This window comes from Cellulomonas telluris (assembly GCF_004886325.1).
In the GTDB taxonomy this organism is placed as follows: Bacteria; Actinomycetota; Actinomycetes; order Actinomycetales; family Cellulomonadaceae; genus Cellulomonas; species Cellulomonas telluris.
Window position 1 is genome coordinate 456147 of sequence record NZ_QXFN01000003.1, and the last position, 56649, is coordinate 512795.

A 56649-nucleotide genomic window follows, 5' to 3' on the forward strand; every position below is an offset into this window, starting at 1 on the left:
GCGGGCGTCGGTCACGCACAGCGCCCCCAGCACGCGGCCACCCCGCCCGAGCAGCGGGACGCCCAGGTACGCGCCGACGGTGCCGTCGAGGACGGACGCCGACGACGCCAGCCGCGGGTCGAGCGTCGCGTCGGGCGCGACCACCGCGGCACCGGCCTCGGCCGTCGCCGCGCACAGGTCGTCCGGGCCCGCGAGGGACTCGACGCCCGCGACGTGGTCGGCCGCGTCCAGGAGCGCGAGGTGCGCAGCGGGCGCGCCGAGCAGACGGGCGGCCAGCTGGGTGAGCCGCGTCAGCGCGACGTCCGCGACCGCCGCCGGGGTCGGCGCGGTCGCGTCGCGTCGCGACGCGCGGGGACCGGACACGGGACCGCCCTTCAGGAGGACCGCGGGCAGGACCGTGTGCTCGGCCCCGACACCGCGAAGCCCAAGGATAGGGGTCAGTCCTCGCGGACGACCGCATCCGGGTGCTTGTCCGGGCGCAGGCCGCGCCAGGACGGGTGACGCAGCCGCCCGTCGGACGTCCAGCCCGCGTGGACGACCTCGCCCACGAGCCGCGGCTCGACCCAGTGCACGTCGCGCACGTCGGCCGGCGGGAACCGGCCCTCGACGGGCTGCGTGCGGCGCTCGAGCGGCCGCAGCAGCGCGCCCAGGTGGTCGAGCGCGCGTCCCGTGAACCCGGTGCCCACGCCGCCCGCAGGCCGCAGCACGCCGCCCCGGTCGTGCACGCCCAGCACCAGCGACCCGACCGTGCCCGCGCGGCGGCCCTGACCCGGGCGCCACCCGACCAGCACCACCTCCTGGGTGTGCACGTGCTTGACCTTGCGCCAGTCGGGGGAGCGTGCGCCGGGACGGTACGTGGCGGTGCGCCGCTTCGCGAGGACGCCCTCGAGGCCGTTCTCGCGGCTCGCGGCGAGCACGTCCGCGCCCGGGCCGTCGAACGACGGCGGCACCTGCCACGACGGACCGGCCAGGCCCAGCCCCGCGAGGACCTCGCGGCGCGCGTCGTACGGCAGGGACAGGGTGGAGGCGTCGTCGACGTGCAGGACGTCGAAGACGAGGTAGACGACCGGGACGGTGCGCGCGAGGCGGCGCGCGGTCGCCGGGTCGGCCACGTGCATGCGCTGCTGCAGCCGCCCGAAGTCCGGGGCGCCACGGGTGTCGAAGGTCACCAGCTCGCCGTCCAGCACGGCCGCCGTGGACCCGAGCGCCTCGCCCAGCCCCAGGACCTCCGGGTACGAGCGCGTCACGTCGCGGTCGTTGCGCGACAGCAGGCGCACCCCGCCGCCCTGCACGTACGCCACCGCGCGCACGCCGTCCCACTTCATCTCGTACGCCCAGCCGGAGTCGTCGCCGGTGGGCAGCTCGCCGGGCACGGCGAGCATCGGTCGGACCAGGTCGGGCAGCGGCGGCACGCCTCGAGTCTCGCCCGCGACGGCACCGACGGCGACGCGAGTCGCCCGGGTGGGCGACCCGCCGCCCTGCCAGGATCGGGGCGTGACCCGCGACGACGTCCCGCCGCTGACCGCCGACCGCCCCGGTACGGGCTCGTCCCGCACGCGCCGCGCGGAGGCGTCACGGCGCCCCGTGGCGGGCGCGTGGCTCGTCCTGGTGGTGCTCGCCGTCGGGGTCGCCGCGCTCGCGGGCATCGCGCTGACGTGGCCCACCGGCCCGCGCGTCCAGGAGGACCCGACCCAGGCCGGCGCGGTCGACTTCGTCACCGCCACCGTGGTCGGCGCGCAGTGGCGCACGTGCGACGGGACGGTCGAGGACGTCGAGCCCGACGGGACGGTGCCCGCGGAGGTGCGCTGCCTCGCGGTCACCGCGCAGCTGCCCGAGGGCGTCGCCGACGGCGGCACGGTCGAGGTGGTCGCCACCGCGGGCCTCGCACCGGCCGACGTCCCGCCGGGGACCCGCGTCGTGCTCGAGCGGTACCCGGAGGCCGACGGGCAGCCGGAGGTGTGGGCGTGGGGCGACTTCGCCCGGGGCGTGCCGCTGACCGCGCTGGCGGTCGTGTTCGCGCTGCTCACGGTCGTCGTGGCCGGCGTGCGGGGCCTGCGGGCGCTGCTGGGTCTCGCGCTCGCGTTCGGCGTGCTCGGCGCCTACCTGCTGCCGGCGGTCGTGGCGGGGGAGAACCCGCTGGTCGTGGCGCTGTGCGCGTCCGCGGCGATCGTCGTGACGGTGCTGTACCTGGCGCACGGGGTGTCGCTGCGGACGACCACGGCGCTCGTCGGGACGCTCGCCGGTCTCGCGCTCGTCACGGGCCTCGGCGTCGTCGGCGCAGCCCTCGCGCACCTGGAGCCCGTGACGAGCGAGGACACGTTCCAGCTCTCGCGGCTGCTCGGCGACGACGGCGTCGACGTGCTGCGCGGGGTGTTCCTGTGCGGCGTCGTGCTCGCGGGCCTCGGCGTGCTCAACGACGTGACGATCACGCAGGCCTCCGCGGTGTGGGAGCTGCGGGCGGCGGACCCCGGGGCCGGGGTGCGCGAGCTGTTCACGCGCGGCATGCGGATCGGGCGGGACCACATCGCGTCGACCGTCTACACGATCGCGTTCGCCTACGCGGGGGCGTCGCTGCCCGTCCTGCTGCTGCTCGAGGTGTACAGCCAGCCGCTGGCCCGCACCCTGACGAGCGGGGCGTTCGCGGAGGAGATCGTGCGCACCCTGGCCGGGTCGATCGGCCTCGTGCTGGCGATCCCGCTGACGACGCTGATCGCCGCCGTCGTGGCGGGCGGCACCCCGCACGCCGAGGTCGCGGCCGACCGGGGGCACGTGCACTGACGCCCCGGCGGGGGCGGGTGGGTCAGCGCGCGGCGGCCTGCTCCGCGCAGGTGGCGCAGACCCCGACGAAGTCGACGGAGTGCTCCAGCTCGGTGAACCCGTGCCGGGACGCGAGCGCGGCCGCGAGCTCCTCCAGCTCGGGGGCGTCCACGTCGACCGTCCGGCCGCACGTGCGGCACACGAGGTGGTGGTGGTGCTCGGCGGTCGGTGCGCACCGCAGGTACGTGTGCTCGCCGGAGGGGCTCAGGAGCACCTCGACGTCGCCCTGCTCGGCCATCGCGTTGAGCGTCCGGTAGACGGTGGCGAGCGCGATGTCGTCGCCGCGCTGCTGCAGCGCCAGGTGGATCTGCTTCGCGCTGCGGAACTCGCCGAGGTCGTCCAGCAGCCCGGCGATCGCCGTCCGCTGACGCGTGACGCGCTGACCGATCATGTCCCTGCCCTCCGCACCGGCCGGCGGGGCGGTCCCGCGGCCCAGTTCTCAACGTCACCACCGTAGTTGAGAATTCCTCGCGCGTCGGCCGGGGTGCGGGAGGGGCCCTCGCGCCGGCGGTACGCTCGCACGCGGTGCCCGCCGGCCGGTGCGCGGGCCCGTTCGCCAGGCGCGGGTCCACGCGCGCGAGTCCCCGGGAGGACGCACGGATGACGGTCGCCGACGAGGTCCCGCAGGAGCAGCCGACGTACCGCAGCGACGTGACCGTCGAGCTCGTGCGGCACGCCGCCCGGGACGCCGACGTGCTGTTCGCGGCCCGCGTCTCGACGGCGGGGGAGGCGACCCTGGAGAACATCGACGCGGACGCGTCGCGCTCCAAGGGCCTCATCAACTACCTCATGCGGGACCGGCACGGCACGCCGTTCGAGCACAACTCCATGACGTTCTTCGTCAGCGCGCCGATCTTCGTGTTCCGCGAGTTCCACCGGCACCGCGTGGGCTTCTCCTACAACGAGGAGAGCGGCCGCTACCGCGAGCTCAAGCCCGTGTTCTACGTGCCGGGCACCGAGCGCAAGCTCGTCCAGCGCGGCAAGCCGGGCCGGTACGAGTTCTTCGAGGGCAGCGACGAGCAGCACGCGGTCGTCGACGCCGCGATGCGGGGCGCGTACGAGCACGCGTACACGGCCTACCAGGACATGCTCGCCGCGGGTGTCGCCCGCGAGGTCGCCCGCGCCGTCCTGCCCGTCGGGCTGTTCTCGTCCATGTACGCGACGTGCAACGCGCGCTCGCTCATGCACTTCCTGTCGCTGCGCACCAAGAGCGAGGACGCGAAGGTCCCGTCGTTCCCGCAGCGCGAGATCGAGATGGTCGCCGAGCAGATGGAGGCGGCCTGGGCGCAGCTCATGCCGCTCACGCACGCGGCGTTCGTCGAGCACGGGCGCGTCGCCCCCTGACGGACCGACGGCCGGCCGCGCGCGGGTGCGCGCGGCCGGCCGTCGGTGCGGGGTCGGTGATCGGGCCGTCAGTCGCCCAGCTCGGAGCGCTCCGCCTTCTCACCCGTGGGCTTCGTGAACGCGCTGTGCACCTTGGCCTTCGCGGCGTCGGGCAGCACCGCGGCCATCGCCGACTGCATCCGCGCCTTGACGGTGTGCACCTCGACCTTGTCCTTGCCGTCGAGCAGGCCCTCGACGCCCTGGCGCGCGATGTCCGCGGGGTCGTCCTTGCTGCTCTGGCCGACGACGGTCTCGACCATGTCGGCGCGCTCGAAGAAGTCGGTGTCGGTGGGCCCGGGCATCAGCGCTGTCACCGTGACGCCGGTGTCCTTGAGCTCGTGCCGGATCGCCTCCGCGAACGAGGTGAGGAACGACTTGCTCGCGGCGTAGGTGGCGTAGCCGGGGCCGGGCATGAGGCCCGCCACGGACGACGTGATGAGGACGCGGCCGGCGCCGCGCTGCACCATCGCCGGCAGGATGCCCTTGGCCAGGCGCAGGTTCGCGACGATGTTGAGCTGCACGGTCGCGAGGTCGTTCTCGATCGGGATCTCGACGAACGCGCCGCCGTCGCCGCGGCCCGCGTTGAGCGCCGCCACGTCGAGCGGGCGCCCGACGGCCGTGACCTCGTCGAGGAGCGTCTGCACGCCCTCCACCGTCGTCAGGTCGGCCTGCACCGCGCGGACGGCGGTGCCGATCTGGGCCAGGCCGTCCGCGGCGAGCGTCAGCTCGGGGTTCTCGGCCGTGACGAGCAGGTCGAAGCCGCGCTCGGCGAGCTCGCGGGCCAGCTCGAGGCCGATGCCGCTCGACGCCCCGGTGACGAGCGCGAGCGGGCGGACGGACAGGTCGTTCTCCATGGCAGCACCTCCCGGTCGACTGCCCACGACGCTACGGGCGCCCCCGCCGCCCGGCATCCCGGGAGGCCATCCGCCGGGCGTGCCGAGTTCGCCACTCCGGCGCGAGTTCGCCAGGGAGGACTGGCGATCTCGAGCACGAGTGGCGAACTCGGCGGGGAGGGAGAGGGAGGGGGTCAGCGGGGGCGGGTCGGTTCGGCCGTGGAGGCGCGGACGACGAGGTGCGTCGTCAGGGTGACCTCGGCGTCCTCCGGGAGCGGGGCGCCGGGCGTGCGCGCGGCGGCGACGAGGCGCAGGAGGAGGTCCACCGCGGCGGCGCCCGCGCGGCGCTGCGGCACGGCGACGGTCGTCAGCGACGGGTGCGCCATCGTGGCGACGGTGTCGTCGTGGCCGACGACGCTGAGGTCCTCCGGGACGCGGACGCCGCGGGCGGTCGCGCGGCCCAGCAGACCGACCGCGACGAGGTCGTTGTAGGCGAGCACGGCCGTCGCGCCGTCGGCCAGCACGAGGTCCGCCGCCTGGACGCCACCGGCCACGGTCGGGGCGACCGGCGGGAAGCGGACCACCTCGACCCCGCCGTCCGCGGTCGCCGCGGCCAGGCCCACGTCGCGCTGCTCGCCCGCCCACGACCCCGGTGAGCCCGGCACGTACGCGATGCGGCGGTGCCCCAGGGCCCGCAGGTGCTCGACGGCCTGGCGCGTGCCGTCGGCGAGGTCGGCGACGACCGACGCGAGCCCCGGGACGCGGCGGTGCAGCAGCACGGTCGCCCGGGCGTCGGCGACGTCGAGCAGCTGCGCGTCGGCGGCCCGCGGGGAGCACAGCAGGAGCCCGTCGGTGCTGCGCGCGAGCGAGCGCACCGCCTCGACCTCCAGGCCCGCCTCCTCGTCGGCGTCCGCGACGAACACGGGCAGGTCCGCCGCGCGTGCCCGCGCGGCCACCCCCTTGGCCACGTCGGCGAAGAACGGGTTGGTCAGGTCGGGCACGACGAGCCCGAGCGCACCGGCACGTCCCGTGATGAGCCCGCGGGCGGCGCGGTTCGGCCGGTACCCGAGGCGCTCCGCGGCGGCGCGGACGCTGGCCCGCGTGCCGGCGCTGACGGTGCCGCCCGTCAGGGCCCGGGACGCGGTCGCGGCCGAGACGCCGGCCTCGCGGGCGACGTCGTGCAGGGTGGTCGGCACGCCGGCCCTCAGGTGACGGCGCCGAGCTGCCAGGGCACGAACTCGTCGCGCCCGAGGTCGAGCTCCTCGCTGACCGTCGGCCGGCCCGAGGCCACCGCGAGCACGAGGTCGAGGATCTCCTCGCCGACGTCGTCGATCGTCGCGGTACCGGTCACGATGCGGCCCGCGTCGAGGTCCATGTCCTCGCGCATCCGCTCGTACATCTCGGTGTTCGTCGCGATCTTCACGCAGGGCGCGGGCTTGGTGCCGAGCACCGACCCGCGTCCCGTCGTGAAGCACACGACGGTCGCGCCGCCCGCGACGAGGCCGGTGACGGACACGGGGTCGTAGCCGGGGGTGTCCATGAACGTGAACCCGCGGTCGGTGATCGGCTCGGCGTACTCGTACACCGCCGACAGCTCCGCCGTGCCGCCCTTCGCCACGGCGCCGAGCGACTTCTCGAGGATCGTCGTCAGGCCGCCCGCCTTGTTGCCCGGGGACGGGTTGTTGTCCAGCGTGCCGCCGCCGCGCGTCATGTAGTCCTGCCACCAGTCGATGCGGTCCAGCAGGCGACGGCCGACGGCCTCGCTGACCGCGCGGCGCGTGAGCAGGTGCTCCGCGCCGAAGACCTCGGGAGTCTCGGCGAGCACCGTGGTGCCGCCCTGCGCGACGAGCAGGTCGGACGCGCGCCCGAGGGCCGGGTTCGCGGTGATGCCGGAGTAGCCGTCCGAGCCGCCGCAGTTGAGCCCGAGGACGAGCTCCGACGCCGGGACGGTCTCCCGACGGCGCTGCTCGAGCTCGTCGAGCATGCCGCGGACGACCGCCGCCCCGGCGCGCACGGTGGCGCGCACGCCGCCCTCGTCCTGGATCGTCATGTGCTCGACCAGGGTGTCGGGCGAGGCCGGTAGGTCCGCGAGCAGCCCCTGCACGGCGAGCATCTCGCAGCCCAGGCCCAGCACGAGCAGGCCCGTCACGTTGGGGTGGGCGGCGTACCCGCGCAGCGTGCGGCGCAGCACCTGCCCGCCCTCGGACGTGGGGACGAGCCCGCAGCCGGAGTCGTGCGTCAGGGCGACGACCCCGTCGACGTGCGGCCAGGCGTCCATGACGGGCCCGCGGAACTGGTCGGCGATCATGCGGGCCGTGGACGCCGAGCAGTTCACGGAGGTGACGATGCCGACGTAGCTGCGGGTGCCGACGCGGCCGTCCGCGCGGCGGAACCCCTCGAACGTGCGGGTCGTCGTCGCGGGCGGCACCTGGACGCGCGCGGTGCCGAACTCGTACGCGTGCGCCACGTCGTCCATGCCGAGGTTGTGCGCGTGCACGTGCTCGCCGGCGCGGACGGCCGCGGTCGTGCGGCCGATGACCTGGCCGTACTTGTGCACGCGCGTGCCGGCGGGCAGGTCGCGGACCGCCACCTTGTGCCCCCGCGGCACGTCGGCGGGCACGGCGACGGGCGCGCCCGGCGCGGCCGGCAGCGCGAGGGCGGTCCCCGCGGGGACGTCCTGCGTCGTGACGGCGACGTCGTCGTCGGCGGCGAGCAGGAGCGCGACGCGGTCGAGCGGCAGCGCGGTGGCGGGGCTGCCGGTGGGGGTGGTGGTCACGACGCTCCATCGGGTCGGGGGACCGCCATCGTCGGTGGAAGGACGATGGAAGACTGCAAACGTTTGCAACGATCCTCGCACCCCGCGGCGTCGATGTCGAGACGCCCGGCACCGGCCGGCGTCCGCGCCGACGCCGGCGTGCGCGGCACACTGGCCGGATGCCGACCGACACCCCCGCCACCCCCGCACCGCGCCGCGCGCTCGTCCTCGTCGGCCGCGGACGGTACGAGGACCCGTGGCACGACGGCGCCGCCACCGCCGGCGTCCTGCAGCCCCTGCTCGCGACCGACGGCTGGGACGTGCGCGTGCACGGCACGTTCCCGGGCCTCCTCGCCGAGGACGGCCTCGTCGCCACGACCCTCGGACGCCCGGACCTGCTCGTCGTCGCCGCCGGGAGCGGTCGGGTCGACCCGGCGTTCGACGGGGACGACGCCGCGTGGGCCGGCTTCCACGCGGCGCTCGCCGGCCTCGTCGCGGACGGGGTGCCGCTCCTCGTGCTGCACGCCGGCGCCAACACGTTCCACGACGCGCCGGGGTGGTCCGGCCTCGTGGGCGGGCGCTGGGTCGACGGCACGTCCTGGCACCCGCCCATCGGGCCGGCGCGCTTCGACGTCGCGGACGGCGACCACCCGGTGACGGCGGGGCTCGACGCGATCGAGGCCTTCGACGAGCGCTACTGCGACCTCGTCGTCGATCCGGGCAGCCGGGTGCTCCTCACCACGCGGCACGAGGGCCGCGACCACCCCGTCGTGTGGGTCGCGCCGGGTCCCGGCCGCGTGCTGTACGACGCGCTCGGCCACGACGTCCGCTCCTGGGAGAGCCCGTCGCGGCGGGCGCTGGTGCGCCGCGAGGTCGCCTGGCTGGCGGGCGCCGGGGCCTGAGCCGTCGGCGCGGGCGCGGCCGGGCCGCGCGAGGGCCCGGCCCGCGGTGCCCGCGCCGCGCTGCCGATACGTCTCACCCGAGCCCCCCTGGGCGCGCGATCAGGTCATGCGTCATGATCGACCCGGAATCGGTACGAAGACCCCCACAGGGGTGCACACTGGTCCCGCTTGCCGTGCAGAGCAGGGGAGATGCATGCCCGACCGTCGCGTGACCTCCAAGGACGTCGCCCGCGAGGCGGGCGTCTCGCAGAGCACGGTGAGCTACGTGCTGAACGACACGCCGAACCAGTCGATCAGCCAGGCGACGCGCGAGCGCGTGCGCGACGCCGCCGCGAGCCTCGGGTACGCCCCGTCGGCCGCCGCCCGCGCGCTGCGCCGCGGGTCGACCGACACGGTGCTCGCGATCCTCCCGGACGTGCCCGTCGGGGACGCGCTCATCTCGCTCGTGCGGGGCCTGACCGAGGTGCTGGAGCCGCACGGGCACAACGTGGTGTCGCGGCGGCAGCGCGACAGCGGGAGCCTGCGCGCCCTCTGGCGGGAGCTGATGCCGGCGGCCATCGCGAACCTCGCCGCGTTCCCGGCCCAGGAGGAGGAGGCGATCGAGGCGGCGGGCATCCCCGTCATCGGCGTCTCGCTCGACGGGGAGCCGGGGCGGACCGTGCGCGTCCCGCAGGACGTGATCGGGCGGATGCAGGCCGAGCACCTGGTGCGCCGCGGGCACCGCCACCTCGCGTTCGCGGCGCCCACCGACACCCACCTGCTCGGCTTCGCCCGGGGACGCCTGGCGGGCGTGAGGCAGGCGTGCGAGGCGCACGCCCTGCCCGCACCGGTCGTGGTGGACGTGCCGCTGCACGTCGACGCCGCCGCGCGCGCCGTGCGACGGATGCGGGAGCGGGACGAGCCGGTCACCGGGGTGTGCGCGTACAACGACGAGGTCGCGCTCGCGGTGCTCGCCGGGCTGCGCACGTCCGGGCTGGCCGTCCCCGAGGACGTCGCCGTGGTCGGCGTCGACAACCTCGTCGCGGGTCGGCTCGCCGCGCCCCCGCTGACCTCCGTCGACATCCGCCCGGACGACGTCGGCGCCACGATCGCGCGGCACGTCCTGCGACGCCTGCGGCCCGACCTGGGGCTGCCCGAGCCCGACGACGAGCCGTCGGTGGAGCTGGTGGTGCGCGCGAGCAGCTGAGCGGGACCGCCCCGCGCAGCCACGGGGCGGGCGGCAGGCACGAAGGAGGACGGCGATGTCGGAACGACGTGTGACCTCGAGGGACGTGGCCCAGCGGGCGGGCGTCTCGCAGAGCACGGTGAGCTACGTCCTCAACCACACTCCGGGCCAGAGCATCAGCGCGGCCACGCAGGCGCGGGTCCTGCAGGCGGCGGAGGAGCTCGGGTACACGCCCTCGGCCGCGGCGCGCGCCCTGCGCAGCGGGAGCACCGGCGTGGTCGTCGGCGTGCTGGCGGACGCGCCGCTCGGCCCCGTGGTGGTGCAGGTGCTCGAGGCGTTCGGGCAGGTGCTGGAGTCGCAGGGGTACAGCGTGGTGTTCCAGCGGCGCCGGGGACGCTCCCTCGACGAGATGCTGCGGGCGCTGGCCCCCGTGGCGCTGGCGCAGTTCGCCGCGTTCGCCCCCGACGAGCTCGGCGCGGCGCGGCAGCGGGGCATCCCCGTCGTGGGGGTCTCCGTCGACGGCACCGGGGGCAACGTGGTCCGCATCCCGCAGGAGCGCGTGGGCGAGATCCAGGCCGCGCACCTCCTCGACCGCGGGCACACGCGGCTGGGCTACGCGGCGTCGGCGCACCCGCTCGCGGTCGTGCTGATGCGCGGACGGCTCGCCGGGGTCCGGTCGCTGTGCGCGGCGCGGGGCCTGCCGGCCCCCGTGGTGGTCGACGTGCCGCTCTACCCGGACGCCGCCACCCGGGCCGTGCGCCGCCTGCGGGACCGCGAGGAGCCGGTGACCGCCGCGGTCGCCTACGACGACGAGGTCGCGCTGGCCCTGCTCGCGGGGGCGCACGGGGCGGGCGTCCGCGTGCCCGAGGACCTGGCGGTCGTCGGTGTCGACGACGTGCCCCTCGCCCGGCTGGCGCTTCCGCCGATCACCACGGTCCGCGTCCACACCGGCGACACGGGGACCGGGCTGGCGCGCCACCTGCTGCGGCTGCTCCAGCCGGAGCTGGGCCTGCCGGAGCCCGACGACGAGCCCTCCATCGACCTGGTGACGCGCGCGAGCACCTGACGGCGCGACCCGGCGCGCCACCGGGCGCGGGCGCCGCGCCTCGGCTCAGCGCGCGAAACGCAGCCCGCTGGCGCGGCGCACGGGACGGGTGACCGCCGCGAGGACGGCGTCGGCGGTGCCCACGACCGTGACGGCGTCCCGGGCGCGGGTGACCGCCGTGTAGAGGAGCTCGCGGGTGAGCAGCGGGGACGCGGCGGGCGGCAGGAGCACCGACACCCGCCCGTACTGGCTGCCCTGCGCGCGGTGCACGGTCATGGCGTGCACCGGCTCGACGGCGGGCAGCCGGTGCGGGCGCACGAGCCGCGGTGCCGACGGTGTGCCGAACGCGACCACGGCCCCGCCCGCGCCGTCGCCGACCACGACACCGGTGTCGCCGTTGGCGAGCCCGGTGGTTCGGTCGTTCACCGCCACGAGCAGCGGCGTGCCGACCTCCCACGGCCCGCGGGGGCCGTCGCCCGGCCCGGCCGCGGCGTCCACCCACTCCTGCGCGACCGTGGCCCAGTGCGACACCCCGAGGAGACCGCGCCGGTGCGCCAGCAGGAGCCGGTGCCGGCCGAGCGCGTCGAGCGCCCCCGCGGCGTCCCCCGCGCGCGCGGCCCGGACCACCGCGGCCCCGGACGTCGCGACGTCGTCGCGCACGCCTGCGAGCTCCGCCTCGTCCGGCACGGCGCCCGCCGTCTCGACGAACGACACGTGCGGCCCGCCGGCCCGCAGGAGGGCGAGCACGTCGTCCCCGCGGCCCCGCCGGACCGCGTCGGCGAGCGCGGCGAGGTCGGTGCCGAAGCGGTGCGGCACGGTCAGCCGGACGACGCCGCCGCGCAGCGCCGCCGGGTCGGCGTCGCGCGCCTCGGCCGGCACGAGCGCGGCGAGCCGGGCCGGCAGCGCGTCCGCGGTCGGGACGCGCGCGACGAGGTCGCCCAGCACGGCGCCGACCTCGACCGACGCGAGCTGGTCCGGGTCGCCCACGAGCACGAGCCGCGCGTCCGGCCGCAGGGCGTCCAGGAGCCGGGCGAGCAGCGGCAGCGAGACCATCGAGGCCTCGTCGACGACCACCACCTCGTGCGGCAGCCGGTGGGTGCGGTCGTGGCGGAAGCGGGTGCCGCCGCCGGGGCGCGGTCCGAGCAGGCGGTGCAGCGTCGACGCGCGCAGGGTCGGCGGGCGCGCGCCCCCGCCCGCGACCGCGAGGGCGGTGAGCTGGGCGTCGACCGCCTCCTGCAGGCGGGCCGCCGCCCGCCCCGTCGGCGCGGCGAGGGCGATCCGCAGGTCCGCGCCGTGCAGGTCACGCAGCACCGCCACCAGCCGCGCGACGGTCGTCGTCTTGCCCGTGCCCGGCCCCCCGGTCAGCACGGTGAGCCGGGAGACGGCCGCGGTGGCGGCGGCGAGACGCTGGCGGGCGTCGTCCGCCTCGGGGAACCGGGCGGCGAGCGCGGTGCGGACCGCGTCGTCGTCGGCGGGCAGGACGGCGGCGAGGCGCTCGTCGGCGACGTGCCGCACCACCTGCTCGTCGCGCCAGTACCGGTCCAGGTAGACGCGGCCGTCGACCCAGCGCACCGGTCGGTCCCGCGGACCGTCGGGCCCGTCCGCGACCATCGGGGACCGGCGCACGGCGTCCTCCCACGCGACCGCGTCCGGCCAGGGGAGCGCGGCGACGAGGTCCGCCCCGGGCAGGTCCTCGGTGCCGTCGGGCACCGGACCGTGGGCGGCTCCGCCGGCGTCCGGGTCCGCGACGTCGACGAGGGCGTGCGCCTCGGCCAGCGGCAGGCAGACCGAGCCGGCGCGGACCGCCCGCACGGCGAGCGCCGCCGCGAGCAGCACGCGACCGTCCGCCTCACCGGTGAGGGTGCCGAGCCGTTCGGCGACGCGCACGTCCGCGGCCGTCAGCACGCCCGCGGACGCGAACGCGGCGAGCAGCGGCGGCGCACGCCACGGCAGCCGGGGGTCGCCGGCGTCGCCGCGCTCGGTCCCGCGCGCCGTGGTCCCGTCCGCCGTGGTCGCGTCGACCAAGGTCGCGTCCGCCGTGGTCGCGTCCGCCGCGGGTCCGTCCGCCGGGGCCGAGCGCCCCCCGGTCACGTCCCGCTCCCGTCGGACGTGCCGCCCAGCAGCGCGGACAGGGCGACGACGAGCGGTGCGGGCGGCCGCCACGACACCACCCCGCACGGGTCGTCCCCGACGAGCGGGGTCGCCGGTCCGCACATGCCGCGCACGAACAGGTAGGCGCCGCCGCCCAGGTGCCGCTCGGGGTCGTACGCGGGGAGCCGCCACCGCAGGTACCGGTGCAGCGCAACCGCGTACAGCAGCAGCTGCAGCGGGTAGTGGGCGTCGGTCATGGCGGCGACGAGCGCCGCCGGACGGTAGTGCCACGCGGTCAGCGGCTCGTCGGGCGGGGCGAGCCGGTTCGTCTTGTAGTCGACGACGACGAACCGCGGGCCGTCCGGCCCGGGCACGCGCAGGACGGCGTCGATGCTGCCCGTCAGGTAGCCGCGCAGGGCGCCGGGGCCGTGCCCGTCGCCGCCCGGCCGGTCCAGGTCGGCGAGGCGGTGAGCCCACGGCCGGAAGGGGTCGTCCGGGGCGAGGTGGGCGGCGACGAGCCGCGCGACGTCGCGCAGGCGCGCCGGGCGCCGCCCCCCGGTGCCGCCCGGGCCGGCAGCAGGCTCGTCGCCGCCGGCCAGCGGCAGCTCGAAGTCGAGCTCCGCGAGGCGGTCCCGCGGGTGGATCTCGGCGAGCGCGCGGCCGCCCAGCAGGGGGCCGCCGGGCGTGCGCAGCACGGGCAGCAGCGCGGCCGCCAGGCGGTCCGGGTCGACCCCAGAGCCGAGAGCGGCGCGCCGGCACCGGGCGACCACCTCCGCGGCGAGGTCGTCCGCGCCCGTGTCGACCTGCTCGAGCACCTCGTGCACGAGCGTGCCGAACGCGGTGCCGCCCGGCAGGTCCGCGAGGGGGGAGCGCACGGACCGCAGCCGCGCGTCCCCGTCGCCACGCGTCGCGGTGGGCGGGGGCGCGGCGTCCTCCGGCTCGTCCACGAGGCCCGGCGTCTCCGGCTCGTCCGCGACCCCGGGGGCGTCGTCGGCCGGGACCGGGGTGCCCGGTCGAGGCGGCGCCGCGTGGGCGGCGGCCGTGAGGCCCGAGTAGGACGTGCGGCGCCACGCCGTGTCCACGTCCCGTCCCAGGTGCGCGACGTCGAGCGGAGCCTGCTCGCCCGCCGCCGGCCGCCAGCGCACCGGCGGCGGCGGCGCGTCGACCACCTCGTGCACCACGGTGCCGCCGCTGCGCGCCGCGAGTGCGTCGAAGGCGGCGGCCGCCTGGTCGTCGCGCGGCACCGGGACCGTCGCCGGCGGGCTGCCGTCGGCGTCGCGGGCCCCCAGGACCAGCCGACCGACGGCGCCGCCCGCGGACACCGTGCTCGGCGCCCACCACACCACCACCTGGCTGCTCGCGCGCGTGAGGGCCACGTACGCCAGGCGCAGGTCCTCGCCCGCCTCCTCCGCCTGGTGCAGCGCGCGCGCCTCCTCGTACCCCGGGCTGCCGCGCCCGCCGACGTGCAGCCGCCGGGCGCCGTCGGCGTCGTGGTACCGCAGGACCGGCGGGTCGCGCGGCACGAACCGGTCCCACGCGAACGGCACGAGCACCACCGGGAACTCCAGCCCCTTCGCCGCGTGGACCGTCACGACCTGCACCGCGGCGGCGTCCGTCTCCAGGCGCCGGCTGCGCTCCTCGGCGTAGTCGACGGCCGCCTCGTCGATCCGCGCACGCAGCCACTCCGTCAGGGCGGCCGCGCCGAGCGCGCGCTCGCGGGCCACGGCGTGCAGCACCTCGCCCACGTGCCGCGCGTCGGTCAGCGCGCGCTCGCCGTCGTCCTGGCGCAGCAGCCGCTCGTGCAGGCCTGCGGCCGCCGTCGCCTCGACGAGCGCCGCCACGCCCTGCCGGGCGAGCACGTGCGACCACCCGCGCAGCCGGTCGGCGAGGTCCTCGCGCGCGGCGTCGTCCGCGCCCGCGAGCCGGCGGGCGTCCCACCCGACGAACGGCGTCAGCGACGCCGCGGCGACGCGTGCCGGGTCGCCGGTGCTCGCGAGCGCCGAGAGGAGCACCAGCCAGTCGCGGGCGGCCGAGGTGGCGAACACGCTGGACAACCCGGAGACGACGGCCGGCACACCGGCCGACACGAGCGCCTCGCGCACCGCGAGGGCGTCCGCGTTGCGCCGGGCGAGCACGGCGACGTCGCCCGGTCGCAGCGCCCGCCAGTCGTCCCCGTCGCGCAGCCGCGTGCGCCCCAGGGCCCGGACCACCTCCGCGGCGACGTCCCGGTGGACGAGCGTGCGCACGGCGTCGACGCGGGGCGCCGCGCTGCCCGCTCCGACCGCGCGACGCGTCACGCGACGCAGGACGACCGGGGGACCCCCGTCCAGACGCCGGCCCGTGCGGCCCGCCTCCACCGGGTGCACGACGATCCGCGGGTCGCCGAGCGCCGCGCCGCCGAGGACGTGCCCGAGGCCCTCGAGCACCTCCGGGTCGGCGCGCCAGCTGCGGCCGAGCGTCGCGGTGGTCGCGACCGACCGGGCCGCGAGGTAGGTGTGCACGTCCGCGCCGCGGAAGGCGTAGATGGCCTGCTTCGGGTCGCCGATGAGCACGAGCGTCCGGTGCCCGTGGAACGCCGTGCGCAGCACGTCCCACTGCACGGGGTCGGTGTCCTGGAACTCGTCGACCAGCACGACCCGGTACGGCGCCCGCACGCGTGCGGCGGCGTCCCGGCCCGTGGCCGGGTCGGTGAGGGCGTCGCGCAGCAGCACGAGCAGGTCGTCGTAGTCGACGAGCCGGCCCGCGCGCTTGCGACGCAGGAGGGTGCGGCGCACCGCCCGGGCGAGGCGCACGCGGTGGTCCGGCGGCGTGCCCGGCTCGGCGTCGTCCGGGGCGAGGGCGGCGGCGTGGTCGCTGACGGCGGCCCGCGCGACCTGCCGCGCGTCCTCGACGGTCAGCGGCGGGGCGGCGGTGCCCGCGTACGCGGCGAGGTAGAGGTCCTCGACCACCTCCGCCTCGAGGTCGGCCACGTCCGGCAGGAGCGCCGCGTCGGGGTCGACGTCCCCGGTGGTCGTCGCCGTGCCGAGCAACCGCAGCACCTGGCGGCAGAAGCCGTGCGTGGTGGTGATCGTCGCGGCGTCCACCTGCGAGAGCGCGACCGTCAGGCGCTCGCGCCGCCGTCGGACCTCGGCGTCGTCCACGTCGGCGAGGTGCCGCACGACCGCGTCGGGGTGCACCCGGGCGGACGCCGGGTCGCGCAGTGCGCGCTCCGTGCCGACCAGGCGCTCGCGCACCCGGTCGCGCAGCTCGCTCGTCGCGGCGCGCCCGAACGTCACGACCAGCAGCTCGGGCAGCTCGGCGTGCCCCTCGGCCACCCAGCGCGCGGCGAGCGCGGCGATCGTGAACGTCTTGCCGGTGCCGGCGCTCGCCTCGAGCACGGTCGTCCCGGTCGGCAGGGCGCCGCACACGTCGAACACGGCGGCGGCCGCGGGTGCCGAGGCGGTCACGACGCGCCCGCCGTCTCGTGCACGAGGAGGTCCTCCCAGAGGGTGCGGGCGAGGGCGCCGAGCAGGGTCGGCTCCTCGGGCCAGGCCGAGCGGTCCTCGGGGCCGGGCTCGCCGGCCACCGCACCGAGCCGGAACCCGTCACCCCACGCCAGCCGGTGGTACTCGTCCTCGTCCTCGTGGCGGGCGCGCAGCGTCTGCTCCGCGTCGACGAGCGCGCTCACCGGGTCGTCGTGACCGTGCCGGCGCTGCGCGTACGTCGCGGCCGCCGCGGTCGGCAGCGGCAGCGGCGCGCACAGTGCCCGGTCCCGCAGCACGACGAGCCGCCCGAGCACCGCCCGGGCCGTGCCCGGGTCGGGGGAGCGCAGCCAGGACGTGGCGGCGGACGGCCGGGTGCCGTGCCCGCGGCCCACCGTGGCGGCCGCGCGCACGCTCAACACGGGCCCGGCCGAGGCCGTGAGCGCGAGCAGCCGGACCCACGCGCGCAGCCGGTGCCGGGCGCCCAGCCGCGCGTACACGGCGCGCACCAGCACGTCCCCGTGCACGCCGGGGACCGTGCCGGTGAGCGTCCGCCCGTCGGGCAGGGCCACCGTCACGTCGACGGTGGTCGACGGGACCTGCGTGAGGGGACGGGCGGCGGCCGCGACCGCCTCGACGCGGGCGCCCACGTCGCCGAGCTCGGCCGAGCCGAGCGCGCCCGGCGGCACGTCGCCCCGTCGGCGCTCGGCCGCCGCGGCGCGCCCGAGGTCCTCGCCGTCGAGGACGGCGGTGAGCAGCCGGTCGCCGATCGCCCAGGCGTCGAGGGGGTCGAGCCGCAGGGGCAGGCGGTCGTCGAGGTCGTCGGCGTCCCGGGGCACGACAGCGCGCAGCCGCTGCCGCACGAAGGCGCGCACGGGGTGCTCGAGGACGCCGGCCAGGTCGTCCAGGTCCACCACCTCCGCGCTCGCGTCGCCCTCGCCCGCGCCGACCGACTCGGGCTCCGACGGGGGCAGGGTGCCGACGAGCAGCGGCGGGCGGGGTGCGCGCGGACCCCGCGCCGCGGCGGCGGCACGCCGGTCGACCTCGTCGAAGCTGAACGGACCGGGCCGGCCGAGCGCACCCGCGACGAAGTTGCGCTCGTCCACCGTCTGCAGCGGGTGGTGCACGACGAGGGAGGGGCGCAGCGGCCGGCCGTCCGCGCGCTGCACCGTCTCGTCGAGCGCGTCGAGCAGCTCACCGACCGGGACCGCCGGCGGCCGCGGTGCGCCGGTGCGCTCGTCGGCTCCGCTGTGCACGACGACGAGGTGGTCGCCGGCGGCCAGGACGGCGTCGAGGAACAGCTGACGGTCCTCCGCCCGGCGGTCCCGCTCCCCGACGAGGGGGTCCCGTGCGAGCACGTCGTCGCCAGCGCCGTGGGGCGGCCGGGGGAACGCGCCGTCGTCCATGCCGAGCAGCGCGACGACCCGGTGCGGCACGGCGCGCATCGGCTCGAGCGAGCACACCGTCAGCGCGCCGGTGCGGAAGCCGGCGCGCGTCGGGCGTGCGGCGAGCCGGGGCTCGAGCAGCGCGACGACGTCCGCGAGCCGCAGCGGCAGGGCGTCGTGCCCCTCGGCGGACGCGCGCGCGTCCGCGAGCACCGCCCGCGCCTCGACCTGCTGCCACGCGTCGCCCGGGCCGACGTCGGTGAGCAGGGTGACCGCGCGGTCGAGGGCGTCGAACCAGGCACCCGCCGGGCGGGCGCCGTCGAGCTCGGCGAGCAGCCCGGTCAGCCGGTCGACGAGCTCGGCGAAGCGACCGGCCAGGTCGACCTCCGTGCTGTCGACGTCGTCCAGGGGCAGCGCCGAGCCGACGAAGCGGTGCTCGTCCTCGGCCATCGCCACGCCGAGCAGAAGCCGGTCGGTCGCGGTGCGCCAGGTGCCCTGCGCGACCGCTCCCAGCCCGTAGCGGGCGCGGCGGCCGACGTCCTCGCCCCAGCGCACCCCCGACGCGAGCGTCCACGCGCGCACGCGCTCCAGCTCCGCGTCGTCCAGCCGGAACCGCCGGCGCACGGCGTCGAGCCCGGCGAGGTCGAGCACCGCGGACGCCGTCACGCGCGACCCGGCGAGCGCGAGCAGGTCCGCCAGGACGCGCAGCACGGGGTTGGTGCGGGCCGGCGCACGGTCGGCGACGCGCACGCGGAGCGTGCGCCCGGGGTGCACGGGCGCGCGGTCGCCGCGCTCGTCGTCGCCGCCGTCGACCTCCGCCGTGCCGAAGGCCGCGACCACCAGCGGGGCGAACGCCTCGACGTCGGGGCACAGCACCACGACGTCGCGCGGCTGCAGCGTGGGGTCGTCGGCGAGCAGGCCGAGCAGCGCCTCGCGCAGCACCTCGACCTGCCGGGACCGGCCGTGGCACGCGTGCACCTGCACCGTGCGGTCGTCCGCCGGGACGGTGAGGGGGGCCGCCGGGCGCGTGTCCGCCCGCAGCGCCGCCTGCAGCGCGCCCAGCACCGTCGGCGGCGGCGACGGGACCGGGTGGTGCACGACCGCGGCGTCCCGTGCGACGAGCCGCACGCCGAGCTCGGTCGCGTCCCGGGCGCTCGACGCGAGCAGCGGGTGCCGGGCGACGCCGGGCAGGTCCCGTCGGCGCGGCGGCGGACCGGGACGCGTCGCGCCGGCGGCGCGGTCCCACAGCGCGGCGGACGGGTGCGGCAGCCACAGGTGCACGTCGCGGTGCGCCGCCAGCGCGTCGAGGACGTCGAGGTGCGCCTCGGGCAGGCGGGTCGCGCCGAGCACCGACAGGCGCGCGGGGAGGTCGACGACGTCAGGCTCCGCCCGCAGCCGCGAGACCGCGCGCGCGAGCCGCTCGGCGGGGTCCGGCACGTCCAGCGCGCGGCGGACCGCGCGCCACAGCGCGGGCTGCCACGCGAGGTCGGCGGGCAGCGGGTCGCCGCACCCGTCCTCGTCCCGGTCTCCCGCCCACGCCGTCAGCAGCCCGGGCCGCTGCCAGGCGTACGCGGTGAACGTCGCGGCGAGACGTCGGGCCAGCCGCAGCCGGCGGTCGGCCCCGGACCCCTCGGAGGCGCCGGTCCCGCCGACGTGGCGCGCGAGCGGCGCGGCCCAGGCGGCGCCGCCCTCGACCGCCTCGTCGAGCGCGCGCAGCACGGCCCAGCCGAGCCGCTCGGGCTCCCACGGGTCGCCGTCGGGGTCGACGCCCGCGGCGACGGCGACCGCCTCCCGGACCAGGCGCGCGGGCGGCTCGAAGTCCACCCGCGCGCAGACCCCGCCCTCGCCGTCCGGACCGGCGCCGAGCCGCAACGACAGGCGCTGCGCGACCCACCGCTCGACGCCGCGCGTCGGCACGGCGACGACCTCCCGCGCGAACGGGTCGGCGTCGGCGGGCTGCTGCGCCAGCAGGTCGGCCAGGGCGTCGACGAGCACGTCCGCCCGCGCGGCGGTGTGCACGCGCAGGCGTCCGCCGTCGCGTCCGGGCCCCGTCACGCGACGCACGCTAGCCGAGCCGCCCGACAGGTCCCGCGCCGCCGCCCGCGGTGGGGACGTCGGGGCGGGTGCCGGGGGCTGTGGTCGGCTCAGCGCCAGGTCCCGCGCGCGACCAGCACGTCGCGCAGCAGGTCGGCGCGGTCCGTGACCAGGCCGTCGACCCCGAGGTCGAGCAGGCGGTGCATCTCGGCCGGGTCGTTCACGGTCCACACGTGCACGGCCGTGCCGCCCGCGTGCGCCGCGGCGACCGTGCCGGCGTCCACGACGCGCAGGGGGCCCTGTCGCACCGGCACCTGGAGCGCGTCGACGTCCTCCAGCGCCCGCGCTGCGGCGGCGGACCGCCGCAGCCGGTGCGCGGCCACGAACCGCGCCACCTCGAGCGTCCCGGCGGACCGCGCCACCGGGCGCGACAGGAGCGCGAGCGTGGCGCGGCGGCGCGCGTGCGAGAACGACGCGACGCACACGCGGTCGTGCGCGCGCGTGCGCTCGACCGCCTCCGCCACCGGCCGGACGGCGCGTGCGTCCTTGACGTCCACGTTCACGTGCAGGTCCGGCCACGTCCCGAGCAGCTCGTCGAGGCGCGGCACCGGCTCGGCACCCCCGATGCGCGCGCGGGCGACGGCCGACCACGGCAGGTCCGCGACCGCGCCGTGGCCGTCCGTCGTGCGGTCGAGCGTCGCGTCGTGCAGCGCCACCGCGACGCCGTCGGCGGTCGCGTGCGCGTCCGTCTCGACGTAGCGGAAGCCGAGGTCGACCGCGGCCGCGAACGCCGCCATCGAGTTCTCGCGCCCGTCGAGGGAGAAGCCGCGGTGCGCGAGCGCGACGACGCCCGACGGGTCGTGCAGGTAGGGGTGCGGCACGGGGCCAGCCTGGCCCGGCGCGGCGACCCCGCGCACCCGCGGCGGGCGCCCGTTCACCCGGTCGTCACCGGGTGCGCACCACCGGGACGACGGTCTGTCGGATTCGTCCTGTTCAGTGACGCCCATGAGTCGTTCACTGGGACGCATGAGACGCAGCGTCGTGCCTCCGCTCGCCCTGGCCGCCGCCCTCGCGCTGGGCGCCGGCCTCCTTCCCACCGCAGCCTCGGCGGCCGTGCCGTCGGCCGCGGACCCGGCCGTCGGGGCCGGCGCGTCCGCGGGCGCCGCCACGCTCGACGGCGGTCGCGGCCACGACCGGGGTCGCGCCACCGTCACCGTCCCGACGCTCGTGGCCCGCGCCACGCTGTCGGCCGACTTCCTCGCGGACGGTCCGCCGTCGGGCGCGCTCGCCTCCGCCGCGAACGGCCGGCAGGGGCCCTTCGCCGGGCAGGTGATCCCCGGGTTCTCGGGGGCCGTCGACGCCGGCGACGGCACGTTCTGGGCGCTGCCGGACAACGGGTTCGGCACCAAGGCCAACTCCGCCGACTTCCTGCTCCGGATCTACCGCGTGACGCCCGACTGGCAGACCGCGGACGGCGGCAGCGGCGAGCTGCGTGTGGGCGAGCACCTGTCGCTGCGCGACCCGGACCGGCACGTGGACTTCCCGATCACGCACGGCGACACCCCGGACCGGCTCCTGACCGGCGCCGACTTCGACGTCGAGTCCATCGTGCGGGCGCGCGACGGCTCGTTCTGGATCGGCGAGGAGTTCGGCCCGTTCCTGCTGCACGTGGACGCGACGGGCAGGCTGCTCGCGCCGCCGGTCCCGCTGCCCGGCGCCACGTCGCCGCAGAACCCGTACCTCGCACCGGGCGAGCAGCCGACCGTCCGGGCGTCCGGCGGCTTCGAGGCGCTCGCGGGGCTGCGCGACGGGCGGTACCTGTACCCCGTCCTGGAGAACGCGTACACCGCCGACCCCGACCAGCGCCGCCGCGTCGTGCACGAGTTCGACACGCGCCGCAACGCCTGGACCGGCCGCACGTGGGACTACCGCGCCGACCGCGAGGGCGACCTCGTGGGCGACGCGTTCTGGGTGGGCAGGCACGAGATGCTGCTGGTGGAGCGCGACAACTTCGACGGCGCCGCGTCGGTGGTCAAGCGCGTCTACCGCGTCGACCTGCGGCGCGAGGACCGGCAGGGCTTCCTCGAGAAGGAGCTCGTGCTCGACGCGCTCGACATCGCGAACCCGTACGGCATCGGGGCGGGTGACGGCTACGGCACGGGCGACCCGTTCAGCCTGCCGGTGCAGTCGTTCGAGACGGTCGTGCAGCTGCGGGACGGCCGCCTGCTCATCGGCAACGACAACAACTACCCGGGCAACGCGGCACGCGTGCCGGGGACGCCCGACGACACCGAGATGGCGCTCGTCGAGCTGCGCCGTGAGCGCGTGCGGCCCGGCGAGGTCGACGTGATCGCCCACCGCGGTGCCAGCGGGTACCGCCCGGAGCACACGCTCGCGGCGTACGCGCTCGCGATCCGGCAGTGCGCCGACTGGATCGAGCCGGACGTCGTGGCGACGAAGGACGGCGTGCTCGTCGCGCGGCACGAGAACGAGATCGGCGGGACGACCGACGTCGCGACGCGGCCGGAGTTCGCCGACCGGCGGACGACGAAGAGCATCGACGGCCAGCAGGTGACGGGCTGGTTCACGGAGGACTTCACGCTCGCGGAGCTGCGCACCCTGCGCGCGAAGGAGCGCATCCCGGCCCTGCGCCCGGGCAGCGCCGCGTTCGACGGCCTGTACGAGGTGCCGACGCTCGCCGAGGTGCTCGACCTCGCGCGGCACTCGGTGACCTGCGACGGCGAGCAGGTCGGCGTGTACCCCGAGACGAAGCACCCGTCGTACTTCGACTCGGTGGGTCTCTCGCTCGAGGAGCCGCTCGTGGCGGAGCTGCGCGCGGCCGGGCTGGACCACAAGAAGGCCCCGGTGATCGTGCAGAGCTTCGAGACGGGCAACCTGCGCGAGCTGGACCGCATGACGAAGGTGCGGCTGGCGCAGCTCGTGAGCTGCAGCGGCGCCCCGTGGGACCTCGTCGCGGCGGGCGACCCCCGCACGTACGCGGACCTCGTCACGCGCCAGGGGCTGCGCGAGATCGCCCGCTACGCGGACGGCCTCGGCGCGTGCAAGGACGTCGTGATCCCACGGGAGGCGGACGGCTCCCTCGGCGCGCCGACCACGGTCGTGCGTGACGCCCACCGTGCCGGCCTGGAGGTGCACGCCTGGACGTTCCGCGCCGAGAACCAGTTCCTGCCCGCGGACCTGCGCAGCAGCGCGGACCCGGCGGCGCACGGGGACCTGCCCGCCGAGATCCGCGCGTTCGTGGACGCGGGCGTCGACGCCGTCTTCTCGGACCACCCGGACGTCGCCGTGGCGACGGTCGGCTGAGGACCGCCGGCGGCGCCTCCGCGGGGGCGGGAGGCGCCGCCGGCAGCGGTGCGGGGCGGCAGCGCGAGGTCCTGCGCCCGACCCCGCGCCGTGGCGTGCGCTCGAACACCTGTTCGATACGATGGCCGCATGCACGACCGCGCCGCCCCCCTCGCACCACCACCGCCCGGACGCCGGGAGGTGGCCAACTGCGAGATCCCGGAGGGGATCCCGACGCGTCCGCAGGGGGACGTGCCGGTCATCGTGCGCGTCGTCTGGACGGACGGCGACGAGGAGTGGCGCCCGGCGCGTGCGGTGCGCTGGACCCGGGGGCACGTGATGGTCGCGTGGCGCGACGACCCGGGCGACCCGCGCTCGGAGCGGCACACGTGGCTGCGCGCGGGTGACGTCGCCCGGTCCGTGCGGTGGTTCGTCCCGCCCGAGCGCGGCGGCGGCGGTGCGGGCGGCGGTGCGGGTGGGGGAGCCGGGCGCGGCGGCGGCGCCGACGGGCGGCCCGGGTAGGCCGAGCCGGTCAGACCGGTGCGGGCGCCCCGCCGGCGTCCCGGGTCGCGCGCGCCGCGTCCGCGACGAGCACGTCGTGCTCGGTCCGCACGAGGTAGTCGTGCAGCGTCCGGCGGCTGCGCGTGAGGCAGGCGATGCGCTCGTCGAGGCCCGCCAGCTCGGCGGCGAGCATCTCGGCGACCGTGCGGGGGCACGACGCCGCGACGTCCGTCGCCTGCGTCTCCTCGAGGTCGAGCAGGACCTTGATGAGGCGCGTCGGGACACCGGCGCGCACGAGCCCCGCGACCCGCTCGACCCGCGCCACGTCCTCCTCGCCGTAGGTGCGGTACGCGTTCGTGGACCGCGCCGGCGCGAGCAGGCCCTGCTCCTCGTAGTAGCGCAGCAGCCGTGTCGAGACGCCGGTCCGCCGTGCCAGCTCGCCGATCCTCATGCGTCCTCCCGGTGCGCCGGTGGCGTCGGCGCCACCCTTGACCTTCACACTGGTGTCAGACTTTAGCGTCGCGGACATGAGACCGTCAGCCGCACCGCGCAGCCCCTCCGCACCCCCCGCGGCCCTGCCGTGGCCGAGCCTGCTCGTCCTCGCCGGGTCGACGTTCGTCCTGGTCACCGGCGAGATGCTGCCGACCGCCGTGCTCCCCGCCATGAGCGCGGACCTCGGCGTGCCACCCGGCCGCACCGGCCTGCTCGTCTCGGCGTGGGCGCTCACCGTCGTCCTCGCCAGCGTCCCGCTCGTGCGCCTCACCGCCCGGTGGGGCCGTCGTGACGTCGTCGCCGCCGCCCTCGTCGTCTTCGCGGCCTCCGCCACGGTGACGGCGCTCGCGGACGCCTACGCGCTCGTCCTCGCCGCGCGCCTGCTCGGCGCCGCCGCGTGCGGGCTGCTCTGGTCCACGGTGAACGCGCACACCGCGCAGCTCGTGCCCGCGGCCGGGCTGGCGCGCGCGGTCGCCGTCGTGCTCGGCGGGGCCACGCTCGGCACCGTGCTGGGCGTGCCCCTCGCGAACCTGGCGGCGGCCACGGGCGGCTGGCGCGGGGCGTTCGCGGGCCTCGCCGTCCTCGCACTGGTCGCCGCGCTGCTCGTCCGGACGGTCGTGCTGCCCGGACGCCCGGACGCCACCCCGGCGGACGGGGACGCCCCGCGCGCGTCGCTCGTGCCGATCCTCGTGGTCGTCGGGCTGGTCGGGGTCGTGCTCGTGGGTCACTTCGCCGCGTACACGTTCGTCACACGCCTGCTCGCCGGGCCGGCGGCCGCGCTGCCCGGCGGCATGACGGCTCTGCTGCTGGTGCTCGGCGTCGCCTCGGCCGTGGGCGTCGCGGTCGTCGGGCGCCTCGACGACCGCGGCACGGCGGTCGCGCTGCCCGTGACGGCCGTCGCGGTCGCGGTGGTGCTCGCCGCGGTACCCGCCGCCGGCACTCACCCCGTCGCCGCTCTCGTGATCGCCGTCGCGTGGGGCCTCACGACGGGGGCGCTGCCGCCGCTCACCCAGACGACGGTCATGCGGGCCGCCGGGGAGTCGCTGCGGACGGCGGCCGGTGCGGTGATCCCCGTGGTCATGAACGGAGGCATCGCCGCCGGCGCCGCGCTCGGCAGCGTCGTCGTCGACCGCGCCGGCGCCGGCGCCGTCCCGCTGCCCGCCGCCCTCGTCGCCGCGGCCGGCGCCGCAGGTCTCGCCGTGCTGGCGGTGCGTCAGCGACCGGTCCGGCGGGTCAGCGCCTTGACCGCCTCGACCAGCAGCAGCACGAGCACCGCGGCCCCCGCGGCCAGCCCCCAGTCGCGCACCCCGATCGGCGCGGACTCGAACCAGCCGTGCATGAACGGCGCGTAGGTGAAGACGAGCTGCAGCGCCAGCAGCACGCCCACGGCGAGCCAGACGACGCGGTTGCCGACGAGGACGCGGGGCGTGAGGCTCGACCGGCCGAGGAAGCGGCACGACAGCAGGAACGCGACCTGCCCGAGCACCAGCACGGTGACCGCGGAGGTCTGCGCGACGCCGTCGCCCGCGCCCAGCTGCTTCTCCACCAGGTACACCGCGAGCGTCGCACCGCCGATGAGCAGCGACGCCGCGACCACCAGCACGAGCGCCCTGCGGGACAGCACGGGCTCGCGCGGGGAGCGCGGCGGGCGGTCCATGATCCCCGGCTCGGCCGGCTCGTAGGCGAGCGCGAGGGAGAGCGTCACGGCCGTCACGAGGTTGACCCACAGGATCTGCACCGGCGAGAGCGGCAGGGCCAGCCCGAGCATCACCGCGACGAGGATGACGAGCGACTGGGCGCCGTTGGTCGGGAGCAGGAAGACGACGGACTTGCGGATGTTGTCGTAGATCCGCCGGCCCTCCTCGACCGCCCGCTCGATGGTCGCGAAGTTGTCGTCGGCGAGGACGATCTCCGCCGCCTCCTTCGTCGCCTCCGTGCCCTTGATGCCCATGGCGATGCCGACGTCGGCGCGGGTCAGCGCGGGTGCGTCGTTGACGCCGTCGCCGGTCATCGCGACGACCTCGCCGTGGGACTGCAGCGCCCGGACGATGCGGATCTTGTGCTCCGGGCTCGTGCGGGCGTACACGTCGACGTCCCGGACCCGGGTGCGCAGCTCCTCCTGGCTCATCGCCTCGAGCTGGGCGCCCGTCAGCGCGTCCACCTGCTCGCCGGCCGGGACGATGCCGAGCTCGCGCGCGATCGCCACGGCGGTCCCGACGTGGTCGCCGGTGATCATCTTCACCGCGATGCCCGCGCGGTGGCACTCGGCGATGGCCGCCACGGCCTCGGGGCGCGGCGGGTCCACGATCCCGACGACGCCCAGCAGCACGAGCCCCTCGGCGACGTCGTCCACCGTCACCTGCGCCGCGGGGGAGTCGGCGTCGCGGTACGCCACCGCGAGGACGCGCAGCCCCTGACCGCCGAGCCCGTCGACCGTCGCCTCCCAGCGCGCGATGTCGAGCGGCACCGGCCGGCCGTCCTGGCCCCGCTGCGCGACGGCCCGCTCCAGCAGGCGGTCCGGGGCCCCGACGACGTGCAGGCGCAGCGTGCCGCCCGGCAGGCGGTCGAGCGTCGCGGAGAACTTGTTCGCCGACTCGAACGGCAGGGCGGCCAGCCGCTCCGCAGCCTCCACGTCGGCCCCCGCCTTGAGTGCGAGCGTGCGCAGCGCGCCCTCGGTGGGCTGGCCGACGACCCGCCAGTGACCGGCGTCGTCGGCCACCACGCGCGCGTCGTTGCACAGCGCCGCCGCCTCCACCAGCGCCCGCAGGTCGTCGTGCACGGCGAGGGGCGCGGCCGCCCCGTCCCGCGTCACGCGGCCCGCCGGCTCGTAGCCCAGGCCCTCGACGTCGTAGGTGCCGGCGGCGGTGACGACCGTCCGCGCGGTCATCTCGTTGCGCGTGAGCGTGCCCGTCTTGTCCGAGCAGATGCTGGTGACCGACCCCAGCGCCTCGACCGCCGGCAGCTTGCGCGTGATCGCGTTGCGGCGCGCCATCTGCTGCACGCCGAGCGCGAGCGTCACCGTGACCAGCGCCGGCAGGCCCTCGGGCACGGCGGCCACCGCGAACCCGATCGCCGCGGAGATCAGCTCGGGCGGGTCCCACGCGTGTAGGACGCGCCCCACGACGAGCATGAGCGCCGCCATCGCCAGGATGCCGCGCGACAGCAGCGTGCCGAGCCGGGTGAGCTGACGCTTGAGCGGCGTCTCGGTGCGGTCGACGTCGGCGATGAGCGACTGGATCCGGCCGATCTCGGTGCCGCCCCCGGTGGCGGTGACGACGGCCACCGCGGTCCCGGCCGCGACGATCGTGCCGGAGAAGAGCATGCTCGAGCGGTCCCCGACACCCGCGTCGGCACCCACGGGCGCCACGTCCTTGGCGGCGGGCACGGACTCGCCGGTGAGCGCGGACTCGTCCACCTGCAGGCCCGTGGCGTCGAGCAGGCGCGCGTCGGCCGGCACCTTGTCGCCCGAGCGGACCCGCACCACGTCCCCGGGCACGAGCGCCTCCGCGTCGACGGCGGTCCAGGACCCGTCCCGCAGCGCGGTCGCCTCGAGCGAGAGCATCGTGCGGATGCCGTCGAGCGCCCGCTCCGCCTGCCCCTCCTGCACCATGCCGACCACGGCGTTCACGACCGCCACGACGAGGATCACGGTGAAGTCGACCCAGTCCCCGAGGAACGCCTTGAGCACGGCCGCCGCGAGCAGGATGTAGATGAGGACGTCGTCGAAGTGCCGCAGGAACCGCACGACGGGGTGGGGCCGCGGCGGCGTCGGCAGCCGGTTGGGCCCGTGCTCCCGCAGCCGGCGGGCGCTCTCGTCGTCCGTCAGCCCGCGGGGCCGCGCCCGGAGCGCCTGCAGCACCTCGTCGGGGGTCGCCGCCCACGGGGCCGGGGCCCCGGCGGGGGCGGTCGTGGTGTCGGGGCTGGTCGCGCTCATGCCTCACCTCGGGTGCGCCGGACCGGACCCTGTCAGCGTGGCACCCGCGCGGGCTCCTGTCCTGGGTCAGAGGTCCGGCTGGGGCCTCCGGGTCCGCAGCCCGCGGCGCACGGCGACGACCGCGGCGGTGACGAGCACCCCGGCGACGAGCCACGGCAGCAGCACGCCGAGCACCACGAGCACCGTGCCGCCCACGGCGAGGAACGCGTCCCAGCCGGTGCGCAGCCCGTCGAGGAAGGTGCCGGGCGACGAGGCGCGCTCCTGTGCGGCGCGCCCCTCGGCCGCCGGGTGCACCGCCACCCGCAGCGTCGACAGGGCGACGCGGTCGGCGAGCTGCTCGCGTTCCGAGCGCAGACGCTCCAGGCTCTCCTGGCGGTCGGTGAGCGCGCGCTCGGCCGCGATGACGTCGTCGTGCGCCGTGGCGCGTCCGAGGAGGTCGGTCATGCGGTCGACCGACAGCTCCGCCGCGGCGAGCCGCGCGTCGAGGTCGCGCGCGGCCACCGTGACGTCCTCGCCGCGCAGGTCGAGCTGCTCGACCGTGCCCACGTCCGCCAGGTCGTCCATGAAGGCCGTGACGGCGGCAGTGGGCACGCGGACCGTCAGCACCGCCTCGCCGCGGTCGTCGCCCCCGGAGCCGGTCCGCTCGAACCGGTCGTCCACCCGCCCGCCGTGCCGGTCCACGAGCGCGACGACCTCGCGCGCGGCCGCCCGGGGATCCTCGGCGGAGACGGTGACGTCGCCGGTCTGGGCGACGAGGCGGTCGGCGGGCGCCGCGGCCGGCTCCTCCTGCGCGACGTCGGCCGCGCCGCCCGCGTCGCCGCCCATCGCCTCGTCGCGCGACATCCCGGCCCCCGCCGGCTCGCCGGCCTCGTCGGCGCCGCCGCTGCCGTCCGCGGAGCAGCCGGCGAGGGCGAGGGCGAGGACGGCGGCGGTCAGGGCGACCAGCGCCCGGGCGCGCGGTCGGCGGCGGGTGGGCGTGCTGGTCATCGCGCTGCGGCGGCTCGTCATGGCGGCGAACGTAGGGGCGCGGCCCCGCACGGCGTGGGGGAGTTGTGCGATCGTGACCGGCCCGTCACCCGATCACCGCACGACGGAGACGCGTCCGCGACCTGCGGACCGGCCCGTGACCGCGCCGTGACCGGGACGTGACCGGCGTCAGTCGGCGTAGCCCACGGACGCCCACAGGTGCGTCGCGGCCCACGCCCGCCACCCCGCCCAGGCGAGGCCCGCCGCGGCGACGTCGCGCGCGTGCGGCACCGCCAGCGCCCGGCGCAGCACCAGGTCGCCGGACGGGAAGGCGTCCCGGTCGCCGAGGGCCCGCAGTGCGACGACGTCCGCCGTCCACGGCCCGACGCCGCGCAGCGCGAGCAGCGTGCGTCGCACCTGCGGGACGTCGGCACCGGGGGCCAGCGCGAGCCCGTCGGCGCACGCGACCGCGATCGCGTGCACGGCGCCGGCGCGGGCGTGCGGCACGCGCAGCACCGCCTGCAGCGTCACGGGGTCCGCCGCCGCGACCGCCTCGGGGCTGGGGTACGCGCGCAGACCGCTCGGGTGCGGCTGCCCGTAGGCCTCGGCCAGGCGCGCACCCAGCGTGCGCCCCGCGCCCAGCGACACCTGCTGCGTGAGCACGGCCTGCACCGCGGCCTCGAAGCCGTCCGGGTGCCCGAGCACGCGCAGGTGGGGACGCGCGCGCAGGAGAGGTCCGAGCACCCGGTCGTCGCCGAGCGCCGCGTGCACCGCGTCGAGGTCGTCGTCGAGGCCGAACCAGCGCCCCAGCAGGCGACGCAGCAAGGCGTCGGTGCCGTCCGCGGGTGCGCCCGGGTCCGCGACCCGCGCCGACGCACCGTCGGCCACCAGGGTCACGACGACCGGCACGGGGCCGTCCCCGAGGTCGACCAGCCGCCGCACCGTCCCCGCGGCGACGTCGACCTCCTCGACCCCCGGGACGGCCCGCGCGGCGATCGAGGACAGCGCGGGTACCGGGTCGAGGCGGGCGGCGACGTGCACGCCCGTCACGGTACGGGCCGGGCCCGACACCCCGGCCGGAACCGGTGCGTCCACCGTGCGGAGCGGGCCGTCCTCATGCCGGGACGGTGAATGTCCACCATTCGGCCCGCAGGCGCGCGAGCACGTCGAGCAGCGCGCCGGTGTCCGTCGGGTTCGGGCCGTCGTCGGACGTGAGGACGACCGTGCGGGCGGGGGCGGGGGACGGGACGACCTCGAGGACGTCGCCGCGGGACAGCGGACCGGTGCTCACGGCGCCCATCCTCCCCGTTCTCCGCCGCGCCCGAGGCGACCGGACCGTCAAGGGCGGGTACGTCGCGGGTCGAGAGCAGGTCGCTCGTTCGAGATGCGCGGGTGAAGAGTCGGTGCCATCCTGCTGGAAGCCGATCGGGGTACAGCCGACCGGCCGCCCGCGGGTCACGACCTTCACGTCCGTCCGCACACGAAGAGGGCCCGGCGAGAGCCGGGCCGCCCGTCAGGGTCAAGGGGTCCGCCACGCCTCGTGCCGGCGAGACGGCTCCTGCACCGGGTCCCGCCCCCAGCGCCGGGGGCGGGACCGGGTCGTTCTTCCTAACCTGGACGTGTGCCCGGTCTGCTCCACGCCCCTGCGCCTCCTCCCGCCCCGCTCCGTGCCGCCGCGACCCCGAGCCCGTCGCCCGAGGTCGTCGAGGTCGTCCGTGACGTCGGCTCCGCGGTCGTGCCGCTGCTCGCCGTCGCCGGCGGCGTCGTCGTCGGCTACCTGCTCGCCACGGCGGTGGGCGCGCTCGTGCGCCGCCTGGCGCCGCGCAGCGCGCTGGCCGCGGACCTCTCGCGGCGCTCGCGGCGCCCGCTGCGCGTCACGCTGCTCGTCGTCTCGGTCTGGGTCGCGCTGCGCCTGAGCACCGACCCGTCCGACACGTGGCGGCCCGGTGTCGAGCACGCGCTGCTCGTCGCCACGATCGTCGCCGTCACGTGGCTCGTGGGGTCGCTCGCGTTCGTCTTCGAGGACCTCGCCCTCCAGCGCTACCGCGTCGACGTCAAGGACAACCGGCACGCGCGCCGCGTGCGCACGCAGGTGCAGGTGCTGCGCCGCATCACCGTCGCGGTGCTCGTCGTCATCGGCGCGGCGGCCGTGCTGTTGACGTTCCCCGGCGCGCGGGCCGTGGGCGCGAGCGTGTTCGCGTCGGCGGGCCTGCTGTCGATCGTCGCGGGCCTGGCCGCGCAGAGCTCCCTCGCGAACGTCTTCGCCGGCCTGCAGCTCGCGTTCACCGACGCCATCCGGGTCGACGACGTGGTCGTCGTCGCGGACGAGTGGGGCCGCATCGAGGAGATCACGCTCACCTACGTCGTCGTGCACGTGTGGGACGACCGCCGGCTCATCCTGCCGTCGACGTACTTCACGACGACCCCGTTCGAGAACTGGACCCGCCGCGCCGCGGAGCTGCTCGGCACCGTCGAGCTCGACGTCGACTGGGAGGTGCCGGTCGAGGCGATGCGCGCCGAGCTCACGCGGCTGCTGTCCGTCACGGACCTGTGGGACGGGCGCGTCGGCATCCTCCAGGTCACCGACGCCGTCGGCGGCGTCGTGCGCGTGCGCGCGCTCGCGAGCGCCGTCGACGCGCCCACCCTGTTCGACCTGCGCTGCTACGTGCGCGAGGGCCTCGTCGCCTGGCTGCAGCGCGAGGCGCCGCAGGGCCTGCCGCGCACCCGCTGGGAGGGCGGGGACGCGCCCGTCCGTCCCTCGGGGGTGCCGACCCCGCCGGGGACGCAGGCGCCGACGCCCGCGGGCGGCCGGCCCGGGCACGACGGCCCCGAGCCGCCTCCGGCCCCCTCGGCCCGGCCCGTCGAGGGCCGCGTCCGCACACCGTCCCGGCCGGGGCAGGGGTCGACGGTCGTCCTGCCGATCCCCGGCGAGTGGGCGTCGGACGACACCCAGCGGCTCGCGCCGGCGGGCCAGGACGCGCGGCTGTTCACCGGCAGCATCGACGCCGTCGCGCGGTCCCAGGCGTTCTCGGGGCCCGGCCAGGAGGCCATCGAGGAGCGGGAGCAGGCCGCGAGCGGCGGCGTGCCGCAGATCGAGGAGCCCGCCCACGGCGACCGGCCCCGCCCGTCCGTGGAGGCGGACGCCCCCGGCGACGGCCTCGGGGACGCGCCGGGCGGCCCGCCGGTCCACGAGGGGCGCGGCGGACCCGTGCCCGGCGGCGGGCACGAGCCCGAGGCGCGCACCCGGCCGCAGCCCCGCGTCGAGGCGGCGGGGGAGCGGCCCGCCCCGCCGACGCGCCGGTCCACGCGCACGCGCGGCGAGAGTGACCCCGGGGGCGAGTGACGCAACGACGACCGACGTCCTGCGCCGCCGCCCGCCGCCGTCAGGAGGCCGCGACCTGCGCGGGCGTCGTGCCGGTGAGCCGCGCGACGACCGCGACCGCCTGGTCCCAGTACCGCGCGTAGTGCTGCGGGTCGGCGTTGCGCTGCACGGCGTGCGCCACCAGCGTCGGCGCGACGGCCTCGCGGCCGTCCACGCGCGCCAGTGCGCGGAAGAAGCTCGTCGCGCTCGCGGTCGGGTCCATCCGCTCGGCGTACGTGCCCCACGCCCCGTTGTCGCGCTGCTGGAACAGCCCGCGGCTGTCGGGCCCGGCGTGGTCGCCGCGGTCGAGCACGCGCAGCGACGACTCGCCCATCGCGGTCATCACCCCGATCGCCTGGTCCCGCAGGGACAGCCCCGCCGCGGCGCCGGCGGCCACCACGGCGCGGGCGTTGGCGGTCTGCTCGGCGCTCAGCCCCGGTACGGCTGTCACGGCCGCGGCGGCGGCCGGCGTCGCGGCGGGCGTCGCGGTCTGCTGCGCGACCTGCGTCGCGAGCGCCGCGGCGAACGCGTCGCCGCTCCCGCCGCGCACGGGCTGCCCGCCGGCCGGAGCGGGCTGCCCGGCGGCCGGAGCGAGCGCACGCGGGGTCAGCGAGGCGAGCGTCTGCTGGATCGCGCCCACGCGCGCGCCGATCGTCGCGATGCCGTCCACAGGTCCTCCCGTCCGACGTCCCATCGGCCGCCGACCGGCGGGCATGAGGCGAGCCGGCAGGGCCGGGGCCGGGGTAGGGGTCGGCCTCAGCCCACCGCGCGCTCGAGCCGGTGCACGAGCCCGCGCACGGCGTCGCGCAGCTCCTGCGGCCCCACGACCTCGAACGGCACGCCGTACATCCCGAGCATCGAGGCCAGCGCGTCCCACGACCACGACCCCGTGACCAGCCGGGACCGGTCGTGCCCGACGGGCTCCACCAGCGCGTCGCGACCGGCCCACCGGGCCACCTCCGCGGCGGGCAGGTCGAGGAGCGCCTCACCGCGGCACGGCCACGCGGGGCGCGCACCGAGCCGGTCGGCCACGAACGTCGAGACGTCGCCGCCCGGGACGGGGCGCGGCCCGACGCGCGGCCCCGTGGGGCTGCGCGGGGTCATCCGGTCGACCCGGAAGGTGCGCCAGTCCGACCGCTCGAGGTCGTACGCGACGAGGTACCAGCGCCCGCCCCACGTCACGAGGTGGTGGGGCTCGACGCGGCGCGGAGGGCGGAAGGCGCCGTCGCCGCTGCCCAGGACCGGTCCGCTGCCGCCGTCGTAGTCGAACCGCAGGACCTCGCGCGCCCGCACGGCCGCACCCACGGCGAGGAGCACGTCGGACGGGACGGCGGGCCGCTCGCGGCGCTCGTCGCGCGGGACGACCGTGACGGCGAGGGCGTCGGCGGCGGTGCGCAGCCGCGCCGGCATCACCTGCCGCAGCGTCGCGAGCGCGCGCACCGCCGCCTCGTCCACGCCGTCCACGCCCGTCGAGGCGGTCTGCAGCGCGAGCGTCAGCGCGAGCACCTGCTCGTCGTCCAGCAGCAGCGGCGGCATGTGGCTGCCCGCCTCGAGGCGGTAGCCGCCGTCGGGGCCCTTCGTCGCGTGCACCGGGTACCCGAGCTCGCGCAGGCGGTCGACGTCGCGGCGGACGGTGCGCGGGCTCACCCCCAGGCGCCCGGCGAGGACCTCCCCGGGCCAGTCGCGGCGGGACTGCAGCAGCGACAGCAGCGACAGCAGGCGGGCGGACGGTCCGGACATGGCACCAGCGTGGCACCGGTGGCGGACAGGACGTGGCCGCTTCTGCGTCGCCGAGCGGTTGCGGGGCGCGGCGAGGAGGGCGTCGCGGTCGGGCGCAGTCACGCCGAGGGGTCCGGCTCTTCCCGCTCAGTCGTCCAGCCAGGGCGACCACCGGCGCCGCAGCCCCCGGTCCAGCGCGGCCACGACCGCCGCCGCCGCGAGCCACGGCACCCACCGCCCGGAGGGCTCCCACAGCGCGGGTGCGTCCCACGACGCCCCGACCATCCCCAGGCCGCGCTCGACCAGCCCGAGCAGGGCCGGCAGCTGGGCGACCGCGCCGACGGCGAGCACGCCCCACGCGGCCGCGGCCACCAGACGGCTCGCCGCGGGGTGCTCGCGGTCCATCCGGTCGCGCCACGCCTCGGCGGTCCCGGGCAGCGGCTCGAGGTCGCGTGCGCCGTCCGGGGTGACGAGTCGCACCCGCCGCATGCCCCAGGTGCTGAGGGCGGCCTCGACCCGGGCGCCGTCGCCGACCGCGAACCGGGCGGGGGAACGGCGCTCGTCCACGAGCGTGCCGTCGCGGTACAGGCGCACGCGCTCGTCGGGGTCGAGGTAGTCCACGTCCACGACCCACTCGGCACCGGCGTGGCGGACCCCGAACGCGCCGCGCCACAGCACGGCCCACCCCCGGACGGGGCGGAAGACCCGGTGGCGGTCGGCGGGGCCGGGGTCCGGGGCGGGGTCGTCGCGGTGCTCGTCCATGGTGCGTCCAGCCCACCCCGGCGGCGCCCCGCCCGTCGTCCCGCGGACGGCCGAGACGCGGCGACGACCTCCTCCGAAGGACGGAGCGGACGGGTCAGGGTGCCGGACAGGATCTGACCGCTTCCCGCGGGAACGTGAGCACGTCCCACCGCCGAACCGCCCCGCAGGGAGACCCGATGATCCGCACCCGAGGGCTGACGAAGGACTTCGTCGTCAGCCGCACCGAGACCGTGCACGCCGTGCGCGGCGTCGACCTCGACGTCGCCCCCGGCGAGCTCGTGGCCGTGCTCGGCCCGAACGGCGCCGGCAAGTCCACCACCATGCGCATGCTCACCACGCTGCTGCGCCCGACGGCCGGCACCGCGACCGTCGCGGGGGCCGACGTGACCACCGCCCCGGCGACCGTCCGGCGGCGGATCGGCTACGTCGGGCAGGGCAACGGCGCCGGGCACGCGCAGCGCGTCGGGGACGAGCTCGTCGTGCAGGGCCGCGTGTACGGCCTCGACCGGGCGAGGGCTCGCCGCCGCGCCGGGGAGCTGCTCGACGCGCTCGAGCTCGAGGACCTCGCGCGGCGGAAGGTCACCGACCTCTCCGGCGGGCAGCGCCGACGCCTCGACGTCGCGCTCGGCCTCGTGCACGCCCCGCGCCTGCTGTTCCTCGACGAGCCGAGCACGGGCCTCGACCCGCACACGCGGGCCAACCTGTGGCAGCACGTGCTGCGGCTGCGGCGCGAGCACGACATGACGATCGTGCTGACGACGCACTACCTCGACGAGGCCGACACGATGGCCGAGCGGGTCGTCGTGGTCGACCACGGCCGGGTCATCGCCGACGACACGGCCGACGGACTCAAGCGCGACCTGGCGGGCGACCGTGTCGAGCTCACCGCCGCCGGCCCGGACGACGCCGCGCGGCTGGCCGTCCTGGTCGAGCGGCTGCCCGGTGCGCGGGAGGTCGTGGTGACCGGTGCGCACGTGTCGGGGCGGGTCGCTGACGGGCCGGCCTCCGTGCCCGCCGTGGTGCGCGCCGCCGACGCGGCCGGCGTCGGCGTCGTGGCGGCGCAGGCCGTCCGCCCGACGCTCGACGACGTCTTCCTCGCCCTCACCGGGCGCAGCCTGCGCGACGGCGGCCCTGCCGTCGCGGACCCCGACGAGCAGCAGGCGGCCACGGCCGCCGGGAAGGACGCGGCATGAGCACGACGACGACCCAGGAGGCCGTGGGCGTGGACGCGCCCCTCGCGCCGGAGGTCCGCCGCTCGTGGTGGTCGGACGTGTGGCTGGTCATGGCGCGCGAGCTGCGGCCCGTGGTGCGCGAGCCGTTCTCGGTGGTGTTCGGGCTCGTGCAGCCGCTGGTGTTCCTCGCCCTGTTCGGTCCGCTGCTCGCGGGGTCGGTCGGCGGCGCGCTGCCCGGCGGCGGCGTGTGGCAGTGGTTCGTCCCCGGGATCCTCGTGATGACGACCCTGTTCGGCACGTCCACGACCGGGTCCAACCTGCAGTACGAGATGCAGACCGGCGCGCACGAGCGCCTGCTGGTGACGCCGCTGTCCCGCTCGTCGCAGCTCGTGGGGCGGTCCCTGAAGGAGATGGTGCCGCTGGTCGCGCAGGCGCTGCTGATCGTCGTGGTGATGCTGCCGTTCGGCTTCCGCCCCGACCCGGTCGGCACCGTCCTGGGGCTCGCGCTGCTCGCCGTGCTGGGTGTCGGTCTCGGCTCGCTCAGCTACGCCCTCGCCATCGCGGTGCGCAAGCAGGAGTGGATGTTCTGGGCGGTGCAGCAGACCGTCCTGTTCCCGCTGATGATCCTGTCCGGCCTGCTGCTGCCGCTCGAGAGCGGGCCGCGGTGGATGCAGGCCGCGGCGCAGGTGAACCCGCTGCGCTGGATCGTCGACGCCGAGCGCGCGCTGTTCGCGGGTGACCTGACCGCGTCGGCGGTGCTGTGGGGTGTCCTGGCGGCGGCGGCGACCGCGGGGCTCGGCCTGGTCGTGGGGGTGCGGACGATCCTGCGGTCCGCGGACTGACCGCGACGCGGCGGCGGCGCCCGCACCGGTGGGTCCGGGGCGGCCCCGTCGTCCGCGCGTCGCGGCCGTGTCCGACCGTGGGCGGACCCGGCCGCGCTGACGTGACGCCCGCGGCCGGACGCGCCGACCCGCTCCGGGGCGCGACCCTCGCCACGTGACGACCTCCGCCCTCGCCCCCGCACGCCCCGCCGTCCCGTCCGCCACCCGCGGTGCCGCCCACGGCGCGCTCGCCGTCGTGGCCGGCCTCGCGTCCGGCGGCCTCACGTCCTTCGCGCAGACGTACCTGACCCTCCCGGGGGTGGCCGCACTCGCGAACGCCGTCAGCCCCTGGCTGGTGCTGCCCTTCCTGGCCGGTGCCACGGCGCGCAGCCGCCGCGGCGGCGCGCTGCTCGGGCTGCTCGCGTGCCTCGCGCAGGTGCCCGGGTACTACGCGACGGCGTCGCTGCGCGGCTACCCGGTGTCGCTGCCGTGGGTGCTGGTGTGGGCGGTCCTGGGGGTCGTCGGCGGCGCGGTCGCCGGTCTGGCCGGGCAGTCGTGGTGGCGCGGGCGCGGTCGCGAGCGCGGGCTGGGCGCGGCGGTGCTGGTCGCGGTGTGGCTCGCGGAGGCCGTGGTCCAGTACGGGGTCGTGCTGCGCTACACCGCCGAGGCCGTGACGTTCGGGGTCGTCGGGGCGCTGGCGTTCGCGCTGCTGGGGCTGCGGCACCGTCAGCACGTGCTGGTGCTCACCTGGCTCGGCCCCGCGCTGCTCGCGGGGGCGGGCGGCTTCCTCGGGCTGCACGCGGTCGCCTGACCTCACGCCGGGGCGCCCCGCGGCGTCTGCTCCGGTGGCGGCGCAGCGGGTGCCGCGATGTCGGGGGCGAGGGGCAGGATGAGGACGTGGACGTGACGACGGGGCCGACGCGGCCCGCGCAGGAGGGCGCCGTGCAGGCGGGGCTCGTGCAGGAGGGCGCCGCGCAGGCGGGCCTCGTGCACGCCGTGCTGGGCTCACCGGTCGGGCCGGTGGTGGTCGCGGTGGAGGACGGGGCGGTCACGCACCTGCGCCTACCGCGCACCGACGGCACGCCCGCCGCCGACGACGTGGGGGAGCGCGTGGACCCGGGGGACGACCCGGTCCTGGCCGAGGCGGTGCGCCAGCTCGCGGCCTACTTCGCGGGCGAGCTGCGCGACTTCGACCTGCCCCTGCGGTACGCCGGCACCGCGTTCCAGCGGAAGGTCTGGGACGGGCTGCGGCGCGTCCCGTACGGCACGACGACGTCGTACGGAGCGCTCGCGGAGTCGGTCGGCCTCGACCCGCGGACGACCGCCCGCGCGGTCGGCGCCGCGAACGGCGCGAACCGCATGGCGATCGTCGTCCCGTGCCACCGGGTCATCGGGGCGGGCGGGAAGCTGGTCGGCTTCGCCGCGGGGCTGGACCGCAAGCGGACGCTGCTCGACCTCGAGCGGCGGGTCGTCGGCGGCCCGGCGCTGCTCTTCTGAGCCGCCGACGGTGACGGTGATGGTCGCCCTGCTGCGGGGCGTCAACGTGGGCGGCGCGACGAAGGTCCCCATGGCCGACCTGCGCCGCGTCGTGACGGACAGCGGCTTCGGCGACGTGCGCACGTACGTGAACAGCGGGAACGTCGTCCTGACGTCGCCCGACCCGGACACCGGGGCCGTCGCGGCGCGACTGCGGGCCGCGTGCGCCGACGCGTTCCCCGCGGTCCGGCCGGACGTCGTCGTGCGCACTGCCGAGGAGCTGCGCGGCGTCGTGGCGGGCAACCCGTTCCTCGGCCGCGACGACGACCCGACCCACCACCACGTCGTGTTCCTCGCCGGCCCCGGACCGGCGGCCGCACCGGACCTCGACCTCGCCCCGTTCCACCCGGAGGACCTGGCCGTCGGCGGACGCGAGGTCTACCTGTTCCTGCCCGGCGGGATGGGCCGCTCCCGTCTCGCGCAGCGCCTCGCGAGCCTGCAGGGCCCGGCGGGTACCGCCCGCAACTGGCGCACGGTGACGACGCTGTCGGCGATGGCCGACGGCCGCTAGACCGCCGCGGGTTCGGCCGCCGGGGACCGCCGCCGGGCGCACGCCGCGGCGGCCACCGCGGCCAGCCCCGCCACCACCGCCCACCCCACCCGCGCCGACGTCGCCGACGCGACCAGCAGCACCGCGGCCGTCCCGAGCGCCGTCCCGAGCTGGGCCGCGGTGTTGAGCACGCCCGCGGCCGTCGCGCGCAGGTGCTCGTCGACGCTGGTGCCCATGTCGTTGGCGGCGACGGACGAGGCGCCCAGCCCGAGGCCGCTGAGCGCCGCGGTGAGCGCGACCGCGGCCGGCGTGGCCGACGCGACCAGCACGGCGTTCGCGCCGGCGACCAGCAGCAGCCCCGCGCCCATGGTCCGCCGCCAGGTCAGTCGGGCGATCACCCGGGGCGCGAGCGCCGACCCCACGACCGCCAGCACGCTCACGCTCACGAGCGCCGCCGCGGCGGCGAGCGGCGTCAGCCCGAGCTCGTCCTGCAGGTGCAGCGTCGCCACGGTCGCGGACGAGCTCGTCGTCGCCGTGTTCGCGAACGAGCCGAGGGTGCCCCAGCGCAGCCGGGACGACCCGCGCGCCTCGCGCGCCACGAGCGGGTCCCGCGCCGCGCGCTCGGCGGCCACGAAGCCGACGGTCGCGGCGGCACCGGCCGCGAGCACCAGCGACCCCGCGACGACGGCCCCGGTCTCGGCGAGCAGGGTCGGGCCGGCCACGAGTCCCATCGCCCCGGCGGTGAGCAGCACGGCCGACACCCAGGGCACCCGCACCTCGGCCTGCCGGGCGGTGTCGGCCGGGACCGCGACCCGCACGGCCACGAGCAGGCCCGCCGCGAGCGCGAGCGTCAGCCAGAACACCGCCCGCCACGTCGCGACCTCGGTCACCGCCCCGCCGACCACGAACCCGGCCGCACCGGCCGCGGCCCCGGCGGCGCTCCACGCCGCCACCGCCCGACGGCGCCACCGCCCCTCGGGCACGAGCGTCGTGAGCAGGCGCAGCGCTGCGGGCACCGAGGCGGCGGCCGCGACGCCCTGCAGCGCCCGCGCCGCCGTGAGCAGCGCGACGCCCCCCGCCACGGCCCCCAGCACCGACGCCAGGCCGAACAGCACGATCGCCGCCAGCAGCACGCGCCGGTGGCCGAGCCGGTCCCCGAGGCGGGCGGCGACCAGGAGCAGCCCGCCGAAGAACATGGCGTAGGCGGTGACGACGAACGTGCCCTCGCCGGCGCTCGCGCCGAGGTCGCGCAGCATCGACGGCAGCGTCGTCACGACGACCGTCACGCCGAGCACGTCGACGAGCTGGACGAGGCACAGCGTCACCGTCACCGCGAGGACGCCGCGCGGGGCGGTGCCGGCGGCGGCGCGGCCGGTCGTCCCGCTCACCGGTCCGCGGGCAGGAACGCCGCCACGTCCTGGGCGATCCGCTCCGGCTCCTCGCCGTTCACCGCGTGCGACGCGCCCTCGTACAGGCGCACCGTGCCGTCCTGCAGCGCCCGCTCGGCGACCTCGACCGCGGCGGACGCGTCGTGCATGACCGACTCCTCGGCGACGATCGCGAGCACCGGCACGTCGATCCGCCCGAGGTCCTCCTCCGGCACGAGCGACGGCTGCGGCAGCCGCATGGCGTACCCCTGCATGCCGGCCTCGATCATGTCGGCGACCGGCACGTCCTCGACCGGCGCGCCGCCGGCCGTGTAGGAGTTGAACGAGTCCCGCCACGACCGGGGCAGCCACGGCACCGACGCCGGCAGCGAGCGCACCGCGGTCCCGGCGGGGATGTCCGCGAGCACCCGCACGGGGTCGATCAGCGTCAGGCTCGCGACGCGCTCCGGCGCGTGCAGCGCGAGGTTCGTCGCCGTCCACCCGCCGATCGACAGCCCCACGAGGTGGAAGGTCCCCTCGGGCAGCGCCGCGAGGGTCTGGTCCAGCCACGCCGCCTGGTCCGCGTGGTCGCGGATCGGCCGCTCCTGCACGCTGCGCCCCGGCTCGCCCAGCAGGTCGAGCGTGTAGACGTCCGCGACCTCCAGCAGCGACGGCAGGTTGTCCGCCCAGACGGGTGTGCCGGAGGCGGTGCCGGGCAGCAGCACGAGCGGCGTCGTCCGTCCGCCCGTCCCCGCGAACCGGTAGACCCGCACGAACCCGAGGTCGGTGCGGACGTCGAGGGTCTCCGCGGGCTCGGGCAGGTCCCGGAACGCCTCGTCGTACGCGGCGAGGTACCGCTCGTACCCCTCCGCGCTGCGCCAGTGCCCCACGGGCGACGGCTGGCGCAGCAGCAGCGCGACGACGAGCGCCAGGATGGCGACGACCCCGAGCGCGACGAGCCGCCGGCGCCGACGTCGGCGCGGGGGAGCGGCGGCGGTCTCGGTCACGGCGACCTCCTCGCGGAGCGGCGGCGTCCGTCCCGACGCTACCGGCGGGCACCGACGACGGCAGCGCGCCGGCGGCGCGCGCCGCCCCTCCGGATGCAGCCCGCGACGCCCGGTGCGACGGTGGACGCCGGTAGCGGGGGGCCCGACCCACGAGGAGGCAGCGTGCGCGCACTGACCTGGCAGGGCCGCGAGAAGGTGTCGGTCGAGACGGTCCCGGACCCGCGGGTCCAGGAGCCGACCGACGCGGTGATCCGCGTGACGTCGACCGCGATCTGCGGCTCGGACCTGCACCTGTACGGCGTGCTGGGCCCCTACCTGAAGCCGGGCGACGTGCTCGGCCACGAGGCGATGGGCGTCGTCGAGGAGGTCGGGCCGGAGGCCGCGGGACGGCTGAGGGTCGGCGACCGCGTCGTCGTGCCGTTCGGCATCGCGTGCGGCACCTGCTTCTTCTGCACGCGCGGGCTGCAGTCCCAGTGCGAGACGACGCAGGTGCGCAGCCAGGGCAAGGGTGCCGCCCTGTTCGGCTACACCGAGCTGTACGGCAGCGTCCCCGGCGGGCAGGCCGAGTACCTGCGTGTGCCGCAGGCGCAGTACGGGCCCGTCGTCGTCCCCGACGACGGCCGCCCCGACGAGACGTACCTGTACCTGTCCGACGTGCTGCCGACCGCGTGGCAGGCCGTCGCGTACGCGGACGTGCCGCCCGGCGGGACGGTCGCGGTCGTCGGCCTCGGGCCCATCGGGCAGATGGCCGCGCGCATCGCGCTGCACCGCGGCGCCGGCCGCGTCATCGGCATCGACCGGATCCCGGAGCGGCTCGCCATGGCGGCGCGGCACGGCGTCGACGTCCTCGACGCCTCCACCTGCGACGACGTCCCCGCGGTCGTGCGCGACCGCACCCAGGGCCGCGGCGCGGACGCCGTCGTCGAGGCCGTCGGCATGGAGGCGCACGGGTCGCCCGTCTTCGAGCTCGCGCAGAAGGGCGCCGGCTTCCTGCCCGACGCGCTCGCCAAGCCGTTCATCGAGAAGGCCGGCGTCGACCGCATGGCCGCGCTGCAGACCGCGATCGGCGTGGCCCGCCGCGGCGCGACGGTGTCGGTCGTCGGCGTCTACGGCGGCGCCATCGACCCGTTCCCGATGATGGACGTCTTCGACCGGCAGCTCACCGTCCGGTTCGGCCAGGCCAACGTGCGCCGCTGGGTCGACGACATCCTGCCGCTGGTCACCGACGACGCCGACCCGCTCGGCGTGCTGGACCTGCGCACGCACCGCGTGCCGCTCGAGCGCGCGCCCGAGCTGTACGACACGTTCCAGCGCAAGGCGGACGGCTGCATCAAGGTCGTGCTCGACCCCGCCGCCTGAGCGGCGCACCGGCGGCCGGCACGGGACGGCCGGCACGGGACGGCCGCACGGCGGGGGCACGGCGGGGGCACGGCACGGCAGGCGCAGGCGCAGAGCACGGCAGAGCACGGGACGAGGACGGACGGAGGCACCATGCGCGTCGTGGTCGTGGGGGCGAGCGGCAACCTGGGGACGGCGATCCTGCGCCGGTTCCGCGCGGACAGCACCATCACGTCGGTGGTCGGGGTCGCGCGCCGCGCACCCCGGCAGGCGCCGCCGCCGCCGTACGACGTCGCGGAGTGGGTGGCGTGCGACATCAGCGCCCGCAACGACGACGAGGAGACCGTGCTGCGCACGCTCTCCGACGCGTTCGCCGGCGCGGCCGCGGTCGTGCACCTCGCGTGGGCGATCCAGCCCAGCCACGCCCGCGCCTACCAGCGGCAGGTCAACGTCGAGGGGACGCGCCGCGTGGTCGAGGCCGCGCGCCGTGCCGGGGTCCCGCACGTCGTCGTCGCGTCGTCGGTCGGCGTGTACGGGCCGGCGGTGGACGACGACCTGCACGACGAGCTGTTCCCCGCCGTGGGCGTGCCGTCGTCGCGGTACAGCGTGGACAAGGCCGCCCAGGAACGCGTGCTCGACGAGGCGGAGGAGGCCCACCCGGACCTCGCGATCGCGCGCCTGCGGCCCGCGCTGGTGTTCCAGCGCGCCGCGGGCAACGAGATCAAGGGCATCTTCCTCGGGCCGTTCGTCCCCGCGCGCCTGCTCGACGGACGCCTGCCGGTGCTGCCGTGGCCGCGCGCGGTGCGCGTGCAGGCCGTGCACGCGGACGACCTCGCGGAGGCCGCCCGCGAGGCGGTGGTCCGCCAGGTGCGGGGCGCGTTCAACCTCGCGGGTCCGGGCATCCTGCGCGGGCCGGACGTCGCGGCGGTCCTGTCCCAGGCCAAGATCCGCGAGGTGCCGCGCCCGGTGGCGCGGGCAGCCCTGTCGGCCGCTTGGCACGCGCGTGTCGCACCGATCGACCCCGGCTGGCTGGACCTGGCGGGGTCGGTCCCGCTGCTCGACACGAGCCGCGCCGAGGAGATCCTCGCGTGGCGTCCCCGGTACACCGCGGTCCAGGCCCTGCAGGAGGTGGTCGAGGGCATGGCGCAGGGCGTCGGGACGGCGAGCCCGCCGCTCACGCCGCGCCGCGGCCGGTTCGTCCGGGAGACCACGGACGCATGACCACGCCCGCGCCGGCCGCCACGCCCGCCGCCGTCGACCCCGAGCGGTTCGTGCTCGGGAACCCCGACGCACCCGTCACCGTCGTCGAGTTCGGCGACCTCGAGTGCCCGTACTGCCGTGCGGCCGGCCCGGAGCTGCGCCGCCTCGTCGAGGAGTCGGACGGGCGCGTCCGGCTCGTGTGGCGGCACTTCCCGCTGTTCCAGGTGCACCCGCACGCGCTCGCGGCGGCGCTCGCGGCCGAGGCCGCGGGGGCGCAAGGCCGGTTCTGGGAGCTGCACGACCGGCTCCTCGAGCAGCAGGACCACCTGACGGACGACGACCTGCGCGAGCACGCCGTCGCGCTCGGCCTCGACCCCGACGACCTCGTGGGGGAGGCGGCCGAGCGGTACGCCGACGCCGTGAGGGCCGACTACGCCGAAGGGCTCGCGCTCGAGGTGCCGGGCACGCCGACGGTGTTCGTCGACGGCGTGCGGTTCCGCGGCCGGATCGAGTACGACGCGCTGCGGGCGGTCGTCGACGCGCTCTGACGACGCCGGCGGGGTCCGGACGGCCGCGCACCGCGCCGTGCGCCACCATGGGGGCGTGACCACCACCGACGACGCCGCCCTGCCCCGCACCGCCGCACCGACCACGGCCGGGGGCCCGCCCGTGCCGCGCACGGCGCTCGTCACCGGCGCCGGCCGCGGCATCGGGCGCGAGCTGGCGCTCGGCCTGGCCCGTGCCGGCTACGCGGTCGGCCTCGTCGGGCGCACCCGGTCCCGGCTGGAGGACGTCGCGGACGAGGTCCGGCAGACCGGCGCGGCCGCGACGGTGGCCGCGGCCGACCTCGTCGACGCCACGGCCGTCACGGACGCCGTCGCCCGCGTCGAGGCGGCGCTGCCGGGCGGCATCGGGCTGCTCGTCAACAACGCCGGCGTGATCGAGGAGAACGAGCTGCCGTTCGCGCAGGACGACGTCGAGGACGTGTGGCGCGTCGTCGAGACGAACGTGCGCGGCCCGCTGCTGGTCACGCACGCGGTGCTGCCCGGCATGCTGGCGCGCGGGGGCGGCCGCGTGCTGCAGATCAACTCCGGGTCCGGGCACCGCGCGCAGCCCAGCTACACGGGCTACACCATCAGCAAGGGCGCGCTCGCGCGGTTCAGCACCCAGCTCGACCACCAGTACCGCGGCCGCGGGGTCCGCGTGCTCGACCTCGCACCGGGTGTCGTGCGCACCGACATGACACGCGCGATGCCCGTCCACGACGACCGCACGGACTGGACCGAGCCGGCCGAGGTGGTCGCGCTCGCGGTCGGCTTCGCCGACGGCGAGCTGGACGAGCTGTCGGGGCGCTTCGTGCGCGCCGGTGCCGACACGGTGGACTCGCTGCGTGCGGCGACCCCGGCGATCCTCGCGGCCGACGCCCGACGTCTGGCGCTGACGACGTGGGGGCCGGACGACCCGGTCGCCTGACGCGTCGGGGGGCGTGCTTGCCGCACCGGCGGTGCCCCACGACACTGACGGCCATGGAGGTCCCGCCCGTCCGGCACCGGCGCGCGCTGCGGTGCGACGTCGTCACGGCCTTCGACACCTGGGTCCGTGACATCGCCCTGTGGTGGCACCCGGACTACACGCCGGACCCCGCCACGTTCCGGGACGCACGCGTCGATCCGGTCGCCGGCGGGGAGGTGTCCTTCACCTGCGACGCGACGGGGACGGTCGTGTGGGGCAGGGTCGAGCAGGTCGAGCCGCCGCGGCTGCTGGTGCACACCTCGGTGCTCGGGCAGCCGAGCGAGCACCCGACGCGGATCCGCGTGGAGCTGGCGCCGTCGTCGCACGGCACGACGCTGCTGTTCGAGCACGGCGGGTGGCACCCCTCGCTCGCCGAGGTGCGGCAGAAGTTCGGCGAGTGGCCGCTGATCCTCGACCGGTTCGTCGCGCTGGCGGACAGCCGCGCCTGACGGGCGTCAGCCCGCGGAAGGGGCGCGCCACGGCAGCGGCGGCAGCTCCGTCGGCAGCCGCGGCGGCGAGCACAGCGGCAGCCGCTCGCCCAGCCAGCGCAGCAGCAGCGAGCCGGCGACGGCCGCGACCACCGACCCCGCGAGCACGCCGATCTTCGCGTGCTCGAGCTGCACGGGGTCGTCGAACGCGAGCTGCGCGATGAACAGCGAGATGGTGAAGCCGATGCCGGCGAGGACCGCGCCCCCGACGAGGTGGCCCCACCGCACGCGCCCCGGCAGCTCGCCGAGCCCCAGCCGCAGCGCGAGGGTCGCCATCCCGGTGATGCCGACCGCGTTGCCGACGACCAGCGCGACGGCCACGGCGATGGTCAGCCGGGAGCCGAACGCGTCGGCGAGCGTGGCCGGGTCGAGGCGGACGCCGGCGTTCGCGAGCCCGAACAGCGGCACGACCACGTACGCGCTCCACGGGTGCAGCACGCGCTGCAGGCGGTCGCCGGTGGCGACCGCGGCCCGTCCCGCGCGTTCCGCGGCGTGCTCGCGGTCGGCACCACCCTCGTCCAGGAACCGGCGCGCGTGCACCGCGACGGCCTCCCGCCGCCCGTCCTGCGGCAGCGACGTCGGCACGAGCAGCCCGACGAGCACCCCGGCGATCGTCGCGTGCACGCCCGAGGCCAGCACGACGCCCCACAGCGCCAGCCCGACGACGACGTACGGCGTGAGCTGCCAGACCCGGCGCAGCCGCAGCGCGAGCAGCACGAGGACGAGCACGCCGGCGGCCGCGAGCGCCCGCAGGTCGACGTCGTCGGTGTAGAACACGGCCATCGCGGTGATGGCGCCGATGTCGTCGACGATCGCGAGCGTGAGCAGGAACAGGCGCAGCCGGTCGGGGCAGCGCGGCCCGAACAGCGCGAGCACCCCGACGAGGAACGCCGTGTCGGTCGACATGACGACGCCCCACCCGTGCGCAGCCTCCCCGCCGCCCTCGACCAGCAGGAACACCGCCACCGGGACGAGGAGGCCGCCGAGCGCACCGAGCGCCGGCACCGCGACCGTGCGCGGGTCGCGCAGCTCGCCGCGCGTCACCTCGCGGTTGATCTCGAGGCCGACGACGGCGAAGAACAGCGCCATCGCGGCGTCGTTCACCCAGTGCTGCAGGTCGAGCACGAGCCCGCCGTCGCCCAGGGACACCCCGGCGGGGGTGTGCAGCAGCGCGGTGTACGCGTCGCGCCACGGGGAGTTCGCCCACACCAGCGCCAGCACCGTCGCGGCGAGCAGCGCGAGGGCGCTGCCGGACTCGGTGGCCAGGAACGTGCGCACGGCGGGGGCGAGGGTGCTCATCCGCGCACGCAGCGCGGGACGGGCGCGGGGCGCCCGCGTGGTCGTCACAGCGCGGGCGACGTCAGCGCCGCCGGCACGTGGGCGCCGTCGCCCTGCGCCCGCAGCGCGTCGCGCAGGCGCTCCGCCGCCGCGTCGAGCTGCTCGGCCGGCAGGTCGTGGCGCGCGTTCGCGAAGGTCAGGCTCGACTCGTCCCAGGCGGGCAGCACGTGCAGGTGCAGGTGCGGGACCTCGAACCCGGCGACGAGCAGGGCGGCGCGGGGTGCGCCGAAGGCCCTCTCCTGCGCGCGCCCGATCGTCTTCGCGACGACCGCGAGGTGCGCGAGCAGGTCGTCGTCCGCCTCGGTGAACCGGTCGACCTCGGCGCGCGGGACCACGAGCACGTGCCCGTCCGTGATGGGGGCGATGGTGGCGAACGCCACCGCCCGGTCGTCGGCCCAGACGAAGCGGCCGGGGATCTGTCCGTCGATGACGCGGGTGAACAGCGTGGCCATGAGCCCACGCTAGCGGGCGGGCGGGCGAGGGCAGAGGGGGGTGCGGCGGCCGTCGACGTCGGTCCGTGAAACGTTTAGTGACCGGGGAGGGCGTTGTCGGGCCCCCGGACGAACCCCTAGGAATCGGGTGTGGTTGCCCTCACCCCCTCCCGCCCCCGCCCCTCCCGCACCGCCGTCGTGCTCGGCGTCGCGGGCCTCGCCCTCGTCGCCGCCTGCTCCACCGGCACACCCGACCGGTCGACCGACCCCACGCCCACGGCCGCGGCCGAGCAGCCCGAGACGACCGTGCTCGAGAGCCCGCCCGTCACCATGACGGCCACCGACCGCCCCGAGTGCCTGCCCGAGGGCGTCGCCACCGCCGAGGTCGGCGAGCCCGGTGCCACGACCACCGTCGCGTGGGCCGGTGCCGGGGACCGCGGCGTCCTGCTCGCCCCCCAGGTGGACGGCGACGTCTGCCAGTGGGCGGACGAGGTCGTCCGCCTCGCCGGCGAGGGCTACCTCGTGGCCACCTACTCGTGGGGCACCGGCGGCCGGGCCGCGTTCGAGCGCGGCGTCGAGCTGCTGCAGGCGACCGGCGCCACACGTGTGGCGTTCGTCGGGGCGTCGGCGGGCGGTGCGCTCGCCGCCGGCCTCGCCGACGACCTCGAGGCCGCCGCCGTCGTCGCGCTGAGCCCGCCCGCGCAGTACGAGGACGTCGACGCCCGGGCCGCGTCGAGCACGTTCACCGGCCCGCTCCAGGTGTTCTCCTCGACGGAGGACCCCCAGGTGCCCGCGGCGGACAGCGCCCAGGTGGCGCGCAACGACAGGACGTCCGTCGTCACCGAGGTCTCGGGCACGGCGCACGGCATCGAGTTCCTCGACGGCTACCACCTCGAGCACGTGCGCACGGTGGTGGACGAGTCGCTGCGGGAGGGGTTCGGCGCCTGACGCGCCTCGTCCCGGCGCCGGCCCCCGGCCGGCGGAGACCCGGCACCCGTCCCCGGGTGCCGGGCCTGCGCGCGCGCTCAGAGGTAGCGCAGCGGGTCGAACTCCTCGAGCGGGATGATCCGCAGGCGCGGCAGCTGGACGTTGAACGCCGCGACGTCGGTCTCCAGGTCGTACGTGCGCAGCCCGCGGGCGGTGAGCGTGGCGAGCTGCTGGCTCGTGAACTCCCGGAACGCGAGCAGGCCGACCTGGCGGCCCTCGTCGACCAGGGCCTCGACCTCGGGGGCGAAGTCGCCGTCGTGGCTGGCGAGCAGCACGTCGCCCTCGCGCGCCGCGATGGCCTCCAGCGTGCGCTTGATGCCGATGTCGACGACCTTCTCGTACGACTCGCCGGCCAGCGGGATCGGCACGTAGCCGATCGCGGTGAGGGCCTGGACGAACGACATCGGCAGGTTGCCGTTCGACGCGTTGAGGAAGAACAGGGCCTTCACCGGCTGGCCCCACGTCTGCTGCGCGAACGTCAGCACGCGCTCCCAGCGCGGCCGCTGCTCGGGCGTGGGTCGTCCGCCGAGGATCGAGGAGCCGAGGGTGGCGTCGATGTTCTCGCCGTCCACCAGCAGGTAGGTCGTGCCCGTGGGGGCCGCGTCGGTCATCGCCCCAGGCTAGACGCGCGTGGGCCGCGACGACACGAGGTCGCCGCGGCCCACCGTGTGCCGGACGGGCGTCAGCTTCCCGTCACGGCACGGTGCACGAGGCGCCATCCGGCCCGGACGCGGTCGGACGGGCGTGGGTGCCCGTGGGCGACCCGCCGGACCCGGCCGACCAGGACCCGCCGGCCGGGTCCTGCACGGTCCGGGCCGCGTCCGGCGCCGGCGCCTGCGTGCTGCTCAGCGTCGCCCCCGGGCTCCACGACCGCGTGCGGGCGGATGACATGATTCCTCCTCTGCGAGGTGCGACGACGACGAGGATGGGCGAGCCCCGCGGGGCCTCGCGAGAGGTGAACCGTTTATGGTCGATAACGATTTCCATCCCGTCGCGGCAGCTCCCGGGCAGGCCGACAACGCCGCCGTGCGCACGTCGGCCGAGGCCTGGGAGGCCCTGTTCCGGGCCCAGGTCACCCTGCTGCGGCGGTTCGCCCGGGACGACGTCTGGGGCGGCCTGAGCATGCGCGAGTACGACGTGCTCTTCACGCTCTCGCGCGCGCCGGGCCGTGCGCTGCGGCTGCGCGAGCTCGCCGCCGGCAGCCTGCTGACCCAGCCGAGCCTGTCACGCCTCGTCGAGCGGCTCGAGGAGACCGGGCTCGTGCGCCGTGGCCCCGTCGAGGGGGACCGTCGCGGCACGGCCGTGCACCTGACGGAGGCCGGTGCGGCCCTGCAGCGCGAGATCGGGCGACGGCACGTCCGCTCCATCCACGCGCTGGTCGGCGGCGCGCTCGACCCCGACGAGCTCGCGACGCTGCAGCGGCTGTGCGACAAGCTGCGCCTGGCGCAGGCGGACCTGCCGGACCCCGGCCCGCGCACCTCCGCGCCCGCCTCCTGAGCCCTCGCCGGGCGGGGACCTCCGGCCCACGTGCCCGGCGCCGACGGCGTCGAGGATGGGGAGGCGGGCGGACGCCCGGCGGTGGCGACGTGAGGAGGGGCCGTGCGGATCCTGATGGCGGTGGCGTCCCGGCACCACGGGACGTGGGAGATCGGCGAGGTCGCAGCCGACGTGCTGCGCCGGCGCGGGCACGAGGTGGACCAGCGCGCGCCGGAGGACGTCGCGTCGGTCGACGGGTACGACGCGGTCGTGCTGGGCTCCGCCGTGTACACGGCGCACTGGCTGCCCGCCGCGCGCGAGCTCGCGCGCCGGTGCGAGGACGGCCTGCGCGCCCGGCCTGTGTGGCTGTTCTCGTCCGGCCTCGCCACGCAGCCGGCCAACGCAGCGAACTCGCCGCTCGAGATCCGGGCGCTGCTCGACCGTCTCGGCGCGCGCGGGCACCGCAGCTTCCGCGGGCGCCTCGACCGGGCGGTCCTGTCCTTCGCCGAGCGGGCGATCGTCGCCGGCGGTCGCGCCCGCGAGGGCGACCACCGCGACATGGCCGCCGTCGCCGCGTGGGCGCAGGACCTCGCGGACGCGCTCGCCGCCGACCCCGCCGCCCGCGTCGCGGTCTGAGCGCGCCGTCAGGAGGCGCGCGCGACCCCGCTGCGCAGCGCGCGCAGCTCCGCGGCCACCGCCGCCATCGCGGGTCGCTGCGCGGGTGCGGATCGCGTCATGGCGCGCAGCAGCCGGTGCCAGTCGCCGTCGAGGTCCTCGGGGATCTCGGGCACCCGCAGCAGCCGTGCGAGGCCCGCCGTCAGCGGGTCGCCCGGGTAGGCCCGCTCGCCCGTGAGGCACTCGAGCAGGACGAGCCCGAGCGAGTACACGTCGCTGGCCGGCCCCGCCGGCTCGCCGAGCGCCTGCTCGGGGCTCTGGTACCCGGCGGTCGCGTGGGTGTCGGACCCCGTCCCGTCGCGTTCGGCGGCGGCGGACGTGCTGGTCGCGATGCCGAAGTCCGCGAGCACGACGGGCAGCGTCGGCGCGTCGCGCCGTCCACCGGAGGGCGCCTCCGCGGAGACGAGCACGTTCGACGGCTTCACGTCACGGTGCACGACGCCCGCGCGGTGGGCGTGCGCGAGGGCGTTCGCGAGCTGGCGGCCGACGTCCGCGGTCGTCGCCGGGTCCAGCGGGCCCTCGGCCAGCAGGTCGCGCAGCGTGCGGCCCTCGACGAGCTCCATCACCAGGAACGCGACCGGACCGGTGCCCGGCAGCACGTCGGCGCCGACGTCGAGCAGCGCGACGAGCGAGGGGTGCGACAGGTCGGCGAGCACGCGCGCCTCCTGCGCGTACCGGCGCACCTGCAGGGGGCTCGCGTCGTCCAGACGGAAGATCTTCACCGCGACGGGCCGGTCGAGCCGCGTGTCCGTCGCCCGGAACACCTGCGCGGAGCCGCCGCGGCCCAGGGGGTCGCCGAGGCGGTAGCGGTGCGCGAGCTCCGGCGCGGCGTGCCGGCCGGTCCTGCTCACGGCTGCTCGACCGTCATCGAAGGGCTCCGGGTCCGTCGGGTCGTCGGTCCGGGGGCGCGAGGATGCGTACGCCCCGCCAGGAGACGCTAGGTGCCCCGGGCGCCCGGCGCACCTCGAGCCGCGCGGACGGGTGACGCGCCCGCCGGCGGCCGCGCAGGTCGGCGTGCCGCGCGTGCCGGGAGGTGACGTCGCGTCGCGACAACATCACTGCCGGACCCCCGCGCTCGGCGGGGAGGGGTGCGCGGGACGGTGCGATGATCGGGACGTGCCCACCGTGACGCCCCCCGTGACCGACCCGACCGCGACCACGGCCGTCGACGGCCTCGCCCCGTACGACGCGGTGCTCCTGTTCTCGTTCGGCGGCCCGAACGGCCCCGACGACGTGCTGCCGTTCCTGCGCAACGTCACCGCCGGCAAGAACATCCCCGACGAGCGTCTCGCCGAGGTCGCCGAGCACTACCACCACTTCGGCGGCCGCAGCCCCATCAACGAGCAGAACCTGGCGCTGCAGGCCGCGCTGCGCGCCGAGCTCGACCGGCGCGGCCTCGCCACCCCGGTGCTGTGGGGCAACCGCAACTGGGAGCCGTACACGGCCGAGGCGCTCGCCGAGGCCCGCGAGCTCGGTGCCCGCCGCGTGCTGGCGCTCGTCACGTCGGCGTACTCGTCCTACTCGGGCTGCCGCCAGTACCGGGAGAACCTGTGGGCCGCGCTCGAGGACCTCGGCACGCAGGACGCCGCCACCGAGGGCGAGCCCCCGCTCGCCGTGGACAAGGTGCGCTCCTACTTCAACCACCCCGGCTTCGTCGCGGCCAACGTCGACGCGGTCGTCGAGGCCTACGGGCGTCTGCAGGCGGAGCACCCGGACGCGCAGTGGCCCCGTCTCGTCTTCGTCACGCACTCGATCCCCGACACGATGGAGGAGGCGTCGGTCGTCGCCGGCGCGTCCTACGCCGAGCAGCACCGGGACGTCGCCCGCAGCGTGAGCGCCGCCGCCGCCGAGCGGCTCGGTCGCACCCTCGAGTGGGACCTCGTCTACTGCTCGCGCTCGGGACCGCCGAGCCAGCCGTGGCTCGAGCCGGACGTCAACGACCACCTCGAGGCCCTGCACGCCGCGGGCACCACGTCGGTCGTGCTCGCGCCGATCGGGTTCGTGTCGGACCACATGGAGGTCGCGTTCGACCTCGACACCGAGGCGCTGGAGACCGCGCAGGAGCTCGGGATGGCCGCCGTGCGTGCCGACTCCGTCGGGACGCGGGAGCCGTTCGTCCGCGGCCTCGTCGACCTGCTGCTCGAGCGGGCCGCCGTGCAGCGCGCGCTCGACTCCGGTGCACCCCGTCCGGCCGAGGCCACCGTCGGCGACCTGCCGCCGTTCCGGTCGGTGTGCGTGCCCGGGTGCTGCCGGCAGCGCGCCGGCGTGGACTCCGGCATCCCCGCCGCGTGCTCCGTGGACCCCTGGTCCTGACGCCGTCGGCCCCCACGCCCACCCGACACCGACCCCCGAGGACCCCGTGACCACGCACGCCCCCGACCACGACGCGCTCAACTCCACCGTCCGCTACACGATGTGGTCGGTCTTCGCCCTCGACCGGCCGCTGCCCGCCGACGACGCGGCTCGCGCCGCGCTCGTCGCCGCCGCGCAGGCGTCCGTCGGCGAGGACGCGGGCCTGGTGGTGCGCGGCTGGTACGACGTGGGCGGGCTGCGCGCCGACGCCGACCTCATGGTGTGGTGGCACGCCGAGACGGTCGAGCAGGTGCAGGGGGCGTACCGTCGCCTGCTCGCGAGCGGACTGGGGGCGCACCTGCGTCCCGTGTGGTCCGTGGTCGGGCTGCACCGGCCCGCGGAGTTCAACCGCGCGCACGTGCCGGCGTTCCTGGCGGGGGAGCCCGCGGGGGACTACCTCTGCCTCTACCCGTTCGTGCGCTCCTACGACTGGTACGTGCTGCCCGAGGCGGACCGCCGCCGCATGCTCGTCGAGCACGGGCAGGCCGCGCGCGACTACGCCGACGTGCGCGCGAACACCGTCGCGTCGTTCGCGCTGGGCGACTACGAGTGGCTCCTGGCGTTCGAGGCGCCGGAGCTGCACCGCATCGTCGACCTCATGCGTGAGCTGCGGAACACCGAGGCGCGCCTGCACGTGCGCGAGGAGGTGCCGTTCTACACCGGCCCCCGCGTCCGCCTGGAGGACTGGGCGGAGCGCCTGCCCCGCGCCTGACCGCCACCGCACGCGACGCCGCCCCGCCCGCCGTGGGCCGGGCGGCGTCGTCGCGCCGGTGCCATGATCGACGGATGCGCGACGACGAGCAGGCGCCGCAGGGGGCGCGCGAGGGTGAGGACGGGCCGGCGGACGGCGTGGCCGACGGCGACGCGGGCTGGCTGCACGGGACCTGGCGCGTGGCCGAGGTGGACGGCGCACCGCTGGCCGACGGCCTGCAGGGCCCGCCGCGGCTGACCTTCGAGGGGGACGGCCAGGTGTACGGCTACGCCGGGGTCAACCGGGTCCGGGGGACCTGGCGGCTCACGGACGGCCGCCTCGACGTGGGTCCCGTGGTGCAGACGATGATGGCCGGCCCACCCGAGGCCACCGCGACCGAGCAGGCCGTGACGGCGTTCCTCGGCGAGGGCGGCACCGTCGAGCGCGCCGGCGCGGACGTGCACGTGCGCACGCCCGGGGGGCACGTCGTCCGGCTGGAGCCGTCGCAGGACCCCGACGGGCCCGGGGCGGACGAGGCCGCACCGGACCCGGCGGGGCCGCACGTGCTCGGCTGAGCGGCCCCCGGGCCCGCGAACGTCAGGGGTACAGGCCGCGGATCTGGTGTGCCTCCGCGACCCGCCGGACGCCGATGGTCAGGGCGGCGTCACGCAGCGTGATGCCCTCCGCCCGCGCCAGGCCGGCGACGGCGTCGTGGCTGGCCGTCATCTGGTGCTCGAGCCGGTCCGCGATCTCCTGCGCGGTCCACCAGTACGCCTGGTTCGCCTGCACCCACTCGAAGTAGCTGACGACGACGCCGCCGGCGTTGGCGAGGATGTCGGGCACCACGACGACGCCGCGCTCCGCGAGCACCCGGTCGCCCTCGGTCGTCGTCGGGCCGTTCGCGCCCTCGACGACCCAGCGCGCCTTCACCTGTGCCGCCGTCGAGCCGTCGAGCACGCCCTCGACCGCGGCGGGTACCAGGAGGTCGACGTCGAGCGTGAGCAGGTCGTGGTTGTCGATGGGTCCCGCGTCGGCGAAGCCCACCACGGAGCCCGTGCTCGCGACGTGCTCCACGAGGGCGGGCACGTCGAGCCCGTCCGCCCGCTGCACGCCCCCGTGCGCGTCGCTCACGGCGACGACGCGGGCCCCCGCCTCGTGCAGCAGCCGCGCCGCGTGCGAGCCGACCTTCCCGAACCCCTGCACGGCGGCCCGCACCTCCGCGAGGTCGACGCCGTCGCGGGCGAGAGCCGCGCGCGCGGTGTGCACGACGCCCTGGGAGGTCGCCGTCGCGCGCCCGAGCGAGCCGCCGACGGTCAGCGGCTTGCCGGTCGTGACGGCGGGGATCGTGTACCCGCGGTTGACCGAGTACGTGTCCATGACCCACGCCATGGTCTGCTCGTCCGTGCCGATGTCGGGCGCCATGATGTCCCGCTCGGGGCCGATGATCGGCATGATCTCGCTCGTGTAGCGGCGGGTGACGCGCTCGAGCTCGGCCCGCGAGTGGGAGTGCGGGTCGATCGTCACGCCGCCCTTCGCACCGCCGTACGGCACGTCGACGACGGCGCACTTCCACGTCATCCACATGGCCAGGGCGCGCACCTCGTCGAGGTCCACGCTCGCCGCGTAGCGCAGCCCGCCCTTGCCGGGGCCGCGCGAGATGTTGTGCTGCACGCGGTACCCGGTGAAGACCTCGGTGCGGCCGTCGTCGGTGCGCAGCGGCACGGCCACCCGCATCTCGCGTCGTGGCGTCGCGAGCATGGCGTGGAGGCCCTCGTCGTAGCCGAGGATCTGCACCGCGCGGGCCAGCTGGTGCTGGGCGGTGGCGAGAGGGCTGGTGTCGAGCGCGGCCGACGGCCCGGGGTCGCGGTCAGTGGTGGGACGGGCGGCGGGAGTGGGTGCCGCGGTGCTGTCGGAGGTGCCGGGCGCACCGGGCGTGGCGGGTCGCGCCCCGTCCGTGCGTGACGTCGTCGTGCCTGCAGGAGGGTGATCCATGTCACTACCCTGGCACGGCCGCGAGGGCCGGGCAGGTCAGCAGACGCGGATGTCCGTGACCCACTTCGCGACGTTGCCGCCGAGGTGCCGGCTGTGGCGGGCCGGTACCCGGACGCACGAGCCCACGGTGCCGTTGGAGTACACGGGTGCGACCGACATGGCCCGGTGCTGGCAGTTGTAGACGCGCGCGGACCAGGGGGAGGGGAACGCCAGGTAGTACGACGTGAGGTAGGAGCACCAGGCCTCCTCGTCCTCGATCGTCGCCAGGGGCTGCGTGCCCTCGGCCGGCGGTGCGAGACCGTCGGCGGGCGCGGCGGGCACCACGGTCCCCGGGGTGACCGGTGCGGGGAGCGACGTCGCCGCCGCCGGAGAGGTCACCACCGCGGCCGCGAGGGCCGCGGTCAGGCCCGCCACGAGGGCCGCGGCCCTCAGACGGGCGCCCACCGCGGGCCGGGGGGACCGGTGGCGGGCTCGCACGACCGTCTCGGGGCCGTGCGCCGCGCCGGGCCCTGGGACGCACGGCGCCGCAGCAGGGGTGATCGGGGGGACGGGGGAGGGTGTGCCGCTCACGGGGCTCCTCTCGTCGGCCGGCACATCGGGCCGGCGGGGAGAGGCACCGCACGTCGTCGGGCGGCGCCGGAGCCACCTTCACAAACCGGACCGGACGGTGTCAAGGCGCGTCCGACCTGCGTCACGCGACCGGTAGACGCTACTGCGGCCGTCGCCCTGACGAGTGGCGGCGTGCCGACGAGGACGCCGCCGGTCCAGCCGCGTCCGGGACGCCGGTGCCGGCACGGGCGGGCCGGCGCGATCGGTCGGCGCGAGCGGCCGCCACGGGCGGGCCGGCACGGGGGCCGGCCCGGGCGG

The 56649-nt window shown here is 77.2% G+C and carries 51 protein-coding genes and 1 pseudogene (1 of these 52 cut by a window edge); 25 read left to right on the plus strand and 27 right to left on the minus strand.

What is annotated here, in order from left to right; all coding sequences use genetic code 11:
- Together FB586_RS10965 and ligD are read right to left on the minus strand one after the other, a co-directional pair.
- Nucleotides 1–363, minus strand: partial view of a SpoIIE family protein phosphatase gene (locus FB586_RS10965; protein WP_222928345.1) — the start only. The gene continues 2169 nt to the left of window position 1, outside the view; 363 of the gene's 2532 nt are visible here — the first part of the coding sequence; it begins with the start codon at nucleotides 361–363; its stop codon lies off the left edge, out of view.
- Nucleotides 364–437: 74 nt separating this feature from the next.
- Nucleotides 438–1412 carry a non-homologous end-joining DNA ligase gene (gene ligD, locus FB586_RS10970; RefSeq protein WP_222928346.1) on the minus strand — a complete coding sequence of 325 codons (975 nt, stop codon included), beginning with the start codon at nucleotides 1410–1412 and terminating at the stop codon, nucleotides 438–440.
- 82 nt (nucleotides 1413–1494) lie between these two features.
- Between ligD and FB586_RS10975 the strand changes: the two genes are divergently transcribed.
- Nucleotides 1495–2778: a YibE/F family protein gene (locus FB586_RS10975; protein ID WP_246036697.1), complete on the plus strand. Its 1284-nt coding sequence runs from the start codon at nucleotides 1495–1497 to the stop codon at nucleotides 2776–2778.
- A 22-nt stretch (nucleotides 2779–2800) separates the two neighbouring features.
- On the opposite strand, the gene FB586_RS10980 is transcribed toward FB586_RS10975, so the two are convergent.
- The gene (locus FB586_RS10980) at nucleotides 2801–3208 is read right to left on the minus strand and encodes a Fur family transcriptional regulator (RefSeq protein ID WP_136519345.1); all 408 of its coding nucleotides are present in this window, start codon (nucleotides 3206–3208) and stop codon (nucleotides 2801–2803) included.
- Nucleotides 3209–3417: 209 nt separating this feature from the next.
- On the opposite strand from FB586_RS10980, the gene thyX reads away from it, so the two are divergent.
- Nucleotides 3418–4161, plus strand: a complete 744-nt coding sequence (gene thyX / locus FB586_RS10985) for an FAD-dependent thymidylate synthase (protein WP_136519346.1) — start codon at nucleotides 3418–3420, stop codon at nucleotides 4159–4161.
- Nucleotides 4162–4229: 68 nt separating this feature from the next.
- Here the strand turns inward: thyX and FB586_RS10990 are convergent, their stop codons facing one another.
- From FB586_RS10990 to FB586_RS11000, 3 genes are all read right to left on the minus strand, one after another.
- Nucleotides 4230–5054 carry an SDR family NAD(P)-dependent oxidoreductase gene (locus FB586_RS10990; protein WP_136519347.1) on the minus strand — a complete coding sequence of 275 codons (825 nt, stop codon included), beginning with the start codon at nucleotides 5052–5054 and terminating at the stop codon, nucleotides 4230–4232.
- Nucleotides 5055–5227: 173 nt separating this feature from the next.
- Nucleotides 5228–6229, minus strand: a complete 1002-nt coding sequence (locus FB586_RS10995) for a LacI family DNA-binding transcriptional regulator (RefSeq protein WP_136519348.1) — start codon at nucleotides 6227–6229, stop codon at nucleotides 5228–5230.
- 8 nt (nucleotides 6230–6237) lie between these two features.
- Nucleotides 6238–7809 (minus strand): UxaA family hydrolase, encoded by a 1572-nt coding sequence (locus FB586_RS11000; protein WP_136519349.1) that lies wholly within the window; start codon nucleotides 7807–7809, stop codon nucleotides 6238–6240.
- Between the two features lie 158 nt (nucleotides 7810–7967).
- Here FB586_RS11000 and FB586_RS11005 point away from each other — a divergent pair, with 158 nt between their 5' ends.
- The 3 genes from FB586_RS11005 (at nucleotide 7968) to FB586_RS11015 (ending at nucleotide 10921) form a co-directional block, all read left to right on the plus strand.
- Complete coding sequence (locus tag FB586_RS11005; RefSeq protein WP_136519350.1) at nucleotides 7968–8690, plus strand: ThuA domain-containing protein; 723 nt, start codon at nucleotides 7968–7970, stop codon at nucleotides 8688–8690.
- A gap of 193 nt (nucleotides 8691–8883) precedes the next feature.
- Nucleotides 8884–9876: a LacI family DNA-binding transcriptional regulator gene (locus FB586_RS11010; RefSeq protein WP_168800528.1), complete on the plus strand. Its 993-nt coding sequence runs from the start codon at nucleotides 8884–8886 to the stop codon at nucleotides 9874–9876.
- 55 nt (nucleotides 9877–9931) lie between these two features.
- Nucleotides 9932–10921 (plus strand): LacI family DNA-binding transcriptional regulator, encoded by a 990-nt coding sequence (locus FB586_RS11015; protein WP_136519352.1) that lies wholly within the window; start codon nucleotides 9932–9934, stop codon nucleotides 10919–10921.
- Nucleotides 10922–10966: 45 nt separating this feature from the next.
- On the opposite strand, the gene recD is transcribed toward FB586_RS11015, so the two are convergent.
- From recD to FB586_RS11035, 4 genes are all read right to left on the minus strand, one after another.
- Nucleotides 10967–12991 (minus strand): exodeoxyribonuclease V subunit alpha, encoded by a 2025-nt coding sequence (gene recD / locus FB586_RS11020; RefSeq protein ID WP_246036698.1) that lies wholly within the window; start codon nucleotides 12989–12991, stop codon nucleotides 10967–10969.
- On the minus strand, nucleotides 12988–16437 hold the full coding sequence (locus tag FB586_RS11025; protein ID WP_136519353.1) for a UvrD-helicase domain-containing protein: 3450 nt from the start codon (nucleotides 16435–16437) through the stop codon (nucleotides 12988–12990). Before FB586_RS11025 ends, recD begins: the two co-directional genes overlap by 4 nt.
- A complete protein-coding gene (gene recC, locus FB586_RS11030) occupies nucleotides 16434–19892 on the minus strand; it encodes an exodeoxyribonuclease V subunit gamma (protein WP_246036699.1) in 3459 nt (1152 codons plus the stop codon). The genes FB586_RS11025 and recC overlap by 4 nt, the downstream gene beginning before the upstream one ends.
- Before the next feature lie 89 nt (nucleotides 19893–19981).
- Nucleotides 19982–20752: a glycerophosphodiester phosphodiesterase family protein gene (locus FB586_RS11035; RefSeq protein ID WP_246036700.1), complete on the minus strand. Its 771-nt coding sequence runs from the start codon at nucleotides 20750–20752 to the stop codon at nucleotides 19982–19984.
- A 145-nt stretch (nucleotides 20753–20897) separates the two neighbouring features.
- Between FB586_RS11035 and FB586_RS11040 the strand changes: the two genes are divergently transcribed.
- Nucleotides 20898–23195 carry an esterase-like activity of phytase family protein gene (locus FB586_RS11040; protein WP_136519355.1) on the plus strand — a complete coding sequence of 766 codons (2298 nt, stop codon included), beginning with the start codon at nucleotides 20898–20900 and terminating at the stop codon, nucleotides 23193–23195.
- Nucleotides 23196–23324: 129 nt separating this feature from the next.
- On the plus strand, nucleotides 23325–23696 hold the full coding sequence (locus tag FB586_RS11045) for a hypothetical protein (protein WP_246036701.1): 372 nt from the start codon (nucleotides 23325–23327) through the stop codon (nucleotides 23694–23696).
- A gap of 10 nt (nucleotides 23697–23706) precedes the next feature.
- Here FB586_RS11045 and FB586_RS11050 read toward each other — a convergent pair whose 3' ends face one another.
- Nucleotides 23707–24126 carry a MerR family transcriptional regulator gene (locus FB586_RS11050; protein ID WP_136519356.1) on the minus strand — a complete coding sequence of 140 codons (420 nt, stop codon included), beginning with the start codon at nucleotides 24124–24126 and terminating at the stop codon, nucleotides 23707–23709.
- Between the two features lie 76 nt (nucleotides 24127–24202).
- On the opposite strand from FB586_RS11050, the pseudogene FB586_RS20025 reads away from it, so the two are divergent.
- Nucleotides 24203–25261: pseudogene (locus FB586_RS20025) on the plus strand (MFS transporter); the annotation flags it as partial.
- Nucleotides 25262–25380: 119 nt separating this feature from the next.
- Here FB586_RS20025 and FB586_RS11060 read toward each other — a convergent pair.
- The 4 genes from FB586_RS11060 to FB586_RS11075 all read right to left on the minus strand — a co-directional run bounded on the left by FB586_RS11060 (nucleotide 25381) and on the right by FB586_RS11075 (nucleotide 30358).
- Nucleotides 25381–28101 carry a cation-translocating P-type ATPase gene (locus FB586_RS11060; protein WP_136519357.1) on the minus strand — a complete coding sequence of 907 codons (2721 nt, stop codon included), beginning with the start codon at nucleotides 28099–28101 and terminating at the stop codon, nucleotides 25381–25383.
- Between the two features lie 66 nt (nucleotides 28102–28167).
- Complete coding sequence (locus tag FB586_RS11065; RefSeq protein WP_136519358.1) at nucleotides 28168–29109, minus strand: DUF4349 domain-containing protein; 942 nt, start codon at nucleotides 29107–29109, stop codon at nucleotides 28168–28170.
- Between the two features lie 147 nt (nucleotides 29110–29256).
- A complete protein-coding gene (locus tag FB586_RS11070) occupies nucleotides 29257–30108 on the minus strand; it encodes a DNA-3-methyladenine glycosylase family protein (RefSeq protein ID WP_136519359.1) in 852 nt (283 codons plus the stop codon).
- A gap of 73 nt (nucleotides 30109–30181) precedes the next feature.
- Complete coding sequence (locus FB586_RS11075) at nucleotides 30182–30358, minus strand: hypothetical protein (protein ID WP_246036702.1); 177 nt, start codon at nucleotides 30356–30358, stop codon at nucleotides 30182–30184.
- 330 nt (nucleotides 30359–30688) lie between these two features.
- Here FB586_RS11075 and FB586_RS20260 point away from each other — a divergent pair, with 330 nt between their 5' ends.
- Nucleotides 30689–32410, plus strand: a complete 1722-nt coding sequence (locus FB586_RS20260) for a mechanosensitive ion channel domain-containing protein (RefSeq protein ID WP_306419160.1) — start codon at nucleotides 30689–30691, stop codon at nucleotides 32408–32410.
- A 40-nt stretch (nucleotides 32411–32450) separates the two neighbouring features.
- On the opposite strand, the gene FB586_RS19735 is transcribed toward FB586_RS20260, so the two are convergent.
- The 3 genes from FB586_RS19735 to FB586_RS11095 form a co-directional block, all read right to left on the minus strand.
- Nucleotides 32451–33098 carry a hypothetical protein gene (locus FB586_RS19735; RefSeq protein ID WP_187697866.1) on the minus strand — a complete coding sequence of 216 codons (648 nt, stop codon included), beginning with the start codon at nucleotides 33096–33098 and terminating at the stop codon, nucleotides 32451–32453.
- Nucleotides 33099–33184: 86 nt separating this feature from the next.
- Nucleotides 33185–34168 carry a helix-turn-helix transcriptional regulator gene (locus tag FB586_RS11090; RefSeq protein ID WP_136519360.1) on the minus strand — a complete coding sequence of 328 codons (984 nt, stop codon included), beginning with the start codon at nucleotides 34166–34168 and terminating at the stop codon, nucleotides 33185–33187.
- 126 nt (nucleotides 34169–34294) lie between these two features.
- Nucleotides 34295–34909, minus strand: a complete 615-nt coding sequence (locus tag FB586_RS11095) for a hypothetical protein (RefSeq protein WP_136519361.1) — start codon at nucleotides 34907–34909, stop codon at nucleotides 34295–34297.
- 176 nt (nucleotides 34910–35085) lie between these two features.
- Between FB586_RS11095 and FB586_RS11100 the strand changes: the two genes are divergently transcribed.
- From FB586_RS11100 to FB586_RS11120, 5 genes are all read left to right on the plus strand, one after another.
- Nucleotides 35086–36102 (plus strand): ATP-binding cassette domain-containing protein, encoded by a 1017-nt coding sequence (locus FB586_RS11100; protein WP_136519362.1) that lies wholly within the window; start codon nucleotides 35086–35088, stop codon nucleotides 36100–36102.
- Nucleotides 36099–36923, plus strand: a complete 825-nt coding sequence (locus FB586_RS11105; RefSeq protein WP_136519363.1) for an ABC transporter permease — start codon at nucleotides 36099–36101, stop codon at nucleotides 36921–36923. Before FB586_RS11100 ends, FB586_RS11105 begins: the two co-directional genes overlap by 4 nt.
- A gap of 154 nt (nucleotides 36924–37077) precedes the next feature.
- Nucleotides 37078–37713, plus strand: a complete 636-nt coding sequence (locus tag FB586_RS11110) for a DUF6518 family protein (RefSeq protein WP_136519364.1) — start codon at nucleotides 37078–37080, stop codon at nucleotides 37711–37713.
- A gap of 86 nt (nucleotides 37714–37799) precedes the next feature.
- The gene (locus tag FB586_RS11115; RefSeq protein ID WP_306419161.1) at nucleotides 37800–38399 is read left to right on the plus strand and encodes a methylated-DNA--[protein]-cysteine S-methyltransferase; all 600 of its coding nucleotides are present in this window, start codon (nucleotides 37800–37802) and stop codon (nucleotides 38397–38399) included.
- Nucleotides 38400–38418: 19 nt separating this feature from the next.
- Complete coding sequence (locus FB586_RS11120; RefSeq protein ID WP_136519365.1) at nucleotides 38419–38949, plus strand: DUF1697 domain-containing protein; 531 nt, start codon at nucleotides 38419–38421, stop codon at nucleotides 38947–38949.
- Here FB586_RS11120 and FB586_RS11125 read toward each other — a convergent pair.
- Nucleotides 38946–40316: an MFS transporter gene (locus FB586_RS11125; RefSeq protein ID WP_136519366.1), complete on the minus strand. Its 1371-nt coding sequence runs from the start codon at nucleotides 40314–40316 to the stop codon at nucleotides 38946–38948. The two genes, FB586_RS11120 and FB586_RS11125, sit on opposite strands and share 4 nt — an antisense overlap.
- The gene (locus FB586_RS11130; protein ID WP_136519367.1) at nucleotides 40313–41302 is read right to left on the minus strand and encodes an alpha/beta fold hydrolase; all 990 of its coding nucleotides are present in this window, start codon (nucleotides 41300–41302) and stop codon (nucleotides 40313–40315) included. Before FB586_RS11130 ends, FB586_RS11125 begins: the two co-directional genes overlap by 4 nt.
- A gap of 162 nt (nucleotides 41303–41464) precedes the next feature.
- Here FB586_RS11130 and FB586_RS11135 point away from each other — a divergent pair, with 162 nt between their 5' ends.
- From FB586_RS11135 to FB586_RS11155, 5 genes are all read left to right on the plus strand, one after another.
- Nucleotides 41465–42661, plus strand: coding sequence for a zinc-dependent alcohol dehydrogenase (locus tag FB586_RS11135; protein WP_136519368.1), 1197 nt, complete (start codon nucleotides 41465–41467; stop codon nucleotides 42659–42661).
- 132 nt (nucleotides 42662–42793) lie between these two features.
- Nucleotides 42794–43861 (plus strand): NAD-dependent epimerase/dehydratase family protein, encoded by a 1068-nt coding sequence (locus tag FB586_RS11140; RefSeq protein ID WP_136519369.1) that lies wholly within the window; start codon nucleotides 42794–42796, stop codon nucleotides 43859–43861.
- The gene (locus FB586_RS11145) at nucleotides 43858–44388 is read left to right on the plus strand and encodes a DsbA family protein (RefSeq protein ID WP_136519370.1); all 531 of its coding nucleotides are present in this window, start codon (nucleotides 43858–43860) and stop codon (nucleotides 44386–44388) included. The genes FB586_RS11140 and FB586_RS11145 overlap by 4 nt, the downstream gene beginning before the upstream one ends.
- Before the next feature lie 55 nt (nucleotides 44389–44443).
- On the plus strand, nucleotides 44444–45313 hold the full coding sequence (locus tag FB586_RS11150) for an SDR family NAD(P)-dependent oxidoreductase (protein ID WP_246036703.1): 870 nt from the start codon (nucleotides 44444–44446) through the stop codon (nucleotides 45311–45313).
- Nucleotides 45314–45366: 53 nt separating this feature from the next.
- Nucleotides 45367–45801: an SRPBCC domain-containing protein gene (locus tag FB586_RS11155; protein ID WP_136519371.1), complete on the plus strand. Its 435-nt coding sequence runs from the start codon at nucleotides 45367–45369 to the stop codon at nucleotides 45799–45801.
- 6 nt (nucleotides 45802–45807) lie between these two features.
- On the opposite strand, the gene nhaA is transcribed toward FB586_RS11155, so the two are convergent.
- Together nhaA and FB586_RS11165 are read right to left on the minus strand one after the other, a co-directional pair.
- Nucleotides 45808–47139, minus strand: a complete 1332-nt coding sequence (gene nhaA / locus FB586_RS11160; protein ID WP_136519372.1) for a Na+/H+ antiporter NhaA — start codon at nucleotides 47137–47139, stop codon at nucleotides 45808–45810.
- Nucleotides 47140–47183: 44 nt separating this feature from the next.
- Nucleotides 47184–47630 carry an HIT family protein gene (locus FB586_RS11165; RefSeq protein WP_136519373.1) on the minus strand — a complete coding sequence of 149 codons (447 nt, stop codon included), beginning with the start codon at nucleotides 47628–47630 and terminating at the stop codon, nucleotides 47184–47186.
- Nucleotides 47631–47759: 129 nt separating this feature from the next.
- On the opposite strand from FB586_RS11165, the gene FB586_RS11170 reads away from it, so the two are divergent.
- Nucleotides 47760–48557, plus strand: a complete 798-nt coding sequence (locus tag FB586_RS11170; protein WP_168800529.1) for a hypothetical protein — start codon at nucleotides 47760–47762, stop codon at nucleotides 48555–48557.
- 77 nt (nucleotides 48558–48634) lie between these two features.
- Here FB586_RS11170 and FB586_RS11175 read toward each other — a convergent pair whose 3' ends face one another.
- Nucleotides 48635–49207 carry an NYN domain-containing protein gene (locus tag FB586_RS11175; RefSeq protein ID WP_136519375.1) on the minus strand — a complete coding sequence of 191 codons (573 nt, stop codon included), beginning with the start codon at nucleotides 49205–49207 and terminating at the stop codon, nucleotides 48635–48637.
- An 82-nt stretch (nucleotides 49208–49289) separates the two neighbouring features.
- Entirely contained in the window at nucleotides 49290–49487 is a 198-nt protein-coding gene (locus tag FB586_RS11180) for a hypothetical protein (protein WP_136519376.1), read from the minus strand.
- 75 nt (nucleotides 49488–49562) lie between these two features.
- Between FB586_RS11180 and FB586_RS11185 the strand changes: the two genes are divergently transcribed.
- Nucleotides 49563–50093: a MarR family winged helix-turn-helix transcriptional regulator gene (locus tag FB586_RS11185; RefSeq protein ID WP_136519377.1), complete on the plus strand. Its 531-nt coding sequence runs from the start codon at nucleotides 49563–49565 to the stop codon at nucleotides 50091–50093.
- A 102-nt stretch (nucleotides 50094–50195) separates the two neighbouring features.
- Nucleotides 50196–50708, plus strand: coding sequence for a flavodoxin domain-containing protein (locus FB586_RS11190; protein ID WP_136519378.1), 513 nt, complete (start codon nucleotides 50196–50198; stop codon nucleotides 50706–50708).
- Nucleotides 50709–50716: 8 nt separating this feature from the next.
- On the opposite strand, the gene FB586_RS11195 is transcribed toward FB586_RS11190, so the two are convergent.
- Nucleotides 50717–51598, minus strand: a complete 882-nt coding sequence (locus FB586_RS11195; RefSeq protein ID WP_136519379.1) for a serine/threonine-protein kinase — start codon at nucleotides 51596–51598, stop codon at nucleotides 50717–50719.
- Nucleotides 51599–51884: 286 nt separating this feature from the next.
- Between FB586_RS11195 and FB586_RS11200 the strand changes: the two genes are divergently transcribed.
- The 3 genes from FB586_RS11200 to FB586_RS11210 all read left to right on the plus strand — a co-directional run bounded on the left by FB586_RS11200 (nucleotide 51885) and on the right by FB586_RS11210 (nucleotide 54365).
- Nucleotides 51885–53060, plus strand: coding sequence for a ferrochelatase (locus FB586_RS11200; RefSeq protein ID WP_136519380.1), 1176 nt, complete (start codon nucleotides 51885–51887; stop codon nucleotides 53058–53060).
- A 46-nt stretch (nucleotides 53061–53106) separates the two neighbouring features.
- A complete protein-coding gene (gene hemQ / locus FB586_RS11205; protein WP_370741067.1) occupies nucleotides 53107–53811 on the plus strand; it encodes a hydrogen peroxide-dependent heme synthase in 705 nt (234 codons plus the stop codon).
- A gap of 74 nt (nucleotides 53812–53885) precedes the next feature.
- Nucleotides 53886–54365 (plus strand): META domain-containing protein, encoded by a 480-nt coding sequence (locus FB586_RS11210; protein WP_136519381.1) that lies wholly within the window; start codon nucleotides 53886–53888, stop codon nucleotides 54363–54365.
- A gap of 22 nt (nucleotides 54366–54387) precedes the next feature.
- On the opposite strand, the gene FB586_RS11215 is transcribed toward FB586_RS11210, so the two are convergent.
- Complete coding sequence (locus FB586_RS11215) at nucleotides 54388–55782, minus strand: Glu/Leu/Phe/Val family dehydrogenase (protein ID WP_136519382.1); 1395 nt, start codon at nucleotides 55780–55782, stop codon at nucleotides 54388–54390.
- A gap of 36 nt (nucleotides 55783–55818) precedes the next feature.
- Nucleotides 55819–56352, minus strand: a complete 534-nt coding sequence (locus FB586_RS11220) for a hypothetical protein (RefSeq protein ID WP_136519383.1) — start codon at nucleotides 56350–56352, stop codon at nucleotides 55819–55821.
- Nucleotides 56353–56649: the final 297 nt, after the last annotated feature.

Bases quoted from the DNA above. Each gene is read 5' to 3' on its own strand.
- FB586_RS11010 (WP_168800528.1), top strand. From the start codon at position 8,884: ATGCCCGACCGTCGCGTGACCTCCAAGGACGTCGCCCGCGAGGCGGGC.
- FB586_RS11185 (WP_136519377.1), top strand. From the start codon at position 49,563: ATGGTCGATAACGATTTCCATCCCGTCGCGGCAGCTCCCGGGCAGGCC.
- FB586_RS11095 (WP_136519361.1), bottom strand. From the start codon at position 34,909: ATGGACGAGCACCGCGACGACCCCGCCCCGGACCCCGGCCCCGCCGAC.
- FB586_RS10990 (WP_136519347.1), bottom strand. From the start codon at position 5,054: ATGGAGAACGACCTGTCCGTCCGCCCGCTCGCGCTCGTCACCGGGGCG.
- FB586_RS10980 (WP_136519345.1), bottom strand. From the start codon at position 3,208: ATGATCGGTCAGCGCGTCACGCGTCAGCGGACGGCGATCGCCGGGCTG.
- FB586_RS11015 (WP_136519352.1), top strand. From the start codon at position 9,932: ATGTCGGAACGACGTGTGACCTCGAGGGACGTGGCCCAGCGGGCGGGC.
- FB586_RS11100 (WP_136519362.1), top strand. From the start codon at position 35,086: ATGATCCGCACCCGAGGGCTGACGAAGGACTTCGTCGTCAGCCGCACC.
- FB586_RS11060 (WP_136519357.1), bottom strand. From the start codon at position 28,101: ATGAGCGCGACCAGCCCCGACACCACGACCGCCCCCGCCGGGGCCCCG.
- FB586_RS11045 (WP_246036701.1), top strand. From the start codon at position 23,325: ATGCACGACCGCGCCGCCCCCCTCGCACCACCACCGCCCGGACGCCGG.
- FB586_RS11140 (WP_136519369.1), top strand. From the start codon at position 42,794: ATGCGCGTCGTGGTCGTGGGGGCGAGCGGCAACCTGGGGACGGCGATC.
- thyX (WP_136519346.1), top strand. From the start codon at position 3,418: ATGACGGTCGCCGACGAGGTCCCGCAGGAGCAGCCGACGTACCGCAGC.
- FB586_RS11120 (WP_136519365.1), top strand. From the start codon at position 38,419: ATGGTCGCCCTGCTGCGGGGCGTCAACGTGGGCGGCGCGACGAAGGTC.
- FB586_RS11105 (WP_136519363.1), top strand. From the start codon at position 36,099: ATGAGCACGACGACGACCCAGGAGGCCGTGGGCGTGGACGCGCCCCTC.
- FB586_RS11165 (WP_136519373.1), bottom strand. From the start codon at position 47,630: ATGGCCACGCTGTTCACCCGCGTCATCGACGGACAGATCCCCGGCCGC.
- FB586_RS11215 (WP_136519382.1), bottom strand. From the start codon at position 55,782: ATGGATCACCCTCCTGCAGGCACGACGACGTCACGCACGGACGGGGCG.
- FB586_RS11090 (WP_136519360.1), bottom strand. From the start codon at position 34,168: ATGTCCGGACCGTCCGCCCGCCTGCTGTCGCTGCTGTCGCTGCTGCAG.
- FB586_RS11175 (WP_136519375.1), bottom strand. From the start codon at position 49,207: ATGACCGACGCGGCCCCCACGGGCACGACCTACCTGCTGGTGGACGGC.
- nhaA (WP_136519372.1), bottom strand. From the start codon at position 47,139: ATGAGCACCCTCGCCCCCGCCGTGCGCACGTTCCTGGCCACCGAGTCC.
- FB586_RS11050 (WP_136519356.1), bottom strand. From the start codon at position 24,126: ATGAGGATCGGCGAGCTGGCACGGCGGACCGGCGTCTCGACACGGCTG.
- FB586_RS11065 (WP_136519358.1), bottom strand. From the start codon at position 29,109: ATGACGAGCCGCCGCAGCGCGATGACCAGCACGCCCACCCGCCGCCGA.
- FB586_RS11040 (WP_136519355.1), top strand. From the start codon at position 20,898: ATGAGACGCAGCGTCGTGCCTCCGCTCGCCCTGGCCGCCGCCCTCGCG.
- FB586_RS11180 (WP_136519376.1), bottom strand. From the start codon at position 49,487: ATGTCATCCGCCCGCACGCGGTCGTGGAGCCCGGGGGCGACGCTGAGC.
- FB586_RS11155 (WP_136519371.1), top strand. From the start codon at position 45,367: ATGGAGGTCCCGCCCGTCCGGCACCGGCGCGCGCTGCGGTGCGACGTC.
- FB586_RS11145 (WP_136519370.1), top strand. From the start codon at position 43,858: ATGACCACGCCCGCGCCGGCCGCCACGCCCGCCGCCGTCGACCCCGAG.
- FB586_RS11210 (WP_136519381.1), top strand. From the start codon at position 53,886: ATGCGCGACGACGAGCAGGCGCCGCAGGGGGCGCGCGAGGGTGAGGAC.
- FB586_RS11005 (WP_136519350.1), top strand. From the start codon at position 7,968: ATGCCGACCGACACCCCCGCCACCCCCGCACCGCGCCGCGCGCTCGTC.